Origin of the sequence: Absicoccus intestinalis, from assembly GCF_033971885.1 — a bacterium.
Lineage (GTDB): Bacteria > Bacillota_I > Bacilli_A > Erysipelotrichales > Erysipelotrichaceae > Absicoccus > Absicoccus intestinalis.
In genome coordinates this window covers 56017-104939 of record NZ_JALBUS010000007.1, presented here as the reverse complement: position 1 = coordinate 104939, position 48923 = coordinate 56017, and the positions used below count along the sequence as shown (strand labels likewise).

Below are 48923 nucleotides of genomic sequence, written 5' to 3'. Positions count from 1 at the left end.
CGCCTCTTTTAGAGGCAGCATGTAACGGGGTTGCGACTGGCGAGGTTTCAATGGTCGAAGGACCTGCGCAACAACAGGCCCTTATAGGGCATTCAATACCACTAATTTTTATTAGTGGTTTTTATAAATGAAAACGATTTCATATGTTATAATATACTTAAATATGGAGGGAAGTATATGTCTTTAGTTGAAGAAAGATATGAAAAATGGGTGCATCATCCCAATTTGGATCCTCGCTACAAAGATGTCTTAGAAAACATGAGCGAAGAAGAAAAAAATGATGCGTTTTACACAACGATTGAGTTTGGTACAGCGGGTATGCGAGGTTTATTAGGTCCTGGAACCAATCGTATTAATATTCATACCATTCGTAAAGCAACACAAGGTTACGCAAATTATATCAAAAAGAATGGCGAAGAAGCTTGTAAAGCAGGCGTTGCGATTGGTTATGATAATCGACATATGTCTCGTGAATTAGCTTTTGATTGTGCCGACCTCTTAGCGAAAAATAATATTGCTTCATTTGTTTATGATTCTTTGCGTCCAACTCCTATGTTGAGCTTTGCGGTTCGATACAATCATTGTTTCGGTGGGATCATGATCACGGCCAGTCATAATCCGAAAGAATATAATGGCTATAAATTGTATGATGATAAAGGCTGTCAATTGATTCCTGCTTTGGCCGATGCAGTCATCAAAGAAGTGAATGCCATCGAGGATGAATTAGCAATCGATGCCAATTGTACTGAAGAACAAAAGAAATTGATCACTGTTATGGGTGATGATGTGGATCAAGATTACTACAAGCATGTATTAAGCATTCAATTGAATCCAGACGTAAAAAAAGACATCAAGATCGTCTTTTCACCAGAACATGGTACAGCCAATATTCCTGTACGTGACATTTTTAAAATGACTGGCTACACTTGCATTCCGGTAGAAGAACAATGTACACCAGATCCGGACTTCTCTTGTACGCCAACACCAAATCCAGAACAACCTGGTGCGTATGAATTGGCATTGAAATATGCGAAAGAAAATGATGCCGATTTGATCTTGGTTTGTGATCCCGATGCAGACCGTATGGGTGTCGGTGTAAAACACAATGGGGAATATGTTGTCATGACAGGAAATCAATCGGGTTCGGTTGAAATCGAATATATTTGTTCTCAATTGCGTGCGCAACATAAAATGCCTGAACATCCGGTTATGTTCAATACGGTCGTAACGAGTGACTTGGGTGAAAAAGTAGCTGCAGATTATGGTGTTGAAACCGAAAAAACATTGACGGGATTTAAGTTCATCGGTGAAAAAGTAGCCAAATATGAAATAACGCATGAAAAGAATTATGTATTTGGCTATGAAGAGTCGTATGGATCTTTGGTAAAACCATTTGTTCGTGATAAAGATGCCCCACAAGCTTTATTGATTTTGGCAGAAGCTTGTGCATTCTACAAACAACAAGGAAAAGATCTAGTGGATGTGTTGGAAGAATTGTATCAACGTCATGGTACGTATGAAGAATCACAAGTTGCCTTGACTTTATCGGGTGAAGAAGGTGCAAAACGAATCCAAAAGATCTTATCGGATCTTCGTGTCGAAGCACCAAAAGAAATTGCGGGTGTCAAAGTTGTGAAAAGCGAAGACTTCCAGACACAAACAATCCATGAAAATGGCGAAGTACGACCATTGGAAGGATTCACCAAGTCGAATGTATTAAAATACTTCCTAGAAGATGGCAGTTGGGTAGCGGTACGACCAAGTGGTACTGAACCAAAATGCAAATTCTATTATTGTATCCGCGGTACAGATAAAGCCGATGCACATAAGAAAACCGAATTGGCACAAAAAGCAATGTCGGAACTAACGGGTGCATAAAGACATAAGAAAACAGGAATCGTCATGGATTCCTGTTTTTTTTGTTCATTCCTTTTGATAATCAATATCTTTTAAGAATTGTTCAATGCGTACGCAAGCTTCTTTGATGTGATTCAAACTATAGGCATAAGAAATACGGATGAAACCTTCACCATGTGGACCAAAGGCATTGCCAGGTACACATGCTACGTGTTCTTTTTCTAGTAGTTGACTACAGAAAGTTTCACTATTCAGACCTGTCTTTCGAATATCGGCAAATACATAAAATGTACCATGCGGCATATTGGTATGTAGACCCATCGCATTGAGGCGATTTACCAATAGGTTCCGACGATGGTTGTATTCTTCTCGCATCATCACGACATCGGGATAGCCATTCTTCAAAGCTTCAATAGCAGCATATTGACTCGCAACAGAAGCCGACATGATGACATATTGATGAATTTTTGTGATGGCTTTCGATAAAGGGGCATTGGCAAGAATATAGCCAAGTCGCCAGCCTGTCATCGCAAAGGCTTTCGAGAAACCATTAATGACAATGATCTGATCACGGACTTCATCAAATTGGGATAGAGAAGCAAACTCTTGATCAAAACTCAATTCAGCATAGATCTCATCACTTACCACAAAGATACCAGATTCTTTTAAAATAGGTACTAATTTGGCATAGTCCTCATGTGTCATGACCCCTCCGGTCGGATTGGATGGGTAATTGATGATCATGGCTTTGGTTTTTGGACTGATGGCTGCTTTCAGATCTTCTGGTTTCAATTTAAACTCATTTTCTTTGGTCAGAACAATGGGGACACAAACTCCACCGGCTAAAGCAACGGCCGGTTCATAAGCTACATAATTGGGATCCATGACAATGACTTCATCACCTGGATTTAATAGAGCGCGCATGGAAATATCAATGGCTTCACTTCCGCCAACGGTGACGACGATCTCGGTTTGTGGATCGTAGGATTGTTGATAGTGTTCTTTGTGGAATGTAGCAATTTCTTGTCGCAATTCCAATAAACCTCGATTGGCGGTATAGTGTGTCTTGCCATCGGCCATCGAGGCCATGGCGGCCTGGCAAATGTGCCATGGTGTGGAAAAATCGGGTTCACCCACACCAAGGGAGATCACATCATCCATGGTGCTTGCTAAGTCGAAGAACTTGCGGATGCCACTGGGTTTCATTTTTTCAACAACAGTAGAAATGGATTTCATTATGGTGTCACGACCAATCTATCGGTATCATCTTCTTTGATGGATTCCATCAATACACCGGATTCTTTATATTGTTTCAGAACAAATAAGGTTTTTGTTGAGATCACACCATCGACACATGCAATGGAATCGGAAACAAAGCGGGCTACCTCAAACATGGTCTTGCCCTCAACCAAGCATAAAAAGTCACAATCACCACTCAATAAATACATGGTGGTCACTTCCGGATAGTTCGCAATGACCATGGCTGTTTGGTCATAGCCACGATTGCGTTGAGGAGAACAAGAAACTTCGATATAGGCCATTACTTTTTCATTTCGTTGGGCGCGGTTGTAGTTGATTACGGTATGATAACCACATATGATCTTTTTATCTTCTAATTCTTTGATCTGATGGGAGACATCTTCTACATTTTCATTTAAGATATCCGCAAGATCTTGTGGACGTAAACGAGCGTCTTTTTCTAACAAGTCTAATAATTGATTTTGATTCATAAAAACCTCCTTGGAGACATTCTATCATGAATTGAAAAAAGGGGATAGATATAACGATAATGAAAGCGGTTATATACGTTGTGAAACGATTGACAAACAGGGTGGCATTTTCTATAATATGGATGATTGATTAAAGGAGGAATTACTGATATGACAGTAAAAGTTGCAATCAACGGTTTTGGACGTATTGGACGTTTGGCATTCCGTCAAATGTTTGGTGCTGAAGGGTATGAAGTAGTAGCTATCAACGATTTAACAAGCCCTGATATGTTAGCCTATTTGTTAAAATATGATACTACTCAAGGAACGTATGCATTAGCAGATACAGTTGCTGCTGGTGAAGGTTCAATCACTGTTGGTGGAAAAGAAATCACAATTTACAAAGAAGCCGATGCTTCTAAATTGCCTTGGGGTGAATTAGATGTAGATGTTGTATTGGAATGCACTGGATTCTATACTTCAAAAGCAAAAGCACAAGCTCATATTGATGCAGGTGCTAAGAAAGTCGTCATCTCAGCTCCAGCTGGATCTGATTTGAAGACGATCGTTTACAATGTTAACCATAAGACATTGACTCCAGAAGACAAGATCATCTCTGCTGCATCTTGTACAACAAACTGCTTGGCTCCTATGGCTAAAGCATTAAACGAATTGGCTCCAATTAAATCTGGTATCATGACAACTGTTCACTCTTATACTGGTGACCAAATGGTATTGGATGGACCTCAACGTAAAGGAAACAAACGTCGTAGCCGTGCTGCTGCTCAAAACATCGTTCCAAACTCAACTGGTGCTGCAAAAGCTATCGGTTTGGTTGTTCCAGAATTGAATGGTAAATTGATCGGTTCTGCACAACGTGTTCCTACTCCTACAGGATCTACAACGATCTTAGTTGCTGAAGTAGAAGGAAAAGTTACCGTTGATGACATCAATGCAAAGATGAAAGCTTCTGTTACTGAATCTTATGGATACAATGACGAAGAAATCGTTTCTAGCGATATCATCGGAATGCGTTACGGATCTTTGTTTGACGCAACGCAAACAATGGCAGTTGAAACTGGAGACGGAAATACATTAGTACAAGTCGTTTCTTGGTATGATAATGAAAACTCATTCACTAGCCAAATGGTTCGTACAATCAAATATTTCTCTGAATTAGCTTAATTGATGTTCAGATAAAGGAGCACTCTTCGGAGTGCTTTTTTTGTTGGATTGAAAAAAGTGGCTATTTAGAGTATCCTTTAGATACGCATAGAGAGGAATCAACCATGGCGATCAGACAAAAATTATCCGATGAAGATCGGGACGAATTGACCAAAGATGTCAATGATCTTGATAAAGTTTATTTGGAAAAAATGAAAAAAGAAGGAATAGATCCCAAATGGATGGAACAATTCCGTGATTTATCTTTAGAAATGGATAAAAATAAAAAGGAGAAATAGGGAGTGAAGAGAATGAAGCTATACAATAGTTTGACACAAAAAATAGAAACACTAGAACCCATCGTTCCAGGAGAAGTTTCTATGTACGTGTGCGGACCTACTGTGTATAACTATCCACATGTAGGAAACGCCCGGCCTATCGTTGTTTTTGATACATTAAAGAAGGCTTTGGAGATACAAGGCCTCAAAGTGAAATATGTCAGTAACTATACGGACGTGGATGATAAGATCATTCATGCCGCGATTGAAAATAATGTGAGCGAAAAAGAGATTACAGATACTTATATCAAAGCATATGCCCAAACTCGAAGTGACTTACATGCCGATCAGCCGGATGTTACGCCGCGCGTTACCGAAACGATGGATCAAGTCATTGCTTTTATTCAAAAATTGATTGATGATGGCGATGCCTATCAAGTGGATGGCGATGTGTATTTTCGGGTAAGTGCCGATTCGAAATATGGCGAATTATCCCATCAAAACATGCAAGATCTGATGGTTGGTGCACGTATTGATGAAAACGATAAAAAAGAAAATCCCTTGGATTTTACGCTTTGGAAAGCAACCGATGAAGGGATTCAATGGGATACACCATGGTCAAAAGGACGTCCTGGCTGGCATACAGAATGTGTGGCCATGATTCAAGATGTATTTAAAAAACCATTGATCGATATTCATGGTGGTGGTTTGGATCTGAAGTTCCCTCACCACGAGAATGAAATTGCCCAATGTGAGTGTATCAATCATACCCATCTTGCCAATATTTGGGTCCACAATGGCATGATCAATATTAAAGATGATAAAGCTTCAAAATTTGAAAAAATGTCTAAATCCATTGGAAATGTCCAATGGGCCAAAGATTTGATTGCGGAATACGGTGGTAACACCATTCGTTGGATCTTGATATCTACGCATTATCGGGCTCCATTGAATTTATCGAATGAAAGTTTTGCGAGTGCACAAAAAGAATTAGGTCGTATCGAAACCGCCTATCATCAGGCGCAAGTCAAACTTCAGCTGGAAGGGGCTAAGACAAGTGATGAGGTGGACACAACGTTGTGGCAATCTTTCTTGGATGCATTAAACGATGATCTCAATACGCCAAATGCGATATCTACCGTATTTGAAGCCGTGAAACAATTGAATCAATCTTTGCGTACTCGTCAGATCGATACGGCAAAAGTTGGTTCCTTGTTGCATACACTTGAAAAGATGTTGTATGTCTTAGGTATTGTGTTTGAACCTGTTGTATTAACGGAAGAAGATAAAGAAACCTATCAAGCATGGCGTGAAGCGGTCCAAGCAAAACAGTTTGATGTTGCGGATACCTATCGTGCAAAACTACAAGCTAAGGGAATTCTCTAATGGAAATCGTGCATCAAAATGCGATTAGTCTAGCTTGGATGGGAGATGCCATCATGACCATGTATGTGCGCCAACATGTCTTAGAAAAGGGAATCCAAAATCCGCAGAAACTACAACGAATGAGTGCAAAAGTTTGTTCAGCTAAAGGACAATCTGCCCTTTTGGATGCATTGAACCAAGAAGATTTTTTTACGGCGGATGAAAAAGAAATTTTACGACGTGGACGCAATGCCTCTTATCACACCAAAGCAAAAAATGCGACCAGTCAACAATATATGAAAGCGACTGCATTGGAAGCTTGTATCGGTTATTTATACTTATATGATCATGTCGATCGGTTGCATCGGTTGATGGATCGAATCATTCAATTAGGAGACCAATTATGATCGTTTATGGAAAAAATGTCTGGACAACGTTGTCTCAATTTCCGGACCAAATTGAAACTATATATGTGCAACAAGGCATGAAAGATAAAAAACGTATGGTTCAAATTGAGCAGTCACAAATTCCTTATCAATGGATGAATCGAAAACAGTTGGATCGAATGGCTCAAAATGTCCATCATCAAGGGATCGTATGCGTAGTGAAAGATATTCCAACGGTCGAATTAGAGACACTCATTCATCCCAATGGATTGCTGGTTGCTTTAGATGGTATCCAAGATCCACAAAATGTTGGGGCCATCTTACGTACTTGTGATTGTGTCGGGGTCGATGGCATGATCTTAACTAAACACAAAAGTGCGGGCTTGACACCATCTGCCATCAAAGCAAGTACAGGAGCGGCTTATACCGTTCCAACCTGTATTGTCAATAATTTGACCAATACCCTGAAGACTTTAAAAAAACAAGGCTATTGGATCATAGGAACGGATATGGAACAGGCACGGGACTATCGTGAAGGCATTTACGATGTTCCCGTTTGTTTGGTCATTGGCTCCGAAGGCAAAGGAATCAGTCCTTTGGTCAAAAAACAATGTGATTATGTCGTAAAATTACCAATGGAAGGTTCAATCACATCGCTAAATGCGAGTGTGGCTTGTGGTATCTTGCTTTATCAAATACATAGTCAAAGACATCCTCTGTAATCTTTTTTGCTCAAAAGGGAGCAAAATGAAAAGAAATATCAATGAATTGATCTATTACTATTTTATGAATGATGAAGAAGCTTTTTCAGCATTAATTGAAGCTTTTCGACCGACTACGGTTGCCATCATTCAACATCGCTTTCATACCCGCTATGCCGGCGATTATTTGCCACTTTCTGATTGTGTATTGTATGAATGTTTGCAACGTTGTCGCGTCGATCGATGGCCATTTCTAAAATCCTTTTATAGCCGTGTATTGGAAAATCGATTGATCGATGCCCTTCGTATGGAACAAACCCATTCTATTCAAAATTATTATCCAGTTTTTCATTTGGATCAGTCGGTTCGTGAAGATATCGAACACTATGCATCGGATCTCATTGCCGATCCAAAAATGCACATTCACGAAGATGTCATGGTGCATACACAAAAAGATTATTTATATACATTGATGAATCAAAACTTCACCAAAGAAGAATTAGATATTTTGGTTTTGAAGCAACAAGGCTATTCAACCAATGAAATTGCACAACACTATCAATATTCGGTTCGAAAAGTACGTTATATTCTAAGAAAAATTAAAAAATGGGTACAGGTACATTGACAAATTTTTCCATTCAATGGTATCTTTTAAAAGTTAGGAGTGAAATCAAATGGCAGATAAAGTAATTTTGGTTTGTACCGAATGTTTATCAAGAAATTATGTCACACCGAAAAATAAGAAAACCAATACAAAACGTTTAGAAATTCGCAAATATTGTCCAAAGTGTGGAAAGCATACTTTACATAAAGAAACGAAGTGAGAAGATATGGCAAAAGATCAGAAAAAAAATAAAAAAGGTTGGGTGTATTCCCCAGCTAATGTTATGCGTGAGTTAAAGAAAGTAAAATGGCCAAGTGTAAAACAACTTTCAAAAGACAGTCTATTAGTGATCGTCTTTACTGTATTATTTGGCTTATATTTCTTTGTATGTGAATTATTATCAACAGGAATCGTTTCACGGATCGTTGGAAAGTAGGGAGTTGGAATGGCAGATACAGACTTAAAAAAAGAATGGTATGTAGTGAATACATATGCCGGACAAGAAAACCGGGTCAAAGAAAATTTGGAACGTCGTATCAAAACGATGGGTCTTCAGGATAACTTATTTCAAATCGTTGTCGCTGAAGAAAAAGAAATAGAATATAAGAATGGCAAGCCCGTAGAAAAAACCAAAAATTTATTCTCAGGCTATCTTTTGGTGCAAATGATCATGTCGGATGAAGCTTGGTTTGCGGTTCGTAATACTCCAGGTGTTACTGGATTTATTGGTTCGAGTGGTAAGGGAGCCAAACCATTCCCTGTGCCTCAAGCTGAAATTGATTCGGTATTGCGACGTTTAGGAAATCAAGATCTCAATGTAGCTGTGGATTTCCAAGTAGGTGATAATGTTCAAATTTTAAATGGTCCCTTTAAAAATTCAGAAGGTATCGTTGAAAGCATGAATGAAGAGAAAAAAGAAGCAACGGTATTATTGATCTTGTTTGGTCGAGAAACACCTACGGATATTGCTTATCAAGATTTGAAGAAAGTCGAGTAAGACTTTCTTTTTATGCATATGAAAACATTGGTATTTGATCTGGATGGCACGATGTATCGTGGCACACAGATCATCGAAACAGCGAAACAATTTTTAGATCATTGTATTGAAAAAAATATTCCGTATTTATTTTTGACCAATAATTCGATGCGCACCCCACAAATCAATGTGGAGCACATGGAAAAGATGGGCTATACAGGCATTCGCGCGGAGCAATTCTACAATAGTGCCATGGCGAGTTGTCAATTTGTCAAAGAAAAATATACGGGTAGAAAAGCTTATTTCATTGGTGAAAAAGGCATGGAACAAGCCTTATTGGATGCCGGTTTTACCATTACCGATGACCATCCTGATTTTGTTTTTGTGGGATTGACCAAAAAAGGCAACTATGCGATGTATTCTCAAGCATTGACTTGTCTGCTACAAGGAGCAAAACTCATTGGTACGAACAAGGATCGCATCCTGGCCAAACCGGGTGGATTTGAAGTGGGAAATGGCAGTATTGTCGCTATGTTTGAATATGCGACCCATACCCAAAGTCCAGATATTGCCAAACCATCGAAAACGATGCTGGACTTATTTCTTAGCTATTTCCATCTGCATAAAGACGATGTGATCTTAATTGGTGATAACTTAGAAACAGACATTCGTTTAGGTTATGAAAACAATGTACAAACGATTTTTGTAGAAACAGGCGTTCATACACGAAACGATATTGCTCGATTGGATATCCATCCCACTTGGACCGTATCCAATTTGATGGAATGTTTGGAGTATGATACAATACTTCAAGATTGAAAAGAGGAAGGAATATGGAAGATACCTTAAATATTATCTTGATGATCATTTCCGGATTGATCATTATCTTAACATTGCTACAAGGTGGTAAATCCGATGGATTATCGGCTGCATTTACAGGTAGCGGTGATTTGAACTTATTTGCTGTGCAAAAAGAAAGAGGACCCGAAAAAGTCATTAGTCGTTTGACATTGCTTTGTGGTATTGCGTTCTTTTGTTTAGTACTTGCGTTACAAGTCATTTGAGGTTAGGCCATCAAGGCCTTTTTTTGTGGAAGGAGGGAAGTTTATGGAACAAAAAATTCTGGCTTTATTTGATCAAAAACAAAATTGGACACTACACGAAATCGAAGCGACATTGCATTTGCGCTCTACCAATGATTTCGTACAACTTGTCAAAACATTGAATGATCTGGAGGATCAACATGTCCTAATGAATGATCATCATCATTATATGCGTATGGATACCAATCAATATATCGTTGGTAAGCTCAAAGATATTTCACGATTTGAATGGATGGTTTCCGATGGGGTACAGAAAATTTATTTGCCCAAACATAAAAATGACGAACTTTTTGTGGATGATTTGGTCTTGATTGATCGTCAATCCAAAAAAGTGGTCCGTGTCTATGAACATACGATCCAGGAATTAACAGGAACCATGGTCCGTCGAAAGAAACAATTGGTTTTTCGTAGTGACATCGACTATCATTGTGAATTTAAACTCAAGACATTGGATCCTTCCCTTCGTCCGGGTACGAAGGTGGTTGCGCAAATCATAAAGTATACTAGACCGATTGAAATTAGGATTTGTGAGACCATTGGAAAAGAAAACGATCCAGGCGTTGATGTGACGTCGATGTTATATGCCCATAAGGTGCGGATGCATTTTAATGAAAAGGTCCAAAATGAATTGAAAAAAATACCGCATGAAGTGAAGGAGCAAGATCGTAAAGATCGGATCGATCTTCGTAGTTTGATCACTTTTACCATTGATGGCGACGACGCAAAAGATTTTGATGATGCGATCTCTATTGAAAAGAAAGACAGTGGCTATCGTCTCTATGTCCATATTGCTGACGTGAGTCATTATGTTCAAACCAAAAGTGCCATTGATCGAGAAGCCTTTGCCCGCTCAACCAGCATTTATGTATGCGATCGAGTCGTTCCTATGCTCCCATTTGTGTTATCGAATGGAATTTGTTCCCTGAATCCTCATGTGGATCGTTGCACTTTGACAGTGCAAATGGAAATTGACCAGACAGGTCATTGTACATCTTACAAGATCTATCCTTCCTTGATCCATTCAAATCAGCGATGCACCTATCAGAAAGTCAATCAATTATTGGCAGGAAATATGGTTTCGGAATATGCACGGATCAAAGAACAATTATTAGATCTTGAAGCTTGTGCGCATCAGTTGGCCATACAATCCAAAGAGCGTGGTGCGATTCAATTTGAAACCAAAGAGCCAGTCATTCTTCTGAATGAAAAAGGGAAAGCCATTGATGTGTATGAAAAGCAGCGAGGTTATGCTGAAGAAATGATCGAACAATGTATGATCTTAGCCAATGTATGTGTGGCCAATTGTTTACATCAGGCACAACTACCATGTATGTATCGTGTGCATTTAAAGCCAAATCCAGAAAAAGCTAGCACGATCAATACGATGGCATTGGCCTTACATTTGCCTTATGATATCATGCCCGATGAGATTGAGCCCAAAGCATTAGCGCAGTTTTTGGCATCTTTAGAAGATAACGATGCCTATCCGATCATTTCCATGATCAGTTTACGAGCCATGGAAAAAGCGTATTATGATGCAGCGTGTTTGGGTCATTTTGGCCTTGCATTGGAAGAATATTGTCATTTTACCTCACCGATTCGCCGTTATTCCGATTTGGTCGTTCATCGGATGTTGCGAAAATATCTTTTTGAAAAACAAGATCGAAAGCAAGTGTCAAAAGATATGCATTCGATCGATCAACAAGCAAAGCATGTCTCCGAAAAAGAACGGGATGCCATTGCCATTGAGCGATTGGTCAATGACTATAAAAAAGCAGAATATATGCAAAAACATATCGGCAAGGTCTATACCGGTATGATTTCCGGTGTACAGAAATTTGGCTTCTTTGTGGAACTGCCCAATACGATCGAAGGGTTGGTGCCTGTACATACATTGATCGATGATTTCTATAGTTTCGATGAAGATACTCTGACCTTACAAGCACGCTCACAAAAAAAGGCCTATCAATTAGGCCAGAAAGTTCAAGTGGTTTGTACAGGTGTGGATGTACCAAAAGGACATGTTGAATTTGCCCTCACAACAAGCCAAAAATGTGAAAAAGCGTTGATTAATCCATCTTTGTCCACATCCGTTGTGACATAGTCGGCTATGTCCTTGACTTCTGCTTTGGCATTGCCCATCGCTACGCCAATATGGGCAAATTGAATCATTTCCGCATCATTTCCACCATCGCCAAAGGCCATGGTCTCATCTTTATGGATGCCATAGTGCTTGAGCATGGCTGCTATGCCTTTGGCTTTCCCACCACCTAGGGGTATGATGTCAGCAGCAAAATCGATCCATCGAACGATTTGTAGATGATGGGTGTTCTTTAACACTTGCATATCTTGATATTCTTTGGTCGCGATCATCATTTGATAGATATCCTGGTTTAAAAGCGTCTTTAAATCATCGGTGATGGATAACGATTGGTTGGCAATGGTAAAGTAACGTTCCAATTCGGGTTGATAATACGTGGCTTCGAGCTTTTCATTGGTGGTCAGGGCCACTGCTTTATGGATTTGTTTGGCATTGTGTAATACCGTTATCACATCTTTATGGGAGAGCGGATCTGCATAGATCGTTTGATTTTGATCAAAGCAATATTGGCCATTAAAGGTCAAAAAGGCATCAAAATGGATATGGTCAAAATGAGGTACATAGAAACTAGGCCGTCCGGTTGCTAAAACGAGTTTGATTCCTTTGGCTTGGAGTTGATGTAAAGCATGAATGAGCTTGGGTTCGATTTGAGTCGCGCCTAAAGGAATCAGGGTGTTATCAATATCGAAGAAAATGATTTTTATCATGATCAAATTATAATAAGTATGGCTTAGACATGTCAATCTTGGTAGTATCTCTGTCCAAATTGGCACTTGATTTGACCCCTTATATACGATCAGTATAATGGAATTATCAAACGAAGGGAGTGATCAAGATGAATCAAGGACAAGTTGCAGTTGTGTTCTTCATCGTGAATGGTTGCTCTTTTCGAGAGCTATAACTGGATATTTCGTGTATCCAGTTTTTTTCATACTTGATTCAATCATATAAGGAGGATTCAAAATGGATCAAAATTTCAACAAAGTTTTCTGGGATGCATGCGCAAATGGTGATTTTCCGATGGCTGCCGCACAAATAAAAGCAGGTGCAGATGTGAACTATCAAAATGGGGATGGGCGTTCGGCATTGATGCGTGCTGCCAAAAGAGATCGAAAAGATATTGTCCAGTTGCTGATCGATAATGGTGCAGATGTCAATATGACCGATAATAATGGCAAGACGGCATTGATGGGTGCCGCAAAAAAAGGAAATCGTACCATTTGTAAGGCATTGCTTTTAGCTGGTGCCGATGTGAATGCGAAAGACGATCGGGGCAGAACCGCATTGATGCGTGCCGCTTTCCTAGGACGTGATCGTTGTGTGGGGGTATTGTTGGATGCAGGTGCAGATATCAATGCGCAAGATGAAGTTGGTCGTACGGCTTTGATGGAAGCTTGCATTGCCTTTAAAAGAGATACGGTAGCGATTTTGTTGGATCGCAATGCGAATGTGAACTTATTTGATAATAATGGTTGTACCGCATTGATGCGTGCGGCTTATGGCGGATATCCAAGTTTGATTGAAAAATTGTTGGCATATGATGCCGATAAAGATATGGTCGATAAACAAGGACGTACAGCTTTGGATTATGTCCGCGAATCCAATCGTGCTCAATTGGAGCCAATCTTAAGATAATGGGAGCCATAGACTATGAGAGATTATTTAAGTAATGAAGTTCGAAATGTGACCGTTATGGGTCATAGTGGATCGGGGAAAACAGCCGTCATGGAATCTTTATTGTATTTCACAAAGGCGACCGATCGTTTTGGTAAAACGTCAGATGGATCTTCCATGATAGATTTTGATCCGGAAGAAATTAAACGTGGTGCAAGTATTTATACATCCATCATTCCAATTGAATGGGATGATTCGAAAATTAACTTTATTGATACGCCCGGCTATCTGGATTATGTGGGAGAACAAGAAGCTGGTTTTGCGGTTGGCGACAACATTTTAATTGTTACAGATGCTCGTGATCCATTGACTTCAGGAACAAAATTAGCGTATAAAAAGGCAGTTCAAGCCAAAAAGCCAGCCATCTTCTTTATCAATCATCTGGATGATCCGGATACTGATTTTGAAAGTGCCTATGATGCCTTGCGTGAAGAATTTGGTAAAAATGTCATTCCTTTTGAATTACCAATCGTCGAAGAGGGTACCATTGTTGGTTCTGTCAATATCATTCGTAATAAAGCTTGGTACTATAAAGGGCCAAAGGCCAATGAGAGCGTAGCTCAACCAGTACCAGAAGAATTGGAAGATGCCGTGAGCATCTACAAAGATCAGATTGCTGAAGCCGTAGCCATGGGTGATGACGAATTAATGGAAAAATTCTTTTCGGGAGAGGCATTTAGTGATGCGGAATTGACTCGTGGGGTTCGTATCGGTATTCGAAATGGCGAAATTGTTCCGGTATATTCAGGAAGTGCCACAGAGATGATTGGTATTCGTCGTTTGATGGATCTGATCGTTGATTATTTTCCAACGTATTCGGAAAAAGGATTGTATGTCGCAACCACGCCAAAAGGTGAAAAAGTTGAATTAATGACCAGTGAAACAGAGGCATTGACCGCCCAGGTCTTTAAAACGATCATGGATCCTTTTGTTGGTCGTATTTCGTATTTAAAAGTGTTGAGTGGTGTATTGTCGAGTGATTCAACGGTTTATAATGCATCCAATGGACAACCAGAAAAAATCAGCGCGATCTATACAATCAAAGGAAAACATCAAACTGCCATTGGTAAATTGTTTACAGGTGATATTGGTGCTGTTACCAAACTTCAAAATACGCATACCAATGATACGTTGTGTGAAAAAGATAAATTATTGATGGCCGATCCGATTCCATTTGATACCCCTATGTATGGACAAGCTGTTTTCCCTAAGACCAAAAATGACGAAGATAAGTTATCGACGGGTTTGACTCGTTTGTTGGAGGAAGATCCTACTTTTAAAGTGGTGAACAATCCCGAAACCAAAGAAACGGTATTGTATGGTATTGGTGATCAGCACTTAGATGTATTATTAAGCAAATTGGCCAATAAATATAAAGTCAATGTGACACATGCGGATCCAAAAGTAACCTATCGTGAAACCATAACGAAAAAAGCAACCGGAGAAGGCCGTCATAAGAAACAATCCGGTGGACATGGACAATTTGGTCATGTGTTTGTGGACTTTGAACCCAATGCGGACCAAGAAGATATGGTCTTTGAAGAAAAAGTATTTGGTGGAGCTGTTCCGAAACAATATTTCCCGGCTGTTGAGACTGGTTTGCGTGAATGTTGTGAAGCAGGACCATTGGCCGGCTATAAGATGGTCAATTTGAAAACAACATTGATGGATGGTAAATATCATGATGTGGATTCCAGCGAAATGGCATTTAAATTAGCGGCTCACTTGGCTTTCAAAGATGCGATGACCAAAGCCCATCCGATCTTATTGGAACCAATCATGAATGTGACCATTGAGGTGCCAGATAGTTATACAGGAACCATTATTGGGGATTTGAATAAACGTCGCGGTGCCATCATGGGCATGGAACCTGTGGATGATAACCAGATCATTACTGCACAAGTTCCATTGGCGGAAATGTTACGCTATGCTTTAGATCTTCGCAGTATGTCGCAAGGTTTGGGTAGTTACACCATGGAAATGGATCGTTATGATCCAGTCCCTGACAATATTAGTCAGAAGATCATTGCTCAACATCAAAAATAGATCCAAGTTTTCTTGGGTCTTTTTCTTTGAGGGTGTATAATCAAAAAGGCAAGTCAAAACTGATCGAAAGACAGTCATTGACATTATTGCCTATTGATTTATTTACATCGTATCCATTTGGAACGAGAGTAGGAGGAAAAATTGAATATGAATCAATCAAACAGTTCGGTACGTCGTATGGCGGCACTAGCCTTATTGATCGCCATCATTCTTGTCATGTCGTACACACCATTGGGGTATCTACAGATTGGACCCATCCAAATGAGTCTATTAACCATTCCAGTAGCTATTGGTGCTGTTGTGATGGGGCCTGGTGATGGAGCTATCTTGGGTGGTGTTTTTGGTTTGACATCACTGTTTAGTGCTGTGTCGGGTCGAAGTGCGATGGGTACGGCCATGTTTAGTATCAATCCATTGGCATGTTTTGTGGTTTGTGTTGTAGCCCGTGTTTTGATGGGATGGGGTACTGGTTTGATTTTTAAGGCGCTGCATAAGGCTATGCCAAAGAAAGAAAAATTGAATTGTGCTTTAGCTGGTTTATTGGCAGCGGTATTTAATACCATCTTCTTTATGGGATCATTGGTATTGTTCTTTTATCAAACAGAATACATCCAAAATCTAGTTACTTCTTTACATGTTTCCAATCCATTTGCGTTTGTTGCGGTAGTGGTTGGCTTACAAGGCATTTTAGAGGCAGTGTTATGTTGTATTATAACTTGTGCGGTCAGTGTACCTTTGCGCAAGGTCTGGAGCAAATAAACAAAAGTTCAAGTTCGCTTGGACTTTTTTTATGATTCGGACTAGTTGCGATAGTAGGGGAATAGTGTTAAAATTTTATAGAATGAAAGCGTTCATCACGCATTAATAGGAGGAATCGTAAATCATGTTAAAAGGTATTGCGGCAAGTGCTGGTGTATCTGTTGCCAAGGTTTATAAACTAGAAACACCAAAAGCAGTCATCACAAAACAAGAAAATTGTGATGTGGACGAACAATTAAAGAAATTTGATGCAGCACTTGAAAAAACAGTAAAAGATATCGAAGGTGTAAAAGCACGTGCAGCTAAGCGTTTAGCAGCAGATGAATTAGCTGTATTTGATGCACATTTGATGATGGTCAATGACCCAGAATTAGCTGGTCAGATCCAACAAATGATCAAAAATGATAAGGTCAATGCAGAATATGCGACCGAACAAGTAGCTGATCAAATGGTCACTATGTTTGAAAGTATGGATAATGATTATTTCCGTGAAAGAGCAGCTGATGTCAAGGATGTTACTTTCCGTTTAAAATGTAATTTATTGGGATTGGTTATTCCTGATCTAACTGCAATCGATGAAGATTCGATCATTGTAGCGCATGATTTGACACCAAGTGATACAGCGCAATTGAATGAATATGTAAAAGGTTTTGCGACTGAAATTGGTGGCAAGACATCGCATTCCGCCATCATGGCGAACTCTTTGGAAATTCCTGCTGTTGTTGGTTGTCCTGGTGTCATGGATGCATGTAAGACGGGAGATATCTTAGCATTGGATGCTTTAGATGGAGAAGTGATCGTAAATCCCGATGAAGCAACCATTCAAGCCTATAAAGAGAAAGCGGCTGCTTATGCAAAAGAAAAAGAAGAATTACAAGTATTGGTCAATCAGGAAACCGTTACTCCAGATGGTCACAAGGTAGATATTGCTGGTAACATTGGTGGTTTTGATGATGTAGCTGGTGTATTGAAAAATGGTGGTGAAGGTGTTGGCCTTTTCCGTACGGAATTCCTATATATGGGCAGTGATCATTTCCCAACGGAAGATGAACAATTTGAAGCATATAAACAAGTTCTAGAAGGAATGCAAGGTAAACGTGTCGTTGTTCGTACTTTGGATATTGGTGGAGATAAGAAATTATCTTATTATCAATTCCCAGAAGAAATGAACCCATTCTTAGGTTATCGTGCGATTCGTCTATGTTTGAAAGAACAAGATGTATTCCGTACACAACTTCGTGCATTATGTCGTGCATCGGTTTATGGCCGTTTAGCGATCATGTTCCCAATGATCGCAACGATTAATGAATTCCGTCAAGCCAAAGCTATCTATGAGGAAGAAAAAGCCAAATTAATTGCTGAAGGTGTAAAAGTTGCTGACGATATCGAAGTTGGTATGATGGTAGAAATTCCAGCTGCTGCTGCATTGGCTGATCAATTCTCTAAATATGCTGATTTCTTCTCAATTGGTACCAATGATTTGATCCAATATTCAATGGCTGCTGACCGTATGTCTGAACATGTTTCTTATTTATATCAACCATTGAATCCAAGTATCTTACGTTTGGTTAAGATGACCATTGAAGGTGCGCATAAAAATGGAAGCTGGTGTGGTATGTGTGGTGCCATGGCTGGTGATGAATTAGCGGCTCCTGTTCTATTGGGACTTGGATTGGATGAATTCTCCATGAGTGCTACACAAATTCTTCGTGCTCGTAAGACCATCAACAACATGTCTTATGCGGATGCACAAGCATTAGCTGCAGAATGTGTTGAAAAAGAAACGATGGAAGAAGTACAAGAAGTTATTAAAAAACGTTTAGGCAAGTAGTCTAGGAATCATAGCCACAAAAGATCTCTTTTGTGGCTTTTTTTAGTTAGGGGCAAACTATGAAATTTAATGAATATACATATTCTCATATGGAGAAACAAGACATTCAACAACAAGTAGAATCGTTTAAACAACGTTTAGAAACGGCTGATTCTTATGCACAATTTAAAGCAGCTTTTGATGAATTGGATGCATATGATCAGAAGTTGGAATCGAATGTGACGCTTTGTCAAATTCGTCATTCAATCAATACGAAAGATCCTTTTTATCAACAAGAAAATGATTATTGGGATCAAGTATTACCAGAAATTCAATCGAATTTTCATCAAACCGATGCTGTGATCTTACAAAGTCCATATTGTGAGCAATTAAAAAAGGATGTTCCAATCACTTATTTTTTAGCGAAGGAAATGGATCAAGAAACGTTTTCCGATGCGATCATTCCTGAACTTCAAAAAGAAAATGAATTGTCTTCTCAATATCAGGCACTGATTGCGTCCAGTCAGATTGATCTGGATGGAAAGGTATACACCCTTTCTCAATTGGAGCCTTTGATGACTGCCAAAGATCGAAACATTCGCAAAGGGGCCACCAAAGCCTATTGGGGATGGTTTGATCAACATCAAGATGATCTAAATAAGATATATGATCGACTGGTCAAGACCAGAGATACAATGGCTAAAAAACTAGGATATAAGAATTATATTGAACTTGGTTATAAACGAATGTATCGTTTTGATTACGATCAAAAGGATGTTGCGAACTATCGCAAACAAATTGTTGATGTGGTCGTACCGATTGCCCAACAATTATATGAACGACAAACTAAAAGACTTGGCTTGGACCAACTCTATACATGGGACGAAAAAGTGGAATTTAAAGAGGGCAATCCCACACCCATTGATGATATTGATGGGTTATGTCAATCGGCTTTACAGATGTATCAGGAATTGAGTCCTTCTACGGGTACTTTTTTTCAATATATGTTGGATCATGATTTAATGGATCTAGAAGCAAAACCTAATAAAGCACCTGGCGGCTATTGTACATATATTCCTTCTTACAAAAGTCCATTTATCTTTGCGAATGGAAATCATACCAATCAAGATGTGGAAACATTGACCCATGAAGCGGGTCATGCCTATCAAGTGTATTGTTCCCAAGATATAAGACCGAGCGAATGTATTTGGCCGACATATGAGTCGTGTGAAATTCATTCTATGTCGATGGAATTTTTTACCCATCCATGGATGGATCGATTTTTTGGAAATAAAGCCGATGCATATCGGTTTGCCCATGTATCGGGTGCTATTAAATTTTTACCTTATGGAGCTTTGGTAGATCATTTCCAGCATGAGGTGTATGCCCATCCTCAATGGGGTCCTTTGCGACGAATGGATCGTTGGCGACAATTAGAAAAACAGTATTTACCACATAAAAATTATGAAGAAATTCCTTTTTTAGAAAATGGCGGTTGGTGGATGCGTCAATTACATATTTTCATGGATCCTTTCTATTATATTGATTATACCTTAGCACAAGTTTGTGCGTTGGAGTTCTGGTGTCGTAAGGATGACCATGTATTGAAAGATTATCAGCATCTATGTTCTTTAGGGGGGACTTTGCCATTTCGTCAATTGGTAAAAGCAGCTGGGCTGATCGTACCATTGGATCCAGGCTGCTTAGCAAAAACGATGAAACCTGTGTATCATTGGTTAACAAAGGCCAAATATTAAGCTTGAAAAACGTGTTCTATTTCGTTATTATTAACTAGAAAAGCAAAGAATAGAAGGAGTAATCTTTGGTGGCAGGATAGAGAGTCTCTGGTTGGTGAAAAGAGGTCTGTGAAAAAGATGAAGGTAGTCTAGGAGCTAGGTCTTTGAAAAGAGTAGGAGATCTCGCAGACACAGCGTTATGTGAATGAGGCATCATTTGATGCAAAGTTAGGTGGTACCACGTCAAAGCACGTCCTTTCGGATGTGCTTTTTTTTGGAAAGGATGAGAATATGAGTAAAGAAATGGCACCAAAATACGACCATTTGGCCGTAGAAGAAAACCGCTATCAATCGTGGTTAGACAAGGGATACTTTACAGCTGGTGATACGAGCAAGCATCCGTACTGTATGGTCATTCCTCCTCCAAATGTAACTGGAAAACTACATTTAGGACATGCATGGGATACAACCATTCAAGATATTTTAGCTCGTTATAAACGGATGCGAGGCTATGATGTCTTATGGTTGCCAGGAATGGATCATGCGGGAATAGCCACACAAGCAAAAGTCGATGCCCGATTAAAAGAAGAAGGCATTTCTCGTTATGATATTGGTCGTGAAAAATTTTTGGAACGTGCATGGGAATGGAAAGAAGAATATGCATCGACCATTCGGAGTCAATGGGCAAAGCTTGGTTTGTCCTTGGATTATACAAGAGAACGATTTACTTTGGATGAAGGCCTTTCTAAAGCGGTTCGTAAAACATTTGTGGATCTGTATAATGATGGCTTGATTTATCAAGGAGAACGAATCATTAACTGGGATCCAGAAGCAAAGACGGCTTTATCCAATATTGAGGTGGAGCATAAAGAAATTCCGGGTCACATGTATTATTTTAAATACAAGGTGGTGGAAACCGGAAAAGAATTAGTGATAGCGACTACTCGTCCTGAAACAATGTTTGCCGATCAGGCCATCTTTGTCCATCCAGATGATGATCGTTACAAAGATATTGTGGGCTTGCACGCCATCAATCCAGCCAATGGTGATGAATTGCCAATCATGGCAGATGATTATATTGATATGAGTTTTGGTACAGCCGTCATGAAATGTACACCAGCTCATGATCCGAACGACTTTGCCTTGGCAAAAAAATATCATTTACCGATGCCAATTTGTATGAATCCAGATGGTACCATGAATGATCTGTGTGGTAAATATGCCGGTATGGATCGTTTTGCATGTCGTGAAGCATTGGTCAAAGATTTTGAGGCTGCTGGTGTCGTGGATCATATTGAAGAACATGCGCATCAAGTTGGCCATTCACAACGAACGGGTGTCATTGTTGAACCGTATTTGAGCAAACAATGGTTTGTGAAGATGAAACCATTGGCAGAGGAAGTATTAAAATGTCAACAAGACGAGGATCAAAAAATTCATTTTGTTCCGGCTCGTTTTGAAAAAACATTTACCCAATGGTTGGAAAATATCGAAGATTGGTGTATTTCTCGTCAGTTATGGTGGGGACATCGTATACCAGCTTGGACCAATAAAGATACGGGTGAGATCTATGTGGGCATGGAAGATCCAAAAGATACGGAAACATGGATCCAAGATGAGGATGTTTTGGATACTTGGTTCTCATCGGGTTTATGGCCATTTTCAACATTGGGTTGGCCAGAAGATACACCGGATTTGGAACGTTATTTTCCAAATGACACATTGGTTACCGGTTATGACATTATCTTCTTCTGGGTTGCTCGTATGGCTTTCCAAACGCGTTTTGCGATGCATGATCGTCCCTTTAAAGATGTTCTGATCCATGGCTTGGTTCGTGATAGTCAAGGTCGGAAAATGTCTAAATCACTAGGCAATGGAATCGATCCTATGGATGTCATTCAAGAAAAAGGAGCCGATGCTTTACGGTTTTTCTTGACCACCAATTCAACACCAGGTCAAGATGTGCGTTATGATGAAACAAAAGTGGATGCAGCTTGGAATTTCATCAATAAGATCTGGAATGCAGCTCGTTATGTACAAATGCAAGTTGGTGATGAAAAACCAGTCTTAGATCCTGAACATTTATCCAGTAGCGATAAATGGATCTTATCTCGTTTCAATGAAGTATTGAGACATGTAACAGACAATATGGAAAAATATGAATTGGCCATTGTTGGAAACGAATTGTATAACTTTGTTTGGAATGATTTTTGTTCTTGGTATATCGAATTAAGCAAGGCTACCTTGTTTAGTGAAGATCCAAAGGTGGTTGCTTCCACAAAAGCCGTGCTATATACGGTTATGATCAATATTTTGAAATTGTTGTCTCCATTCATGCCATTTGTGACCGAAGAAATCTATTTAGATTTGCCACATGATAAAGAAAGTCTAAATGTGGAATCTTGGCCAGAAACCATTGCGTTTGCTTATACAGATGCTGAAAAAGAAGAAATGAATTTGGTCATGTCCACCATTGAAACGGTTCGTGAAGTCAAGACAAATTATGATATGAAACCAAGTAGAGATCTAACCATTTCTTTACGTGATGAAAAGGGTGGCTGGCATGAGCTCTCAAAAGATGCGAATGCGGTATTGAATAAGATGTGTCATGGCCATAATGTGGATGATCTACATACGGATGATATTTTATCACGTACGCTTGGACAATTTGTCTTTACTTGTGCCATGGGTGATTTGATCGATGTAGAAAAAGAAAAGGCAAAATTAACAAAAGAAATTGATCGTTTAAATAAAGAAATCAAGCGAGCTAATGGTATGTTGCACAATCCTGGTTTTGTTTCGAAAGCACCGGAAGCAAAAGTGAATCAAGAAAGAGAAAAACTCGCAAAATATCAACAGGAATTAGGTTTAACCGAAAAGCAATTAAATGAACTTTTGTCAAAATAGTCGCTGAAATTCGGGGGGGGGGTCTATAAATTTTATTGTTTAATAAGATTTGTTGACAAAATATACAAATCAAGTAGAATGATTTGTATAGGATGAAAGGAAAGAAGAAATGCCCCGACAAAAAGCAAGAGATGCCATCAATTACTTTTTGGATCTTCAAATGGATTCCTTTGCTACAAACAGTAGTTGGTATGAAGGTTTCAAGATGCGTGATTTACACATTTTGGCATTCATTGACCGAACCCATGAGGACCATATGGTTACTGTGTCTGAATTAGCGTATCACTTAAATGTAACCCCTGCAGCAGCTAGTCAATTTGTGACAGCTTATGAGAATAAAGGCTGGGTTGAACGGATTCGTTCGGATAAAGATCGTCGAACTGTTCATGTAAAGGTTACTGAAAAAATCAACCATATATTTAAAGAACGTCTGCAAAAGATTGATGAGAGGGCAGATGAAGTATTGGCTGATTTCAGCGATGAAGAAATACTCGCTTTTTCACGAATATTAAAAGCAATCGATGGAAAACTGGGAATCAGTATCAGTCCCCGTGACAAAAAGAATTAGATTCTACAAAAAGCGCACATTGTGCGTTTTTTGTTTGTTGATTTTCTCCTTCATTATAGATATATTTATATCTATATAAATAGAGAAGAAAGGAAAACAATATGTCACATCAAGAAGCTTTGGAGGCAATCAATAATTTTTTAGAATGGCAGAAAGATGCTTTTGCCGTCACTAAAAATTCTTATAAAATGAAAGATATTCAAATCATTTCTTTTATTTATACGGCAAAAGATAATCAGGTCACGATTTCGGGTCTGGCGAAACATTTTGACATTAGTATTGCCGCCGCTAGCCAATTTATGAACGAGTACGAAGAAAAGGGTTGGATCCAGCGAATCCGATATGAAAAGGATCATCGCGTTGTATATGTGCGATTAACAAACAAAGTACTCGAAGAAATCCAGGCATGTAAAAAATGGTGTCAAACCGAAATCGAAGATGTATTTGATTCTTTTGATGAAAGAGAAATTTCGGCTTTTTCTCATATTTTAAATGCATTGAATAAAAGAATCGAATATGACATGAATAATAAGTAAAAAACACGCAATTTGCGTGTTTTTTATTGTTCTTGGGCTGCCATTTTTTGACGATATAAATTTCGACGATCCATGGCTGTTAGACCTTTTTTGCGAAGACGGATCGCATCAGGTGTGACTTCTACCAATTCATCATCATTGATCCATTCCAATGCTTCTTCTAAGGAAAAGATGCGTGGTGGTGTCAATAACATCGCTTCATCTCGTCCACTGGATCGAATCGCTGTCAATTTTTTATTTTTTAATGGATTGACGTCCATATCAATATTTTTGGCACTTTCACCAATGATCATACCTTCATAAACAGGTGTTTGTGGTGAAATAAATAAAGTACCTCGTTCTTGCAGATTCCAGAGGGCATAGGTCATAGCCGTTCCGGTTCCATTGGAAATCATAGCACCTTGCATTCGTTGTGGAATTTCACCTTTGTAAGGCTCATAACCAGAAATTCGACGAACCAGTGTACCTTCACCATGGGTTTCATTGATAAATTCAGTACGGAATCCTAATAGACCTCGTGTTGGTACTTGATAAGTAATACGTACATAGCCATTTTCTTCATTTAGATCTTGCATCACACCTTTACGAAGATTCAATTTATTGATGATAGCACCTTGATATTCTTCTGGTGCAATGCAGACGACTTCTTCGACGGGTTCTACCTTATGACCGTTTTCATCTTCATGTAAGATAACCTCTGGTTTGGAAACGGCCAATTCATATCCTTCACGACGCATATTTTCAATTAAGATGGAAATGTGAAGTTCACCACGACCGGATACTTTGAAACAATCCGCACTATCGGTTTCTTCTACTTTTAATCCAACATTGACTTCCAATTCTTTTTCCAAGCGTTCTTTTAAATTCCGACTTGTCACATATTTACCACTTTGACCAGCAAATGGCGAAGTATTGACATGGAAGTTCATCGAAAGGGTAGGTTCTTCAATAGGAATATGGGACATTGGTTCTACATGTTCTGGGTCGCAAATGGTATCACCAATATTGATATCCGGCATACCGGCAATGACGACAATATCACCACTGTGTGCTTCTTTGACATCGACACGTGAAAGTCCTTTGTAGACAAATAATTTTGAAATGGTTTCACGCTCATTTAAACCTTGCTCATTGCAACGAATATAGGTATCGCCTTGATGCAGGACGCCATTGTAGATTCGACCAATACCTAAACGACCAATATAATCATCATAGGCTAAAGCGGATACTTGCATTTGAGCTGGTTGATCATCTTTGTCTGGATAGGGATCACAATGTTTTAAGATCGTATCAAACAAAGGATCAATATTGTCGCTTGGTGTATTCAAATCGTATTGGACTCGGCCTTCACGGGCAACGCCATATAAAATAGGGAAGTCCAATTGTTCATCGGTTGCGTTTAAGTCAAGGAATAGATCGTATACTTCATCAACAACTTCTTCGGCGCGTTGATCTTTTTTATCGATCTTATTGATCAGTAGGATGGGTTTCAAACCAATTTCCAATGCTTTGGATAACACAAATCGTGTTTGTGGCATAGGTCCTTCACTGGAATCGACCAATAAGATGACTGTATCTACGGTACGAATAATTCGTTCGACTTCACTGGAAAAGTCAGCATGGCCTGGTGTATCAACAATGTTGATTTTTACGCCATTGTGGATGATCGAACAGTTCTTAGAATAAATAGTGATACCGCGTTCACGTTCCAAATCATTGGAATCCATGACACAGTCAACGACTTCTTCATTGTCACGGAATACATCGCTTTGTCGCAAGAAAGCATCAACTAACGTACTTTTTCCTGCGTCGACATGGGCGATGACGGCAATGTTCAAGATTTTTTCTCTATTGGACATAGTGTCACTCTCTTTCTGTCTAAAAAACAGTACAAGTATAATTCAAAGTATAAAAATTTGCAATATGTTATAATATGTGCATGTTAGTAAAATATTTTAAAAAGTATTCGAGATATTTAGATCGAGAAATGGAATACAAGATCTATGGACATACAGGGAAAGTATGTCTAGTGATTCCAACCCAAAACAATCGTTTTTTTGAATGGGAAGATCGGCATATGTATGAGACGGTTGCTGAGCAAATTGAAGCAGGAAAGATTCGGTTTATCGCTTGTGATGCCATTGATCTGGAGACGTGGTCCAATGATCATGGTGATCCCAAAGAGCGTTATGATCGTCATGAAGCTTGGATCCAATATATCATTCATGAGTTAAAACCCGAAGCGGATCTGTATTTTGGATCTTCCATGCCTTGGTGGGTAACTGGAGCTAGTATGGGAGCTACCCATGCAACCAATCTCTTCTTTCGTTTTCCAGATTTGTTTGATGGTATTTTAGCCTTGTCAGGCGTCTATGAAATGGATCAATATTATGCTGGTTATCATGATGAGATCACGTATCAAAACAATCCCATGGCTTATTTATATAATATAGGTAAGGATCATCCATATATTCGGAAATACAACTTACATCCCATGATTTTTTGTGTAGGACAAGGCGATTGGGAAAGAGAAACTTCAAAAGATCTACGACAATTAGAACAAATCTTTAAAGAAAAAGGCATTCATGCTTGGTGTGATTATTGGGGGTATGATGTAGCGCATGATTGGCCTTGGTGGCAAAAACAATTTCCATATTATATAGATCATATGTTAAAAGGCGATGTAGTCTAAGCTACATCGCCTTTTTAAACAAGCATGACATCTCGTACGCCAGGCACTTCATCTAAGATCAATGATTTGATGCCACTGGAAAAATCGTTGACGGCCATAAAGCATCCTTGGCAAGCACCACGGAATGTGACATACACAACATTGTTTTCGTCAATACCCAAAAAGGCAATGTCACCACCATCTTGTTGGATATAGGGACGAATTTTATCAATACATGCTTCGACTTCTTTTTTTGTCGGGATATGTTCTTCGTTTGTTTGTTCTGCTGACATGGTATGCATCTCCTTATCTTACTATCTATAGAAATAAAGGGCTAATAAATAATGGAACCAATAGACCAATGATAAATCCACCAATGACTTCCGTAAATTTATGACCTAATACAGCTTTGAGCTGCTCTTTATAAATGGGTTCGTCATAATCGATATTTATCTGTGCTTCATCTTTGAGATCCTTGATCAATTGCTGCGTTAATTCAATATTTTTTCCGGAATAGTAACGTACATGGCAAGCATCATACATGACGATGAATGCGAAAATAGCGGTAACGGCAAATAACGCAGAATTAAATCCTTCTTGAATGCCGATGGCCATGGAAAGACCGGTTACGGTTGAAGAGTGGGAACTGGGAAATCCACCACTTGCTACGACCCAGTGGAGGTCCCATTCACCAGATTTCAAATAATAAAAGATGGTCTTGAGAACTTGTGCAATTAAATTGCAAACAAGTGCTGTCACTAATGGAAAAAGTGAAGCAGGAATGGTCATAAATCCTTCCTCCCTTGATTTCTTGTGTTCATTATATCACACAGATGATAAAAGAATAGTGATATGCTTAATGAATAATTGATAAAAGCGTAAAAATTGTCCTTTAAAAAATAATACAAAACTCGTATAATAATTTTGGTATGAATAAACCAAATATTTAAGGAGGAAATTATATGGCAAAAAAATTCCAGTCCATGGACGGTAACACGGCTGCGGCCCATAATGCCTATGCTCTTACCGAAATGAGTTGTATTTATCCAATTACACCATCTTCGCCAATGGCAGAATCGATGGATGATTGGGCAAGCCAAGGACGAAAAAATGTATTCGGTGAAGTTGTAAAAATCGCTGAATTACAATCAGAAGCCGGTGCATCTGGTGCTGTGCATGGTGCTGCACAGGGAGGAACTTTAGCAACAACATTTACTGCCAGTCAAGGTTTGTTGTTGATGATCCCAAATATCTATAAATGGGTTGGTGAAAATTTACCAGTCGTTTTACATGTAGCTGCGCGTTCACTAGCAAGCCGTTCATTAAATATCTTCGGTGACCATGAAGACATTTATGCTGTACGTCAGACCGGTATCCCTATGTTATCGTCGCATTCCGTACAGGAAGTTATGGATCTAGCTGGTGTTGCTCACTTAGCTGCCATCAAATGTCAAGTTCCATTTATTCATTTCTTTGATGGATTCCGTACTTCTCATGAAGTACACAAAGTTGAAGTATTTGACACTGAAAAATACAAAGACTTAATTGATTACGAAGCATTGGAAGAATTCCGTAAACGTTCTATGAACCCACATACAAATCCAGTAACTCGTGGTGCGAACGAAAACGATGATATCTTCTTCCAAACTGTTGAAGCTCGTAACGAACATTATGCAAATGTCGCCGATGTTGTCGCTGATTACATGAAGAAGGTCAGTGAAATCACTGGACGTGACTATAAACCATTTAACTATGTTGGTGCGCCAGATGCTGAACGTGTCTTCGTGGTTATGGGTTCAGCAAGTGAAGCTGGATTAGAAGTTGTGAACGACTTAGTTGCTAAGGGTGAAAAAGTCGGTATGATCAAGGTTCATTTGTATCGTCCATTCTCTGCAAAATACTTAAAAGCAGTTTTACCTGCAACCGTTAAACGTATTGCTGTATTGGATCGTACAAAAGAAGCTGGAGCTAGTGGTGAACCTCTATACTTAGATGTATTAGGTGCCTTGGCTGGATCTGGAATTGAAATTATCGGTGGACGTTATGGATTAGGTTCTCATGATACACAACCTTGCCATATCAAAGCCGTATTGGATTACTTAAAAGCAGACGATATCAAGACAGGATTTACGATTGGTATCGAGGATGATCTAACGCATACATCCTTACCAGTTGACACAAGTTATGTCATCGAATCCGATGCAACTTCTTGTTTGTTCTGGGGTCTTGGTTCCGATGGTACAGTAGGTGCTAATAAGAACACGATCAAGATCATTGGTGATAATACCGATCAATATGCACAAGGTTATTTCGCATATGACTCGAAAAAAGCCGGTGGTGTTACTCGTTCTCACTTGCGTTTTGGAAAATCACCAATCCACTCTACTTATTATGTAAATAATGCGGACTTTATCTCAGTATCTTTGGATGCTTATATGTTCCGTTATGATGTAGCTCGTGGATTAAAAGATGGCGGTACTTTCTTATTGAATACAACTTTCGATAAAGAAGAAATCGTAAAACATATGCCAAATCGTTTGAAGAAACGTTTAGCACAGGCACATGCAAAATTCTATATCATTAATGCAACCAAGATTGCCTTAGAAATCGGTATGGGTCGTCGTACCAATACGATTTTACAGAGTGCTTTCTTTGCTTTGAATACACAAATCATGCCTTTGGAAACTTCGGTTGATTTGATGAAGAAATTCGCTAAGAAGTCTTATGGTAAGAAAGGTGATCAAATCGTTCAATTGAACTATGCAGCAATCGATGCTGGTAAAGATGGTATTGTTGAAGTTCCAGTTGATCCAGCATGGGCTGAATTACCAAGTGGTGAATTACGTACAATGACTGGTGATCCTTATTGGGATGAATATGCAGGTCGTATCAATGCTTTGGAAGGATACGATATGCCAGTAAGCACATTTGCTAAATATGCATTGGATGGTTCTATGCAACCAAATGCAGCATTCAAAGGTCATCGTGCTACGGCTGCCATGGTTCCAGATTGGAATCCAGACAACTGTATTCAATGTGGAATTTGTTCCTTCGTATGTCCACATGCAACCATTCGTACATTTGCTTTGACTGATGAAGAAGTGGCTAATGCACCACAAGAATTCAAGACGGTTCCAGCTATTGGTGTAAAAGATCAAAAATTATCATTCCGCGTACAAACTTCACCTTCTAACTGTGTTGGTTGTGGATTATGTGTCACTGAATGTCCAGGTAAGAAGGGTGAAAAAGCCTTGAAGATGGTTCCTATCCATGACAAATTGGATGAAGATCCATTGGCAGATTACCTATTCAAAGAAACTGAATACAAGAAAGATCTATTCCCTAAGAACACGATCAAAGGTTCTCAATTCTTGATGCCTTATTTCGAAGTTCCAGGATCTTGTCCAGGATGTGGTGAAACACCTTACTATCGTTTAGCATCTCAATTATTTGGTAAAGACATGATGATTGCCAATGCAACTGGATGTTCTTCCATCTATTGTGGTGCTACACCAGATACACCATTTGTAACGGATAAAGATGGAAATGGACCTGCTTGGGCTAACTCTTTGTTCGAAGATAATGCCGAATATGGATATGGTATGGCATTGGCACAAAACTACCGTATGTCTACGATCTATAAGACAATGGAAGAAAACATGGATAGTGTTGCTCCAGAATTGAAGGCTGCTTTTGAAAAATATCTTGAAGCAAAGGGTGACAAAGATGCAGAACGTGCATTAGCACCACAAATCAAAGAATTAGCTGCTAAAGAAGCCAATGAAGATGTAAAAGCATTAGCCGATGCGGATTTGGTTGAAAAATCAGTATGGATCATCGGTGGTGATGGTTGGGCTTACGATATTGGATATGGTGGATTAGACCATGTCATGGCCAACAACGTGAATGTGAACGTATTAGTCTTAGATACTGAGGTTTATTCAAATACGGGTGGACAATCTTCTAAATCTTCGCAACGTGCTTCCATTGCTAAGTTTGCTGCTGGTGGTAAGACGGTTGCTAAGAAAGATTTAGGACAAATTGTCATGACTTATGGTACAGCTTATGTTGCTTCTGTATGTATGGGTGCCAATAAGATGCAAACATTGAAAGCATTCCAAGAAGCAGAAAGCTATGATGGACCATCATTGATCATTGCGTATGCACCTTGTGCTGAGCATCATATCAAGGGTGGATTAGGAATCCATCAACAAGTACAACGTGATGCCGTAGATTGTGGATATGTCGTATTGTATCGTTACGATCCACGTGCTGAACAACACTTGACAATTGATTCAAAAGAACCAGATTACTCGAAGATGAAAGACTTCATGATGAGAGAAACTCGATTCAATCAATTGGTTAAGTTAAAAGGTGCTGAAAAAGCCGATGAATTATTCGAAGAAGCGAAAGCAGATGCTGCACGTCGTTATCATCGTTTAGTTTCTATGGCAAAAGAAGACGAATAATCTACTGAAAAGGAACTGTATTTGCAGTTCCTTTTTTTTTGAGAATTCGTTATGATTAGAGCAGAAAAGAGGTATGTATGAAATTTTGTTTTGATTGTGATGACACACTCTATGATCTACAAGATCCTTTTCGCAAATGCATCGCACAATTTTTTCCAGATTATGAAGGTGATTTAGAAGAATTTTATCGTATTTATCGAGAATATGGAGATGAAGTATTTGATTTGTTACAAAATGATACGATCACTGTAGATGATAGTGGCATCTATCGTATTTATGCATCCAGTCAAGCTTTGGGATTAGAGATGAGTCTAGAACAAGCGGCTGATTTTCAAGATCTGTATCGAGAAAACCAACATCATATTCAAATGGCACCCTCCTACCATGAATATTTTAAAAATACATCCAGTGAGATTGCAATCTTGACAAATGGATTCGATGATCATCAACGAATGAAATTAAAAGCTTTGGATGTTTTTGCTTATTTTGCGCCCGATCATGTATATACATCGGGACAATTGGGCTATGCGAAACCCGATCCACAAGCGTTTCAAGCCATTGCCAAGTATACCCATACAAACATTTCCGATTGGTATTATATTGGTGATAATTATATCAATGACATGAAAGGAGCAAAAGGGGCTGGCATGCATACCATTCATTTGAATCGACATCATCAAATGGAAGGAGATGCCGCCGATTATGTAGTGTATACCGAAGAGCAGTTGATCGCATTATTAAAAAAACTGGAAAATAGAGGATACGTCGTATCAAATGAAGACCTATAAAAAAAGATGGTCGCTTAGGCGGCCATCAATTTTTCTAATTGTTGTTTGATTGCTTGAATAAATTGTTCCGAATCCACTTGTTTGGTTTCTACACCTTGTGCTAAGGCACAAAGATCTTTTGTCATGATACCTGCATTCAATGTATCTAAACAAGCTTGTTCAAGCGTATGAGCGAAGGTTTGTAAATCTTCCAAACCGTCTTTTTCACCACGTTTTGCGAGAGCTCCTGTCCAGGCAAAAATTGTAGCAATCGGATTGGTCGAGGTTTTTTCACCTTTCAAATATTTGTAGTAATGACGCGTAACGGTTCCGTGGGCTGCTTCGTATTCATAATTGCCATCTGGAGAAACCAATACACTGGTCATCATGGCTAACGAACCAAATGCGGTCGATACCATATCGCTCATTACATCACCATCATAGTTCTTACAAGCCCAGATCATGCCACCTTCGCTACGAATCACTCGGGCGACGATATCATCGATCAATGAATAAAAATAAGTGATGCCAGCTGCTTCAAATTTGTCTTTGTATTCCTGATCATAGATTTCTTGAAAAATATCTTTGAACGTATGATCATATTTTTTCGAAATCGTATCTTTTGCACCAAACCATAGGTCTTGTTTTGCATCTAAAGCATAATTGAAACAACTACGAGCAAATGATTGAATCGAATCATCTTTATTATAAAGACCTTGAAGTACTCCTTTTCCTTCAAAATCAAAGATTTTTTCTTCGGTTGTCCGGCCATCTTCATCGGTAAATTTTAATGTAGCTGTTCCTGGTTTGGATACACGAATTTCTTGATCTCGATATACATCACCATAGGCATGACGAGCAATGGTGATTGGCTTTTTCCAATTGCGTACAACCGGTTGGATGGGATCGATCATGATAGGAGCACGGAACACCGTTCCATCCAGAATGGCACGGATCGTACCATTGGGAGATTTCCACATTTGATGTAAGTTGTATTCTTCTACTCGTTGTGCATTGGGTGTGATCGTTGCACATTTTACGGAAACTCCATATTTTTTATTGGCATTGGCTGCATCGATCGTTACTTGATCATTGGTTTCATCTCGATGTTTTAATCCGAGATCATAATATTCTGTTTTTAAATCCACATAGGGAAGGATCAGTTCATCCTTGATCATCTTCCATAAAATACGTGTCATTTCATCGCCATCCATTTCAACCAACGGCGTTTTCATTTGAATTTTTTCCATAGGCATCCTCCAACTATGCATCCATTATACCTTTTCTTGTATCCGTATGCCAAAACTATTTTTATTTGTGGTAATATATAGACATTGTGGAGGTAAAGAAATGATTCTTGCAACAATTCATGAAAAATCATCTTTAAAAGCTTTAAAAGAAGCCGGTTGTGATGGCGTCATCATTGGTGTCAAGCCTCTTGCTTTACATTGTCCATGTACGATTGAAAGGAACGAACTATCGCAATGGAAGGAAAATTGTGATCAATTCAACTTGGATCTATATGTCAATGGAACAAAGCTGATGATGGATGAAGATCTACCTCTTGTTTCAGATACTCTACAACAATGTCAATCCTTAGGTATCCAAGGATTTTATTTTGCAGATGAAGGCGTCTTACAAGTAGCGAAAGAGATTGGTTATCAAAATGCATTGATTTATCAACCGGAAACGTTAATAACCAATCATTTGGATGCGCAATTTTATTTAAATCAAGGCATACAAGCCGTAAGTTTAGCTCACGAATTGTCACTGGATGAAATGAAAAAAATTGCGCAAGCTCCACATTTGGAAGTATTGATCAATGGCTATTTTTCGATTCTTTATTCGCGTCGACCTCTGGTTTCCAATTATATGCATCAAGAAAATATGGATGTGCCATCGACCTTACGATATGATCTCATCGAAGCAACCCGATCGGATCGCATGCCTATTCTCCAAGATGAAACGGGTACGCATATTTTCAGTGAACAACCGATTCAATCCAGTCATGAGATGCAGACATTAAAAGAATATGGAATCTCTCGGTTTCGAATCGATTCCATTTTTCAATCCGATGCTTGGACCATTGATATTTTAAATGCATATAAAGAACACCTTGTGATGCCTGGTTCTGATCATTGGTATCATCAACAAACGATTCGAAAAAAGGAGGAGCAGAAATGAATAAAATTGAATTGTTAGCTCCTGCTGGTAATCTGGAAAAAGCTAAGATCGCCATTTTATATGGGGCGGATGCAGTATACATTGGTGGAAAACAATTTTCCCTGCGTTCACGCGCTTCGAACTTTTCTTTGGACGAGATGAAGGAGTTGGTCGATTTTGCGAATGACCACCATGCCCATGTGCATGTAACGGTCAATATGTTACCACATGAAGATGATCTGGAAGGCATCCAAACCTATTTGCAGCAATTGGATGCCATTGGTGTCCATGCGATCATTGTGGCCAGTCCATATATTATGACATTGGCAAAATCATTGGGGTGTCATTTTGAAGTGCATGTTTCTACCCAACATTCAAGCACCAATTCAAAAGCTATCCAATTTTGGAAAGAACAAGGCATGGATCGTGTTGTTTTGGCGCGAGAATGCGGTATGGAACAAATCCAAACGATGGCTCAAAAACAAATTCTGCCGATTGAGATATTTATTCATGGAGGCATGTGTATTTCCTATTCGGGTCGTTGTGTTTTAAGCAACCATATGACTTTGCGAGATGCCAATCGTGGGGGGTGTGCACAAAGCTGTCGATGGAAATATCATCTCATGGAAGGAAACAAAGAACTCTCGGATCCGGAACAATTATTTTGCATGTCGTCCAAAGACCTACAAGCTGTTGATGAAATTGAATCCTTTATTCGATGGGGCGTTGCTTCTTTAAAAATCGAGGGACGAATGAAGTCTGCCTATTATCTTGCTTGTGTGGTTTCCAGTTATCGTCGTTTGATCGATCATATTTATGAAAAAGGAACAGTCAGCCAAGAAGAATTAGATGCCATTAAATTGGAGATTGCCAAAGCAGAAAATCGCCAAACAGGGCCTGGCTTTTATAAAGGGTTACCGGACGAAACGGTTCAGTTATACCAAGATCATGATGAGACGGTGACCCAGGAATATGTTGCGTTTGTTATGGGTCAAAAGGATGATAAAATACAGTTACAAGTCAAAAATAAATTTGTGTTCGAAGACGCTCTAGAAATATTTGGTCCCCAAATTCCAAGTACGCCGATCCATCTTCAATGGATCGAAGATGAAAATGGAGATCCCATGAATGTGTGCAATAAACCGATGCAAATCGTTTATGCGAAATGGGATGGGCCTTGGCAAAAAAATGCAATGATTCGAAAGAGGAGAAAATAAAATGAAATTAAGTCAAAGTTTTTTTTATACATTGCGTGAAAACGCAAAAGATGAAGATAGTGTATCGAGTAATTTGCTTGTGCGAGCTGGTATGATCAAAAAGACCAGTGCCGGTATTTATATGATCATGCCAATGGGTAAAAAAGTGTTAGCGAAAGTGGAAAATATCATTCGTGAAGAAATGGATGCCAAAGGGGCACAAGAATTATTGATGCCTGCCTTGATTCCGGAGGAAGTCTATGAAAAATCCGGTCGAAGAGAAGCGTTTGGCTCCAATATGTTTGCGCTTCATGATCGTAATGATCGTCCTTATGTTTTAGGACCAACCCATGAAGAATTATTTACGATGGCAGCCAGCATGGATGGCAAGAGCTATAAAGATTTTCCATATAATTTATATCAGATCCAAACGAAATATCGTGATGAAACACGTCCTCGTTTTGGTTTGATTCGTGTGCGTGAGTTTATCATGAAAGATGCGTATTCTTTTGACACCGACGAAGCCGGATTGGCAAGATCTTATGATGCGATGTATGATGCCTATTGTCGTATCATGGATCGTTTGGGACTGAAATATAAAGTTGTGCGGGCAGATACCGGTGCGATGGGTGGTTTATTAAGTGAAGAATACCAAGCCTTATCACCCATTGGAGAAGATATCATTGTTGGCTGTGAAGGTTGCGACTTTTCAAGCAACATGGAAATTACCGAAGTTGTTGATAATAAACCGGAGTCAACTGAACCAAAAGTGCCTTATTCAATCAAGGAAACCCCCAATGCGAAAACCATCGAAGAGGTTGCAGCTTTCTTTGGAAAACAACCGAGTGATTTTGTGAAGACTTTGCTCTATAATGCCGACGGTAAGATCGTGGCATTCTGTGTGCCGGGGGATCGTGAATTAAATGAAGCCAAAGCCATGAAGCTTTTAGGTGTTAATGAAATGGAATTGGCAGCTTTTGAAGATGTCGAACGAGTAACCCATGCCAAGGTAGGATTTGCAGGTCCAATTGGTATTGATTGTCCAGTTTATATGGATCGTCAAATCTTAAAAATGCATAATTTTATTGTGGGTGCAAATAAAACGGACCATCACTATGAAAATGTGAATGTGGAAGACTTTCAACCGGAGGCCATTGCCGATCTATGTCAAGTCAAAGATGGGGATGTATGTCCGGTTTGTGGCCAACCATTGACATTTGAACATGGTATTGAAGTAGGCAATTTATTTAAACTTGGAACCAAATATTCAAAGAGTTTAAATGTGCTTTATACGGATCAAGACAACCAGCAGAAACCGATTTGGATGGGTTGCTATGGTATTGGTTTGGAGCGTTGTATGGCCGCTGTTGCCGAACAATACAATGATGAAAAAGGCTTGATGTGGCCCGATGAAGTAGCCCCTTTCCGATTAGCCATCGTTGTGATTTCCAATAAAGATGAACGCCAAATGGAAGTGGCAGATCAATTATATGCTTTCTGTAAGAAGCGTCATTATGATGTTTTATTAGATGATCGAAAAGAACGTCCTGGTGTCAAATTCAAAGATATGGAATTGATTGGTATCCCACATCGTATCACGGTTGGTCGTGGTGTAAAAGATGGTATGCTTGAATGGACCGAAAGAGCAACCGGAGAAAAGACGGAAGTATCTTTGGATGATATTGAAGATCGAATCATTGAAATTTATGAAAAATAGATAAAAAATGCTTGGCATTATACAGGATCCATGTTATTATAAACAAGGTCGAAATGAGCTTGCAATTATACAATGGATCTTGTATAATAAATAAGCACCTGGTTCCGTAGCCAAGAGGCTAAGGCAATAGACTGCAACTCTGTGATCATCGGTTCGACTCCGATCGGAACCTCCATTTATGGGGTCGTGGCGGAATTGGTAGACGCAACGGACTTAAAATCCGTTGGGAGTTAATTCCCGTGTGGGTTCAAGTCCCACCGTCCCCACCATAGGTAATAAGCCCTTTATTTAAAGGGTTTTTTATTTTACTGGGCGATATTTGGGCGACATTTGGTTGAATTTTAGCCATGAAACTTAAATAATAGAATCGTAAGAAATGGAGTGGTGGGAATGATAGGAAAAGATGAAAAGACCGGAAAGTGGTTCTATCACGGAAAGATATACCGAAATGGCAAGGTGGTAAAGAACTATACCAAACGCGGCTTTGATAAAAAGAGCGATGCCAAACAGGCAGAAACCGAATACCTAAAAGAGATGAATGAAAAGCTAAATCGTACGGTCGTTACATGGGATGAACTTGTAACGGAGTTTGAGGCCCACTTGATCACGCAGGTCAAAGAGTCAAGCTACATCAGTGACGTTTCCATCTATAACAAGACACCGGAATACGTCAAAGCAAATTACAGTGATGCGGCCACTTTGCAGAGATACATCAACGAATGTGACCAGAAGTTCTCCAAGCGTCATGTTGAAAAGATATTCTACTGTCTGAAAAAGCTCATGCGTTATGCCGTTTTCCACGACTACTTGCAGAACAACCCGATGGAGCGGGTATACAAGGACCAGAGGAAAAACGAGCGACCAAAAGAGATCGAATTCTGGGAACCATGGCAGTTTGATCGGTTCATCGTATGTGAAGAAAGCAAGGTCTATAAAGTGGCTTACTGTACACTGTACTACATGGGCATCCGAAAGGGCGAGATGCAGGCATTGACATGGAAGGATATCGATTTCAACAATCATACGATGACCATCAATAAGATCGTATCCCACAAGGCCATGAAGGGAAGCAGCCACATCACCACACCAAAGACGGAGAACTCATATCGCACGATCACCATACCGAAGAAGTTATACGAGATGCTTATTGATCTGTATGATACGTACAAGGAAGAGGGCTATATCGAAGATATGCCGAATGCTTTTGTTTTTGGTGGCGACAGGCCTTTGCCAAGCGAGACGCTCCGCAGACGCTTTAAGAACAATGTAGAAAAAGCTAATAAGAATGCCGATGCCATGCATCAGATACCACTTATAAAGATACATGGATTAAGACATTCCCATGCATCGTTCTTGATCAATAACATGGATAAAGGATTCACGGACTTTGACATCGCACAACGGCTTGGTGACACTGTAGAGACCCTGCATAATGTGTATGCCCACTGGTTCGATAAAGCAGACAAGAAAATTGTAGATTTTATGGATACGATGTGATTGAATATAAATAGACAAGATGTCTGATAAAAGGAGGTAGCAAAGATGAATAGAAACAACAAGATATTCACAAAATCCTTTTTTCGTGGAGCCTCAAGCATCGTCAATATATTTGGTAATAGGTCGCAGTATGATCATGCCTACACTGGATATCAAAAAGACGTTCAAGCTTTAGCATCAGACTGGAACAAGGTAGGGAATACATTAAGGGAATCAATGAATGAATACTCAAGAAAAAACAAAAAATTTAGAGCAGCAAGATAATGACCAACCATTAAATCGTTCACTTGATGATAGTAATAATTCTTTAAAACAAGCGAAACAAATGCATGTTGAGCATCATATAGAATATAATGGGCCACTTCCAATACCATCGCATTTGGAAGCATATGAAAATATTCTTCCAGGCTCGGCAGACAGAATCATTACCATGGCTGAAAAAGAAGCAGAACATAGGCATGACATGGAAACCAAAGCAATTGAATTTGCTCAAAGAGATGCGCGCCGTGGCCAAACTTTTGCATTCATCATAGTTATGGCATCATTGATTGGTGGAATTATATTGATATTAAATGGAGATAGTATCATCGGTTTTGCTTCGTTGATATCAAGCTTGGCTATTCTTGCTGGTGCCTTCATCTATGATAATAAAAAAAACCAAAATGATAAAAAATAACAATAAAAAATAGAGAGAAGACACAGGTATCCTCTCTCCGAAAAAAGATTTAACTTTTTTGTTCCTACAACCATTATAAGCAATCTATTTGGTTTAAGCAAATAGCAAGTTACAGGCAAGTTAAATTAATGATATAATGAGAATGTGATAAGAGCCTTAACCGGCCCTTTTCACGACCATTATTTCTCATGTCATTTCTCACGCACCGGTCAAATATGGCCGGTGTTTTTTTATTTCCCATGTTTTGTCGTAATTCCCCACCTATCATCGTTATCCCCCATGTTATATTGTTTTTTATACATATAAGAAAAGCGCCAGGTATTATGCCTGGTGCTTTTTACTTATCTAGCTGTTTTTTTTTGTTCATTACATCTAAAATATATTCTATTTCATTATCTATATGCTCTATGAAATCTTCAAATTCTTGAGCTGACAATTTAAAAGTTGTTTTGCCATTAGAAAACGTATAAACATCAGATTCTATATAAGAAGGGCTTCCATCATCGTTTTCACCAACAAATTCTTCTTTACCACTGCCGGAAAGACTCACATTCCAGCCCAATAATTTCAAATATGCTCTAAATTCTGTCTTGCGATTCATATCTTTAAAAACCATTTCAGATGAATCATCCCAATCCATAAGATACGATATTGGAACGCCTAATGCTTTTGCAATTAATGTAGCAGTTGTCTGAGGCAAATCTCGTTCATTTTTTTCTATTTTAGCAATCGTAGAGCGGCTTTTATATCCGACTTTTAGCGCCAATTCTTCTTGAGACATATTTAATTGTTGTCTTCTTTCTCTTATTTTATCACCTATCATATGTTTATCTCCTTACGGATATATTTTACCCTTTGTTGTCAACATGCACAATAAAATATTAAATTTTATGTTGACAAATAGCCAACATGAGCATAAGATTACATTAAAAGTTGGCAAAGAGCCAACAGAAAGGAGAGCACATGATAAATGTAAGAAAATTAAAATCCGTACTTATTTTAAAGGAAATCAGTCAGCAAGATTTAGCGTATAATCTTGGCATTTCAAAACAAGCTTTGAATTATAAAATAAACGGAAGAACACCATTCAAGGTTTCAGAAATTTTGAAAATTCAAAAGCTGTTAAAGCTATCTAAAGAAGAAAGAGACAATATTTTTTTTGATTATCGTGTTGGCAAAGAGCCAACAAAATAACGACAGGGAGAACAATGATGGAACAAATTCAAACATTCACAAGTGAAGAGTTCGGCAGTGTACGAACAACAATGATTAATGATGAACCGTGGTTCGTTGGAAAAGATGTGGCAGACATTTTAGGCTATTCAAAATCACGAAATGCGATTGCGCTTCATGTTGATGAGGATGACGCCCTAAAACAGGGCCTCACCGACAGCTTAGGCCGTGTTCAAGAAACTATTATCATCAATGAATCCGGTCTTTATTCTTTAATCCTCAGTTCCAAATTACCTACAGCTAAGAAGTTCAAGCGTTGGGTAACTTCTGAGGTACTTCCAAGCATCAGAAAGAACGGTGCTTATTTAACAGATAAGAAAGCCTATGACATTACACACGATAAATCAAGCTTGATTGATTTGCTTCAACAGGCCGCCGACCAACTGAAAGAAAAAGATGTTGTGATCGAGCGTATGAAACCGAAAGCCTTATTCGCTGATGCGGTCAATGACAGTGAAACAGATATCTTGATTGGCGATTTGGCAAAGCTCATCAAACAGAATGGTCATGACATCGGTCAAAAACGTCTGTTCGCATGGATGCGTGACAATGGATATCTCATGAAAAGTGGAAACAGCAAGAATCTACCTACACAGAAATCCATGGAGCTTGGATTGTTCCGTATCAAGGAAAGAACGATCAACAACCCGGATGGAAGCGTACGTATTACGAAGACCACAATGGCCACGGGAAAAGGACAGATATACTTCGTCAACAAATTCTGCAAGGAGTAATTATGTATGGACTACAAATTTATGAAAGAAATTAACGATCATCAAATCAAGAAAGAAATCAATCGTGAGATGGAAAGACAAGCAATCATTCAAAAAAGAGAACTTGAGCTTGAAGAAAGAGAAGAGCTTATCAACGGACTCATTGGAACAGCCATTGTGGTTCTATTAGTCATTGCTGGTGGATTCGTACAAGCACTATGAAAGGAGGCAACATGTGGTATCTGACATACAAAGACGTGGTTAAGATACTCGGATGCACGCAGGAAAAAGCGTACAAAGAGATCTATCGATTACGGGCTTTGAAAGACGAAAATGGAAGATCGTTCAATGACAGTGAGACGGCGAAGCTGGTAACCAAAGGCATTGTCCCAATCACAATATGGTTGAAACATCATCCATATACAAAGATGGCGGTCAATGAATTAAAAAAGCAGTCTGAGATCAGCAAAGACTGAAAACAGGCTGCAAAACAAAACAACTAAATAAAGTATAGCACAGTCGTTCCCTCCAGGCTATACATCACTTTCCATGGCATGGGAAGGCATACATGCTATGGACCTCCTACTTATTGATTCATATTCCATTGATTACAGCTTTTAGGTGGTGTGTAGCCTGGTCGGAATGACTGGCAGAAAGGCCGGTGCTACCGACCTGCACATGAAAGACAAATTATAAGAAAGGTAGGTGTAAAGCTCCTAGTAACAACATTATAAGACCATACGAAGAGAACCGTCGAAACCCCTTTTCACGGTTAAAAAAGATTGAATTGATTCATGTGCAGATCGGTGGTATCCGGTCAAAAAAAGAAAGGAAAGAGAATGACAGTAAAAATCAATGAGCTAGAACTTGAAAATGTCAAGCGAATCAAGGCCGTCAAGATAGAACCTACAGAAAACGGTCTAACTATCGTTGGCGGACGCAACAATCAAGGCAAGACAAGCGTCCTTGATGCAATTGCATGGGCACTTGGCGGCAACAAATTCAAACCATCGCAACCCAAAAGAGAAGGAAGCGTCCTTCCACCAAATCTGAAAGTAACATTGAACAATGGCCTTGTGGTCACGCGTTCCGGCAAGAACAGTGTGCTCAAAGTAACAGATCCGGAGGGTGGCAAATCCGGACAGCAGATTCTTGACAAGCTGATTGGTGAGATGGCACTCAATGTACCAAAGTTCATGGAATCGCGCCCTAAAGAAAAGGCGGACTATCTGTTACAGATTCTCGGTATCGGTGAAGAGCTCACCAAGCTTGAGCTGAAAGAAAAAAAGGTCTATGAAGAACGTCATGCCATCGGGCAAATTGCATTACAGAAACAGAAATATGCTGATGAATTGCAAGATTATCCTGATGCGCCGAAAGAGCTTGTATCAGCAAGTGAACTGATCAAGCAGCAGCAGACGATCATGGCGCACAATGCCGAGAATCAACGCAAACGCATGAACCAGAAATCAATCTACCAGGAATACAAGGCCGCTGAAGGCAACGTCATCGCTCTGGAAGCACAATTGACAGAGGCAAAGCGCAAGCTCGATAAGCTTACAGATGATCTTGAAACAGCAAACAAGGACATTGTTGACCTTGTGGATGAAAGTACCGATGAACTGGAAGAAAACATCAAGGAAATTGATGCAATCAACGTCAAGGTGCGAGCCAATATGGACAAAGAAAGAGCAACGAAGGAAGCCGAAGAAGCTCAAGAGGAATATGAAGATAAATCTCTTGAACTGAAGAAGGTTCGCGAAGAAAAGATGCACCTGTTGGACTCCGTTGAATTGCCGTTGCCTGGACTTGCCATCGAGAATGGGGAGATCATCTACAACGACCAGAAATGGGATAACATGTCCGGTTCCGATCAATTAAAAGTAAGTACGGCCATTGTCCGAAAGCTCAACCCTAATTGCGGATTTGTACTATTGGACAAACTGGAACAGATGGATCTCGATACTCTGAAGGAATTTGGCGGATGGCTCGAAAAGGAAGGCCTACAGGCCATCGCTACACGTGTATCCACTGGAGATGAATGCAGCATCATCATCGAAGATGGATATACAAAAGAAGAAAAGCCAAAGCAATTTACAGGATTCAAGGGATTTGGAGGTAAAGAGAATGGAAATTAGCAGAGGGATAATCGAAAATCCGTGGAAAGTGCTTGTATACGGTCCCGAAGGGATTGGCAAGACAACGTTTGCCGCACACTTTCCAAAGCCTTTGTTCATCGACACGGAAGGCGGAACGGCGCGTCTCGATGTAGCGCGTCTGCCGGCACCATCATCATGGGAATATCTGATGCAGGAAATTGATTTTGTCATCAAAGAAAAACCATGTGAAACGCTTGTCATTGATACAGCGGACTGGGCAGAAAAGCTGTGTATCAAGTCTGTATGCGACAAGCAAGGTGTTGATAACATCGAATCGTTCGGGTACGGCAAAGGCTATGTCGTACTGGCCAATGAATTTGGAAAGCTGTTGAACAAGCTCAATGACGTTATTGAAGCTGGTATCAACGTGGTACTGACTGCCCATTCCATCATCAAGAAATTTGAACAGCCGGATGAGATGGGGGCATATGACCGATATGAGCTGAAGCTCGAAAGAAAGACGGCACCGCTCGTTAAGGAATGGGCAGATATGATCCTGTTTGCCACATATCAGACCTATATCGTTGAAGATTCCAAAACAAAATCAAAGAAAGCTACAGGCGGAAAACGTATCATGCATACCACGCACAATCCGTGCTGGGATGCCAAGAACCGTTCGGGACTGGATGATACCTTGGACTTTGATTTTAATGAGATCAGTTACTTATTTGCCAAGACACCTAAGCTTGACAGTAAAAACAGCACGATTCGGCTTGACATTCCAAAAGAAAAGCCGAAAGCAGACACGGACCCTATAGATTTATCTCTTGAACCTACACTAGAACCGCAAATCGTAGAAGGAGATATGATCCCAAGCATTGATTATACAAGCGAAGAATATGAAGGATTGATTCCTGAGGTCATCCAGCTGATGGAAGAAAACATGATCAATGCAGATACCTTGAAAACGGCAGTAGCAGATGCTGGCATCGTACCAGTGACGACACCGTTTACAGCTTATCCAGAGGACTGGCAGAGGGGAGACCTTGTAGCCAACTGGGATGAGTGGATGAAAAGAATAAATGATATTCCATTTTAGAAATAAGGAGGAGAAATAAAAAATGGCAGATTTAGGAACACCAATGGGCTGGGATGATGAGATCTCAGCAGAACCGACACAATTTATCACATTGAAACCGGGAGAATATGAATTTACGATCGAATCCGTCGATAAGAAACACTTTGACGGGTCCGAAAAGATGGCACCATGCAATATGGCACAGATCAACATGGTCATCGATACATCAGAAGGACAAGCGCATGTATCGACCAATCTGTTCTTGAACAGCAAGGCCGAATGGCGCTTATCCCAATTCTTTGAGTGTATCGGAATGAAGAAACCAGGTCAGAAAGGATTCCACCCTCAATGGAATCTTTCTGGATGGACAGGCAGATGCAAGATCAGCAATCGTGAATACAACGGAAACGTGTATAACGATGTAAAACAATTCATCCTGCCAAAAAAGACATCCGGATACAGCGGATTTGGTAACAAATGATGGAGCTAAGACCTTATCAAAAGGAAGCGGTAGAAGCCATCTTTAACGAGTGGGAGAAGGGAATCAAAAGGACCCTTCTCGTGCTTCCAACAGGATGCCATGACAAAAATCAAGGAATTTTGATGTTTGATGGAAGTATAAAGAAATCATCAGAAATCGAAGTAGGGGATAAACTAATGGGCGACGACGGAACACCTAGAAATGTATTACATCTTAGCAGAGGTGTTTCACAAATGTATAAGGTCATCCCAGTGAAGGGGAAAGCATTCACAGTTACAGGTAATCACATATTGCCATTGGTACGTACGAATGAGAAAAGAAACCCGAAATTTCCGTGTCAAAAAAAAGGTGGAGAAATTGATTTCATTACAGTAGAAGACTACATGAAATCTTCGAAATGGTTTAAGCATATTCATAAACTAATTAGGTCAAAAGAGATTCAATCATTCAATTATGATTCTCATGTTTCTATTGATCCTTATTTTCTTGGACTTGTGCTTGGTGATGGCGGACTGAAATATCAAATTTCAATTACTACAGCCGATAAAGAATGCGTTGATGAAATAGTCAAACAGTCAAAAATATATGGCTTTACATTTAGGACCAACCCAGCAGGCAAAGCAAAGACTTATTTTTTGAAACTTGGAAAAAACAAACTTTTAAAAAAACAGCTTGAAGAATTGGGCATTCTCGGGAAAGGATCATATGACAAATTTGTTCCCGAAGCATATAAATTTGGAGATTTGGAAACAAGAAAACAAATATTGGCCGGATTGCTTGATACGGACGGAAGTCTAAATTGCAATGTATTTGATTTTATTTCAGCATCAAAACGGCTTGCGGAAGACGTTACATTTATCGCCAGATCGTTAGGGCTATCAGCTTTTTGTAATCCAACGGTTAAGACTTGCCAAAATAATTTTCAAGGGACATTTTGGAGAGTATCTATAAGTGGTGATACTTTCAAAATTCCAAACCGTATCCCACATAAAACAGCTAATGAAAGAAAGCAAAAGAAAAATGTATTAAGGACAGGCATAAAAGAAATTATTTCAGTAGGCAAAGACAATTATTATGGTTTTACAGTTGATGGAAACAATCTTTATTTGATGGATGATTTTACTATTACCCATAATTGCGGAAAAACGATATGTTTTGCTAAGGTCGCGGAACAATGCGTATCACAGGGGAAAAGAGTACTGATACTTGCTCACCGTGGTGAACTGCTTGAACAGGCAGCTGACAAGATAAAAAAAGTTACCGGATTAAACTGTTCAGTAGAAAAGGCAGAACAGACCGCAATCGGTTCATGGATGCGTATCACGGTAGGCAGTGTTCAGACTTTGCAGAACGAAAAGAGATTGAAAAAGTACAAGCAAGATGCTTTCGATACGATCATCGTTGACGAAGCTCATCACATCTTGAGCGCAAGCTATCAGAAAGTAATGGATTATTTCTGTGATGCAAATGTGCTTGGAGTAACAGCTACTCCGGACCGCGGTGACATGAAAAATCTTGGCCAGTTTTTTGAAAGCCTGGCTTATGAATATACGCTTCCTAAAGCAATCAAAAATAAATATCTTTCGCCAATCAGAGCACAGACCATACCGCTTGATATTGATTTCAGTGACGTATCTGTACAGGCTGGTGATTTCAAGGCTTCAGATATTGGCCATGCAATTGATCCATATCTTCATGTCATCGCAAAAGAAATGAAAGACTACTGCAAAGGCAGGAAAACGGTTGTATTTCTTCCACTGGTAGCCACTTCACAGGATTTCAAAAACATCCTTAATGAGAATGGATTCCGAGCGGCAGAGGTAAACGGAAACAGTGAAGACAGAAAACAGGTATTGTCCGATTTTGACAAAGGGAAATACAACGTTATCTGTAACTCGATGCTTCTTACCGAAGGATGGGACTGTCCGTCTGTAGACTGCATCATCGTTCTAAGACCGACAAAGATACGATCTCTATATGCGCAAATGGTCGGACGTGGAACCCGACTGTGCGAAGGGAAAGACTACCTTTTACTTCTCGATTTCCTATGGCATACAGACAGGCATGAGCTATGCCATCCGGCTTCCTTGATATGCGAATCAAAAGAAGTAGCTGACAAGATGACAAAGAACCTTGAAGAATCAAATGAAGCCATTGATCTAGAAGATGCCGAAAACGAAGCTATAAAAGATGTCCAGGAAGAAAGAGAACAGGCATTGATGGAACAATTAAAAGCCATGCGAAAAAGGAAACGCAAGCTCGTTGATCCAGTGCAGTTTGAAATGTCAATCGAAGGTGTTGATATGACAGACTATCAGCCTACTTTTGGATGGGAAATGGAGCCGCCAAGCCAGAAGCAATTGAGCACGCTTGAAAAATACGGGATCTATCCGGATGAGATAGAAAATGCCGGGAAAGCGAGCCTTATCTTGAACCGCCTTAGCAAGCGGAGAGAAGAAGGATTATCAACACCAAAACAGATGCGTCTGCTTGAACGGTACGGGTTCCATCATGTAGGCACATGGTCATTCGTAGAAGCGCGAAACATGATATCACGTATTGCAGGGCATGGATGGAATACCTATGGATGGATAGAGCCGTCTGAATACGTACCTGGAAAGGAATAGGATATGGAAGACCTGAAAGAATTGTTGAAATATATAGACCCGTCAAAGCTCGACTACAACGGGTGGATCCAGGTAGGAATGGCACTGAAGCATGAAGGCTATTACTGCTCAGACTGGGACGAGTGGTCACGTCTGGACACAGGCAGATATCACGACGGCGAATGCTTCCTTAAATGGGACTCATTCAATGAAGAGTCCATGGGGATTGTCACCGGCGGTACGATCGTACACATGGCGCAGGAACAAGGATGGATACCAAAAAGGCATGACGAAGACAGAGGTAAACCGCTTGATTGGGACAGTCTTATATCCGCCGACAGTACACCTGTTATCGATACGGAATGGGTAGAAAGAGAACCGCTCACAGAGCCCAAAACATGGAGACCGCACGAAGATCTGATCAAGTATCTATCCGCATTGTTCGACTCAGATGAAATGGTCGGATATGTCAATGAGTCATTCCAGGCAGATAACGGACGATATATCCCAAAAGGGAAAGGCCATTATGGGCGCACGGCAGGTGAGCTCATAAGCGAGCTGGAACGATATAAGAATGTTGAGGATGTGATCGGTACGACCGACCCGGAAGGCGGCGCGTGGATACGATTCAACCCGCTGGATGGGAACGGTGTAAGGGATATCAATGTCACGAGCTATCGATACGCTCTTGTAGAATGTGACGAGCTTGATATCGCAAAGCAGAATGCATTGATACGAGAACTGGAACTGCCAGTTGCCGCCATGGTATACAGCGGAAAGAAGTCAATCCACGCTGTCGTAAAGGTGAATGCATCCAATTATCACGAATACAAGGACCGTGTAAATACCTTATTTGACATCTGCAAAAAGAATGGTCTTAACATCGATACACAGAACAAAAATCCAAGCCGTCTGAGCCGTATGCCTGGTGTCATGAGAGGAGATAAGAAACAGTACCTTATTGATACCAACATCGGTAAAAGCGACTGGGACGAATGGATGCAATGGTACAAATCACAGCTTGATGATCTGCCAGAATGCGTCGAATTGAAAGATGTATTCTATGACCCGCCTGAACTTGCACCAGTGCAGATAGACGGGATATTAAGGCGAGGACACAAGATGCTCATTGCTGGCCCATCAAAAGCCGGAAAGACGTTCCTTGAGATAGAGCTTGCTATCGCAACGGCAGAGGGCACCACATGGTGCGGATATCAATGCAGACAGGGACGTGTGCTTTTCATCAATCTTGAGGTCGATGAAGCGTCTTTCATCCA

General features: G+C 39.7%; 46 protein-coding genes, 2 tRNA genes, 1 pseudogene and 1 other annotated feature (1 of these 50 running past the window's edge). Of the genes and pseudogenes, 41 read left to right on the top strand and 8 right to left on the bottom strand.

Features of this window, described 5'->3' with window-relative positions; genetic code table 11:
- Positions 1-177 precede the first annotated feature (177 nt).
- Positions 178-1878, top strand: coding sequence for a phospho-sugar mutase (locus MOZ64_RS06275; RefSeq protein ID WP_320325736.1), 1701 nt, complete (start codon positions 178-180; stop codon positions 1876-1878).
- Positions 1879-1923: 45 nt separating this feature from the next.
- Here the strand turns inward: MOZ64_RS06275 and MOZ64_RS06270 are convergent, their stop codons facing one another.
- Positions 1924-3093 (bottom strand): pyridoxal phosphate-dependent aminotransferase, encoded by a 1170-nt coding sequence (locus MOZ64_RS06270; RefSeq protein WP_320325735.1) that lies wholly within the window; start codon positions 3091-3093, stop codon positions 1924-1926.
- Complete coding sequence (locus MOZ64_RS06265; protein WP_320325734.1) at positions 3093-3587, bottom strand: Lrp/AsnC family transcriptional regulator; 495 nt, start codon at positions 3585-3587, stop codon at positions 3093-3095. The genes MOZ64_RS06270 and MOZ64_RS06265 overlap by 1 nt, the downstream gene beginning before the upstream one ends.
- Before the next feature lie 150 nt (positions 3588-3737).
- Here MOZ64_RS06265 and gap point away from each other — a divergent pair, with 150 nt between their 5' ends.
- From gap to rnr, 12 genes are all read left to right on the top strand, one after another.
- Positions 3738-4751, top strand: coding sequence for a type I glyceraldehyde-3-phosphate dehydrogenase (gene gap / locus MOZ64_RS06260; protein WP_320325733.1), 1014 nt, complete (start codon positions 3738-3740; stop codon positions 4749-4751).
- 104 nt (positions 4752-4855) lie between these two features.
- Entirely contained in the window at positions 4856-5029 is a 174-nt protein-coding gene (locus tag MOZ64_RS06255) for a hypothetical protein (protein ID WP_320325732.1), read from the top strand.
- A gap of 12 nt (positions 5030-5041) precedes the next feature.
- Complete coding sequence (gene cysS, locus MOZ64_RS06250) at positions 5042-6394, top strand: cysteine--tRNA ligase (protein ID WP_320325731.1); 1353 nt, start codon at positions 5042-5044, stop codon at positions 6392-6394.
- Positions 6394-6780 (top strand): Mini-ribonuclease 3, encoded by a 387-nt coding sequence (locus MOZ64_RS06245; protein WP_320325730.1) that lies wholly within the window; start codon positions 6394-6396, stop codon positions 6778-6780. Before cysS ends, MOZ64_RS06245 begins: the two co-directional genes overlap by 1 nt.
- Positions 6777-7481: a 23S rRNA (guanosine(2251)-2'-O)-methyltransferase RlmB gene (rlmB, locus tag MOZ64_RS06240; RefSeq protein WP_320325729.1), complete on the top strand. Its 705-nt coding sequence runs from the start codon at positions 6777-6779 to the stop codon at positions 7479-7481. The genes MOZ64_RS06245 and rlmB overlap by 4 nt, the downstream gene beginning before the upstream one ends.
- 25 nt (positions 7482-7506) lie before the next feature.
- Positions 7507-8085 carry a sigma-70 RNA polymerase sigma factor region 4 domain-containing protein gene (locus tag MOZ64_RS06235; RefSeq protein WP_320325728.1) on the top strand — a complete coding sequence of 193 codons (579 nt, stop codon included), beginning with the start codon at positions 7507-7509 and terminating at the stop codon, positions 8083-8085.
- 49 nt (positions 8086-8134) lie between these two features.
- On the top strand, positions 8135-8284 hold the full coding sequence (rpmG, locus tag MOZ64_RS06230; protein ID WP_128519633.1) for a 50S ribosomal protein L33: 150 nt from the start codon (positions 8135-8137) through the stop codon (positions 8282-8284).
- A gap of 6 nt (positions 8285-8290) precedes the next feature.
- The gene (secE, locus tag MOZ64_RS06225; protein ID WP_320325727.1) at positions 8291-8500 is read left to right on the top strand and encodes a preprotein translocase subunit SecE; all 210 of its coding nucleotides are present in this window, start codon (positions 8291-8293) and stop codon (positions 8498-8500) included.
- A gap of 9 nt (positions 8501-8509) precedes the next feature.
- The gene (nusG, locus tag MOZ64_RS06220) at positions 8510-9061 is read left to right on the top strand and encodes a transcription termination/antitermination protein NusG (RefSeq protein WP_320325726.1); all 552 of its coding nucleotides are present in this window, start codon (positions 8510-8512) and stop codon (positions 9059-9061) included.
- Between the two features lie 12 nt (positions 9062-9073).
- The gene (locus tag MOZ64_RS06215) at positions 9074-9859 is read left to right on the top strand and encodes an HAD-IIA family hydrolase (RefSeq protein WP_320325725.1); all 786 of its coding nucleotides are present in this window, start codon (positions 9074-9076) and stop codon (positions 9857-9859) included.
- Between the two features lie 14 nt (positions 9860-9873).
- Positions 9874-10104, top strand: a complete 231-nt coding sequence (secG, locus tag MOZ64_RS06210) for a preprotein translocase subunit SecG (RefSeq protein ID WP_320325724.1) — start codon at positions 9874-9876, stop codon at positions 10102-10104.
- A 43-nt stretch (positions 10105-10147) separates the two neighbouring features.
- Entirely contained in the window at positions 10148-12247 is a 2100-nt protein-coding gene (gene rnr, locus MOZ64_RS06205; RefSeq protein ID WP_320325723.1) for a ribonuclease R, read from the top strand.
- 14 nt (positions 12248-12261) lie between these two features.
- Here rnr and MOZ64_RS06200 read toward each other — a convergent pair.
- Positions 12262-12951, bottom strand: a pseudogene (locus tag MOZ64_RS06200) (Cof-type HAD-IIB family hydrolase); the annotation flags it as partial.
- A gap of 256 nt (positions 12952-13207) precedes the next feature.
- Between MOZ64_RS06200 and MOZ64_RS06195 the strand changes: the two are divergent.
- The 8 genes from MOZ64_RS06195 to MOZ64_RS06160 all read left to right on the top strand — a co-directional run bounded on the left by MOZ64_RS06195 (position 13208) and on the right by MOZ64_RS06160 (position 24280).
- Positions 13208-13879 (top strand): ankyrin repeat domain-containing protein, encoded by a 672-nt coding sequence (locus MOZ64_RS06195; protein WP_320325722.1) that lies wholly within the window; start codon positions 13208-13210, stop codon positions 13877-13879.
- Positions 13880-13894: 15 nt separating this feature from the next.
- Positions 13895-15964 (top strand): elongation factor G, encoded by a 2070-nt coding sequence (fusA, locus tag MOZ64_RS06190; protein ID WP_320325721.1) that lies wholly within the window; start codon positions 13895-13897, stop codon positions 15962-15964.
- A 147-nt stretch (positions 15965-16111) separates the two neighbouring features.
- Entirely contained in the window at positions 16112-16723 is a 612-nt protein-coding gene (locus MOZ64_RS06185; RefSeq protein WP_320325720.1) for an ECF transporter S component, read from the top strand.
- Positions 16724-16847: 124 nt separating this feature from the next.
- Positions 16848-18554, top strand: coding sequence for a phosphoenolpyruvate--protein phosphotransferase (gene ptsP, locus MOZ64_RS06180; RefSeq protein ID WP_320325719.1), 1707 nt, complete (start codon positions 16848-16850; stop codon positions 18552-18554).
- Positions 18555-18613: 59 nt separating this feature from the next.
- A complete protein-coding gene (locus tag MOZ64_RS06175) occupies positions 18614-20290 on the top strand; it encodes a M3 family oligoendopeptidase (RefSeq protein ID WP_320325718.1) in 1677 nt (558 codons plus the stop codon).
- A gap of 36 nt (positions 20291-20326) precedes the next feature.
- Positions 20327-20530: a binding site (T-box leader), on the top strand.
- A 30-nt stretch (positions 20531-20560) separates the two neighbouring features.
- The gene (locus tag MOZ64_RS06170; RefSeq protein ID WP_320325717.1) at positions 20561-23176 is read left to right on the top strand and encodes a valine--tRNA ligase; all 2616 of its coding nucleotides are present in this window, start codon (positions 20561-20563) and stop codon (positions 23174-23176) included.
- A 109-nt stretch (positions 23177-23285) separates the two neighbouring features.
- Complete coding sequence (locus MOZ64_RS06165) at positions 23286-23744, top strand: MarR family winged helix-turn-helix transcriptional regulator (protein WP_320325716.1); 459 nt, start codon at positions 23286-23288, stop codon at positions 23742-23744.
- A 101-nt stretch (positions 23745-23845) separates the two neighbouring features.
- Positions 23846-24280, top strand: a complete 435-nt coding sequence (locus tag MOZ64_RS06160; RefSeq protein ID WP_320325715.1) for a MarR family winged helix-turn-helix transcriptional regulator — start codon at positions 23846-23848, stop codon at positions 24278-24280.
- Positions 24281-24303: 23 nt separating this feature from the next.
- Here the strand turns inward: MOZ64_RS06160 and typA are convergent, their stop codons facing one another.
- Complete coding sequence (gene typA / locus MOZ64_RS06155) at positions 24304-26139, bottom strand: translational GTPase TypA (protein ID WP_320325714.1); 1836 nt, start codon at positions 26137-26139, stop codon at positions 24304-24306.
- Between the two features lie 80 nt (positions 26140-26219).
- Here typA and MOZ64_RS06150 point away from each other — a divergent pair, with 80 nt between their 5' ends.
- Positions 26220-26972: an esterase family protein gene (locus MOZ64_RS06150; protein ID WP_320325713.1), complete on the top strand. Its 753-nt coding sequence runs from the start codon at positions 26220-26222 to the stop codon at positions 26970-26972.
- A 14-nt stretch (positions 26973-26986) separates the two neighbouring features.
- On the opposite strand, the gene MOZ64_RS06145 is transcribed toward MOZ64_RS06150, so the two are convergent.
- The gene (locus tag MOZ64_RS06145) at positions 26987-27244 is read right to left on the bottom strand and encodes a NifU family protein (RefSeq protein ID WP_320325712.1); all 258 of its coding nucleotides are present in this window, start codon (positions 27242-27244) and stop codon (positions 26987-26989) included.
- 25 nt (positions 27245-27269) lie between these two features.
- A complete protein-coding gene (locus MOZ64_RS06140) occupies positions 27270-27740 on the bottom strand; it encodes a divergent PAP2 family protein (RefSeq protein WP_320325711.1) in 471 nt (156 codons plus the stop codon).
- Between the two features lie 173 nt (positions 27741-27913).
- Here MOZ64_RS06140 and nifJ point away from each other — a divergent pair, with 173 nt between their 5' ends.
- On the top strand, positions 27914-31420 hold the full coding sequence (nifJ, locus tag MOZ64_RS06135) for a pyruvate:ferredoxin (flavodoxin) oxidoreductase (RefSeq protein WP_320325710.1): 3507 nt from the start codon (positions 27914-27916) through the stop codon (positions 31418-31420).
- Between the two features lie 77 nt (positions 31421-31497).
- A complete protein-coding gene (locus tag MOZ64_RS06130; protein WP_320325709.1) occupies positions 31498-32208 on the top strand; it encodes an HAD family hydrolase in 711 nt (236 codons plus the stop codon).
- Between the two features lie 14 nt (positions 32209-32222).
- On the opposite strand, the gene MOZ64_RS06125 is transcribed toward MOZ64_RS06130, so the two are convergent.
- On the bottom strand, positions 32223-33437 hold the full coding sequence (locus MOZ64_RS06125; RefSeq protein WP_320325708.1) for an NADP-dependent isocitrate dehydrogenase: 1215 nt from the start codon (positions 33435-33437) through the stop codon (positions 32223-32225).
- Between the two features lie 100 nt (positions 33438-33537).
- Between MOZ64_RS06125 and MOZ64_RS06120 the strand changes: the two genes are divergently transcribed.
- The 8 genes from MOZ64_RS06120 (at position 33538) to MOZ64_RS06085 (ending at position 39436) form a co-directional block, all read left to right on the top strand.
- Positions 33538-34371, top strand: a complete 834-nt coding sequence (locus MOZ64_RS06120) for a peptidase U32 family protein (RefSeq protein WP_320325707.1) — start codon at positions 33538-33540, stop codon at positions 34369-34371.
- Positions 34368-35567, top strand: coding sequence for a peptidase U32 family protein (locus MOZ64_RS06115; protein WP_320325706.1), 1200 nt, complete (start codon positions 34368-34370; stop codon positions 35565-35567). The genes MOZ64_RS06120 and MOZ64_RS06115 overlap by 4 nt, the downstream gene beginning before the upstream one ends.
- Position 35568: 1 nt before the next feature.
- Entirely contained in the window at positions 35569-37263 is a 1695-nt protein-coding gene (locus tag MOZ64_RS06110; protein ID WP_320325705.1) for a proline--tRNA ligase, read from the top strand.
- Between the two features lie 100 nt (positions 37264-37363).
- Positions 37364-37438 (top strand) — tRNA-Cys (locus MOZ64_RS06105).
- Positions 37439-37443: 5 nt separating this feature from the next.
- Positions 37444-37532 (top strand) — tRNA-Leu (locus tag MOZ64_RS06100).
- 121 nt (positions 37533-37653) lie between these two features.
- Complete coding sequence (locus MOZ64_RS06095) at positions 37654-38760, top strand: site-specific integrase (RefSeq protein ID WP_320325704.1); 1107 nt, start codon at positions 37654-37656, stop codon at positions 38758-38760.
- A gap of 45 nt (positions 38761-38805) precedes the next feature.
- Positions 38806-39024 carry a hypothetical protein gene (locus MOZ64_RS06090; RefSeq protein WP_320325703.1) on the top strand — a complete coding sequence of 73 codons (219 nt, stop codon included), beginning with the start codon at positions 38806-38808 and terminating at the stop codon, positions 39022-39024.
- Entirely contained in the window at positions 38981-39436 is a 456-nt protein-coding gene (locus MOZ64_RS06085) for a DUF2335 domain-containing protein (protein ID WP_320325702.1), read from the top strand. The genes MOZ64_RS06090 and MOZ64_RS06085 overlap by 44 nt, the downstream gene beginning before the upstream one ends.
- Positions 39437-39773: 337 nt before the next feature.
- On the opposite strand, the gene MOZ64_RS06080 is transcribed toward MOZ64_RS06085, so the two are convergent.
- Positions 39774-40259: a helix-turn-helix domain-containing protein gene (locus MOZ64_RS06080; RefSeq protein ID WP_320325701.1), complete on the bottom strand. Its 486-nt coding sequence runs from the start codon at positions 40257-40259 to the stop codon at positions 39774-39776.
- Between the two features lie 140 nt (positions 40260-40399).
- Between MOZ64_RS06080 and MOZ64_RS06075 the strand changes: the two genes are divergently transcribed.
- The 9 genes from MOZ64_RS06075 to MOZ64_RS06035 form a co-directional block, all read left to right on the top strand.
- On the top strand, positions 40400-40630 hold the full coding sequence (locus MOZ64_RS06075; protein ID WP_320325700.1) for a helix-turn-helix transcriptional regulator: 231 nt from the start codon (positions 40400-40402) through the stop codon (positions 40628-40630).
- A gap of 17 nt (positions 40631-40647) precedes the next feature.
- Positions 40648-41403 carry a phage antirepressor KilAC domain-containing protein gene (locus tag MOZ64_RS06070; protein ID WP_320325699.1) on the top strand — a complete coding sequence of 252 codons (756 nt, stop codon included), beginning with the start codon at positions 40648-40650 and terminating at the stop codon, positions 41401-41403.
- Between the two features lie 6 nt (positions 41404-41409).
- Positions 41410-41604, top strand: a complete 195-nt coding sequence (locus MOZ64_RS06065; RefSeq protein ID WP_320325698.1) for a hypothetical protein — start codon at positions 41410-41412, stop codon at positions 41602-41604.
- Between the two features lie 11 nt (positions 41605-41615).
- Positions 41616-41858 carry a hypothetical protein gene (locus tag MOZ64_RS06060; protein ID WP_320325697.1) on the top strand — a complete coding sequence of 81 codons (243 nt, stop codon included), beginning with the start codon at positions 41616-41618 and terminating at the stop codon, positions 41856-41858.
- A 363-nt stretch (positions 41859-42221) separates the two neighbouring features.
- On the top strand, positions 42222-43520 hold the full coding sequence (locus MOZ64_RS06055) for an AAA family ATPase (RefSeq protein ID WP_320325696.1): 1299 nt from the start codon (positions 42222-42224) through the stop codon (positions 43518-43520).
- Entirely contained in the window at positions 43510-44580 is a 1071-nt protein-coding gene (locus MOZ64_RS06050) for an ATP-binding protein (RefSeq protein ID WP_320325695.1), read from the top strand. The genes MOZ64_RS06055 and MOZ64_RS06050 overlap by 11 nt, the downstream gene beginning before the upstream one ends.
- Positions 44581-44602: 22 nt before the next feature.
- Positions 44603-45040: a DUF669 domain-containing protein gene (locus MOZ64_RS06045; RefSeq protein ID WP_320325694.1), complete on the top strand. Its 438-nt coding sequence runs from the start codon at positions 44603-44605 to the stop codon at positions 45038-45040.
- Positions 45040-47667: a DEAD/DEAH box helicase family protein gene (locus tag MOZ64_RS06040; protein WP_370659462.1), complete on the top strand. Its 2628-nt coding sequence runs from the start codon at positions 45040-45042 to the stop codon at positions 47665-47667. Before MOZ64_RS06045 ends, MOZ64_RS06040 begins: the two co-directional genes overlap by 1 nt.
- A gap of 3 nt (positions 47668-47670) precedes the next feature.
- Positions 47671-48923: the 5' portion of an AAA family ATPase gene (locus MOZ64_RS06035; protein WP_320325692.1), read on the top strand. Its footprint extends 742 nt past the window's final position; 1253 of the gene's 1995 nt are visible here — the first part of the coding sequence; it begins with the start codon at positions 47671-47673; its stop codon lies off the right edge, out of view.

What these genes read in the sequence shown, in the direction of transcription:
- MOZ64_RS06275 (WP_320325736.1), top strand. Translation starts at nt 178, where the DNA reads ATGTCTTTAGTTGAAGAAAGATATGAAAAATGGGTGCATCATCCCAAT.
- MOZ64_RS06270 (WP_320325735.1), bottom strand. Translation starts at nt 3,093, where the DNA reads ATGAAATCCATTTCTACTGTTGTTGAAAAAATGAAACCCAGTGGCATC.
- MOZ64_RS06265 (WP_320325734.1), bottom strand. Translation starts at nt 3,587, where the DNA reads ATGAATCAAAATCAATTATTAGACTTGTTAGAAAAAGACGCTCGTTTA.
- gap (WP_320325733.1), top strand. Translation starts at nt 3,738, where the DNA reads ATGACAGTAAAAGTTGCAATCAACGGTTTTGGACGTATTGGACGTTTG.
- MOZ64_RS06255 (WP_320325732.1), top strand. Translation starts at nt 4,856, where the DNA reads ATGGCGATCAGACAAAAATTATCCGATGAAGATCGGGACGAATTGACC.
- cysS (WP_320325731.1), top strand. Translation starts at nt 5,042, where the DNA reads ATGAAGCTATACAATAGTTTGACACAAAAAATAGAAACACTAGAACCC.
- MOZ64_RS06245 (WP_320325730.1), top strand. Translation starts at nt 6,394, where the DNA reads ATGGAAATCGTGCATCAAAATGCGATTAGTCTAGCTTGGATGGGAGAT.
- rlmB (WP_320325729.1), top strand. Translation starts at nt 6,777, where the DNA reads ATGATCGTTTATGGAAAAAATGTCTGGACAACGTTGTCTCAATTTCCG.
- MOZ64_RS06235 (WP_320325728.1), top strand. Translation starts at nt 7,507, where the DNA reads ATGAAAAGAAATATCAATGAATTGATCTATTACTATTTTATGAATGAT.
- rpmG (WP_128519633.1), top strand. Translation starts at nt 8,135, where the DNA reads ATGGCAGATAAAGTAATTTTGGTTTGTACCGAATGTTTATCAAGAAAT.
- secE (WP_320325727.1), top strand. Translation starts at nt 8,291, where the DNA reads ATGGCAAAAGATCAGAAAAAAAATAAAAAAGGTTGGGTGTATTCCCCA.
- nusG (WP_320325726.1), top strand. Translation starts at nt 8,510, where the DNA reads ATGGCAGATACAGACTTAAAAAAAGAATGGTATGTAGTGAATACATAT.
- MOZ64_RS06215 (WP_320325725.1), top strand. Translation starts at nt 9,074, where the DNA reads ATGCATATGAAAACATTGGTATTTGATCTGGATGGCACGATGTATCGT.
- secG (WP_320325724.1), top strand. Translation starts at nt 9,874, where the DNA reads ATGGAAGATACCTTAAATATTATCTTGATGATCATTTCCGGATTGATC.
- rnr (WP_320325723.1), top strand. Translation starts at nt 10,148, where the DNA reads ATGGAACAAAAAATTCTGGCTTTATTTGATCAAAAACAAAATTGGACA.
- MOZ64_RS06195 (WP_320325722.1), top strand. Translation starts at nt 13,208, where the DNA reads ATGGATCAAAATTTCAACAAAGTTTTCTGGGATGCATGCGCAAATGGT.
- fusA (WP_320325721.1), top strand. Translation starts at nt 13,895, where the DNA reads ATGAGAGATTATTTAAGTAATGAAGTTCGAAATGTGACCGTTATGGGT.
- MOZ64_RS06185 (WP_320325720.1), top strand. Translation starts at nt 16,112, where the DNA reads ATGAATCAATCAAACAGTTCGGTACGTCGTATGGCGGCACTAGCCTTA.
- ptsP (WP_320325719.1), top strand. Translation starts at nt 16,848, where the DNA reads ATGTTAAAAGGTATTGCGGCAAGTGCTGGTGTATCTGTTGCCAAGGTT.
- MOZ64_RS06175 (WP_320325718.1), top strand. Translation starts at nt 18,614, where the DNA reads ATGAAATTTAATGAATATACATATTCTCATATGGAGAAACAAGACATT.
- MOZ64_RS06170 (WP_320325717.1), top strand. Translation starts at nt 20,561, where the DNA reads ATGAGTAAAGAAATGGCACCAAAATACGACCATTTGGCCGTAGAAGAA.
- MOZ64_RS06165 (WP_320325716.1), top strand. Translation starts at nt 23,286, where the DNA reads ATGCCCCGACAAAAAGCAAGAGATGCCATCAATTACTTTTTGGATCTT.
- MOZ64_RS06160 (WP_320325715.1), top strand. Translation starts at nt 23,846, where the DNA reads ATGTCACATCAAGAAGCTTTGGAGGCAATCAATAATTTTTTAGAATGG.
- typA (WP_320325714.1), bottom strand. Translation starts at nt 26,139, where the DNA reads ATGTCCAATAGAGAAAAAATCTTGAACATTGCCGTCATCGCCCATGTC.
- MOZ64_RS06150 (WP_320325713.1), top strand. Translation starts at nt 26,220, where the DNA reads ATGTTAGTAAAATATTTTAAAAAGTATTCGAGATATTTAGATCGAGAA.
- MOZ64_RS06145 (WP_320325712.1), bottom strand. Translation starts at nt 27,244, where the DNA reads ATGTCAGCAGAACAAACAAACGAAGAACATATCCCGACAAAAAAAGAA.
- MOZ64_RS06140 (WP_320325711.1), bottom strand. Translation starts at nt 27,740, where the DNA reads ATGACCATTCCTGCTTCACTTTTTCCATTAGTGACAGCACTTGTTTGC.
- nifJ (WP_320325710.1), top strand. Translation starts at nt 27,914, where the DNA reads ATGGCAAAAAAATTCCAGTCCATGGACGGTAACACGGCTGCGGCCCAT.
- MOZ64_RS06130 (WP_320325709.1), top strand. Translation starts at nt 31,498, where the DNA reads ATGAAATTTTGTTTTGATTGTGATGACACACTCTATGATCTACAAGAT.
- MOZ64_RS06125 (WP_320325708.1), bottom strand. Translation starts at nt 33,437, where the DNA reads ATGGAAAAAATTCAAATGAAAACGCCGTTGGTTGAAATGGATGGCGAT.
- MOZ64_RS06120 (WP_320325707.1), top strand. Translation starts at nt 33,538, where the DNA reads ATGATTCTTGCAACAATTCATGAAAAATCATCTTTAAAAGCTTTAAAA.
- MOZ64_RS06115 (WP_320325706.1), top strand. Translation starts at nt 34,368, where the DNA reads ATGAATAAAATTGAATTGTTAGCTCCTGCTGGTAATCTGGAAAAAGCT.
- MOZ64_RS06110 (WP_320325705.1), top strand. Translation starts at nt 35,569, where the DNA reads ATGAAATTAAGTCAAAGTTTTTTTTATACATTGCGTGAAAACGCAAAA.
- MOZ64_RS06095 (WP_320325704.1), top strand. Translation starts at nt 37,654, where the DNA reads ATGATAGGAAAAGATGAAAAGACCGGAAAGTGGTTCTATCACGGAAAG.
- MOZ64_RS06090 (WP_320325703.1), top strand. Translation starts at nt 38,806, where the DNA reads ATGAATAGAAACAACAAGATATTCACAAAATCCTTTTTTCGTGGAGCC.
- MOZ64_RS06085 (WP_320325702.1), top strand. Translation starts at nt 38,981, where the DNA reads ATGAATACTCAAGAAAAAACAAAAAATTTAGAGCAGCAAGATAATGAC.
- MOZ64_RS06080 (WP_320325701.1), bottom strand. Translation starts at nt 40,259, where the DNA reads ATGATAGGTGATAAAATAAGAGAAAGAAGACAACAATTAAATATGTCT.
- MOZ64_RS06075 (WP_320325700.1), top strand. Translation starts at nt 40,400, where the DNA reads ATGATAAATGTAAGAAAATTAAAATCCGTACTTATTTTAAAGGAAATC.
- MOZ64_RS06070 (WP_320325699.1), top strand. Translation starts at nt 40,648, where the DNA reads ATGGAACAAATTCAAACATTCACAAGTGAAGAGTTCGGCAGTGTACGA.
- MOZ64_RS06065 (WP_320325698.1), top strand. Translation starts at nt 41,410, where the DNA reads ATGGACTACAAATTTATGAAAGAAATTAACGATCATCAAATCAAGAAA.
- MOZ64_RS06060 (WP_320325697.1), top strand. Translation starts at nt 41,616, where the DNA reads ATGTGGTATCTGACATACAAAGACGTGGTTAAGATACTCGGATGCACG.
- MOZ64_RS06055 (WP_320325696.1), top strand. Translation starts at nt 42,222, where the DNA reads ATGACAGTAAAAATCAATGAGCTAGAACTTGAAAATGTCAAGCGAATC.
- MOZ64_RS06050 (WP_320325695.1), top strand. Translation starts at nt 43,510, where the DNA reads ATGGAAATTAGCAGAGGGATAATCGAAAATCCGTGGAAAGTGCTTGTA.
- MOZ64_RS06045 (WP_320325694.1), top strand. Translation starts at nt 44,603, where the DNA reads ATGGCAGATTTAGGAACACCAATGGGCTGGGATGATGAGATCTCAGCA.
- MOZ64_RS06040 (WP_370659462.1), top strand. Translation starts at nt 45,040, where the DNA reads ATGGAGCTAAGACCTTATCAAAAGGAAGCGGTAGAAGCCATCTTTAAC.